The sequence below is a fragment of the Clostridium beijerinckii genome (assembly GCF_036699995.1).
Classification (GTDB): domain Bacteria; phylum Bacillota; class Clostridia; order Clostridiales; family Clostridiaceae; genus Clostridium; species Clostridium helianthi.
The window spans coordinates 4,511,029-4,568,699 of the sequence record NZ_CP144906.1 but is presented as its reverse complement, the minus strand read 5'-3'; the positions used below and the strand labels follow the sequence as shown (position 1 = coordinate 4,568,699).

Sequence of the window (57,671 nt, the reverse complement as noted above, 5' to 3'; positions counted from 1 at the left end):
TACTTTAATTGATGATACTATATTACCTAAAGAACCAGATGATGTCTTTGAACCAATAGAATTTGAGGCTAAGACTCAAAAATCACATTTAGAAGAAGAGATAAAGAAATATGCAACAGAAAAACCAGATCAAGTAGTAGAAATAATCAAGTCATGGTTGACTGAAAATGAGAGGTGATGGCTATGTCAAAAGAACCAAGTCAATTGACAGGGGTGCATAAAGCAGCAATATTATTTATAACTCTTGGACCTGAAGCCTCATCTGGGATATTGAAAAAGCTACCAGAGGCGGATATTCAAAAAATAACTTATGAAATTGCTAATATTACGTCTGTTACTCCAGAACAAAGGGAAGAAATATTAAATGAATTTTATCAAATGAATAAAGCTAGAGATTATATAATTGAAGGCGGTATGGATTATGCTAAAACATTATTGTCAAAAGCATTAGGAACTCAAAGAGCAAGCGAAATACTTGATAAAGTATCAGAGGCAACGGCTCAATACAGACCTTTTTCAATTGCAAGAAAGGCAGATTCTCATCAATTATTAAATGTAATTATATCAGAGCAGCCTCAAACTATAGCTTTAATTCTATGCTACTTACAGCCAGATAAAGCAGCACAAGTTATGGCAGAGCTCCCAGAAGAGACGCAAAGTGAAGTTGCTTATAGAATAGCAACTATGAGCAATACGTCACCAATGGTAATTAAAGAAATTGAAGCCGTACTTGAGAGTAAGCTATCTTCAGTAGTAAGAACTGAAATGACAACTTTAGGTGGTGTAGAAACTTTAGTTAGCATATTAAATGCAGTTGATAGAACAACAGAAAAGAATATTACAGAAGGCTTAGAAAGAGAAGATGCAGAGCTTGCAGATAAAGTTAAGAGCTCAATGTTTGTATTTGAAGATATTATTTCTCTTGATGATGTATCTATCCAAAGAATTCTTCGAGAAGTGGAAGTTGGAGATCTTGCACTTGCACTTAAGGGATGTTCTGATGAAGTTGCAAATTCTATATATAGGAATCAGTCTAAGAGAGCTGCTGCTTCATTAAAGGAAGATATGGAATTCTTAGGACCAGTAAGGCTTATGGATGTTGAAAAAGCACAACAAAAGATTGTTTCTGTTATTAGAAGGTTAGATGATGCTAATGAAATCATCATTGCAAGAGGTGGAGAAGATGCAATCATCGTATAGATTAATAAAAAAGGACTTTGCAAAGTCAGGAACAAGTAAAGTTATTTCAACAGAGTATATTAGTAAAAAGGCAGTATCTGAAGAAATAGAAGAGGAAAAAGAGGAAGAAGAAATTGTAGTAAAAGCTCCACAGATTGATCCTGAAGAACTTCTAAAAAGGTATGAAGATATTGGGCAAAGGATAATACAGGATGCTAAAAATGAAAAGCAGATTATTGTTTTAAGAGCACAAATGGATGCCAATGCTTCAGAAAAAAAAGCATATGAAAAAGGATATGCTCAAGGATTAGAAAATGGATATGATGATGGATATAAGAAAGCTTATGATGAAACAATTGAAAGTGCAAGAGCAGAGGCGGCAGATATTGTTAATAAGGCAGAATTGATGCTAAAATCTGCTCATGAAAATTACGAGAGATATCTAGAAAGTAAGAAAAATGAAATAGTAAAGTTGGCACTAGAAATTGCGGAAAATATTACAAAGAAAACACTAAGTACCAATGAAGCGATGAATAATATTATTGAAGAAGCTTTTAAGATCTCAAAAGGAGAAGAAAATGTTATTTTAAAGGTGAATTCAACCCATGTTGAAGAATTAAAATTGCAGGTGGAAAGATGGAAGGTATCATACAATATAAAAAATGAAATCTTTGTACTTGCAGATGATTTTATGGAACCGGGAAATGCAGTTTTGGAAAAAAACAGTGGTATAGTAAAAGTAGGCGTGGATATTGGAATGGAACAAATGCGAAAAGCAATATTTGGATAAATAATTCACAATTCATAATTCACGATTCACAATTTAGGAACAAGTTTTTATAAAAATTAAAAAACTTTAGGGGTTATCAATAATTGTGAATTTTGCACTGTGCATTGAGAATTGTAAAGGAGTAGTTATAAATGCTGGATTTAGACTTGGATTTCGATAAACTTATTAAAAAAGCAAGTGATACTTCAACAATATATAGTGAAGGCGTTGTTAAGAAAGTAATAGGACTTACTATTGAAGTACAAGGCATTAAGGCTTTTGTAGGTGAACTTTGCATAATATATAATGAGAAAAATGTTCCAGTAAATTGTGAAGTTGTTGGCTTTAGAGATGAATTTGTAATATTAATGCCTCTTGATGAGCTTATAGGAATTTCACCTGGATGTAGAGTTGTACCACAACGTAAGCCGCTAAGTGTAAAATGTTCAGATAAGCTACTTGGACATATAATAGATGGGCTTGGGAATCCTTTAGACTGCGACAGTATATCTATGGATGGGGAAGAGTATTCACTAGAAAATGATGCGCCAGATCCATTAAAGAGAAAAAGAATAAAGGAAATAATGCCTACTGGAGTAAGAGCAATAGATGGTTTCTTGACTTGTGGGGATGGGCAGAGAATTGGCATCTTTGCAGGTAGTGGAGTTGGAAAAAGTACTACACTAGGAATGATAGCAAGAGAAGCAAAAGCTGATGTTAATGTTATTTCACTAATAGGTGAAAGAGGTAGAGAGGTTCTAGAATTTATAGAAAAAGATCTAGGACCAGAAGGTATGAAAAAATCTGTTGTAGTGTGTGCTACATCAGATAAACCGGCATTAATAAGACTCAAAGGAGCATTGACAGCTACAGCTATTGCTGAATACTTTAGAGATAAGGGTAAAAAAGTAATTCTTATGATGGATTCAGTTACAAGATTTGCAATGGCACAAAGAGAAGTTGGACTTGCAATAGGGGAGCCGCCAGCTACTAAAGGGTATACGCCTTCAGTATTTGCTAAATTACCTAAACTCATGGAGAGATCTGGAACATCTATAGATGGTTCAATAACTGCTTTTTATACAGTGCTTGTTGATGGAGATGATTTTAATGAGCCTATAGCAGATGCTGTTAGAGGAATATTAGATGGGCATATAGTTTTATCAAGAGCTTTAGCTCATAAAAATCATTATCCAGCTATTGATATTTTAAATAGCGTTAGTAGACTTATGAATACAATAGCGCCAAAAGAACACAAAGAAGCTGCATCTATGGCAAGAGATCTTTTAGCAACTTATAAGGACTCTGAGGATTTAATAAATATAGGGGCTTATGTTAAAGGAAGTAATAAAAAGATTGATATGGCAATTAACTATAATGAGGCATTAAATGATTTTCTATGTCAGGGAATTGATGAAAAAACGTCTTTTGAAGGTACACAAAATTCCTTAATATCAATGTTTAAATAGTCAGGAGCAGTTACAAGTTGCAAACTGAAAGTCGCAAGTGATGAGTGGAAAGTTGAAAGATACAAGAGTAAAGTGCCAAGTTGCAAGTGATGTGATGGATGGTAAGTTGAAAGTTACAAGTGGGAAGTGGCAAGTTGTATTCAAAGTAACAATGACGAATGCTCAAAGATAAACTGTGAATTGTGCACTGTCCATTGCAAATTGTGAATTTGAATTGGGCACTGTATTGTAAATTGTGCATTGTGAACTGTGCATTGTGCATTGTAAATTGTGAATTATAAGAAGAAGGTGTGGGATTTTGGCTGAGAGATTTAAGTTTGGCTTAGAAAAGCTCCTTGAAATGAGAATGGAAAAAGAGGAAGAAAGTAAAAGATTATTTACTGAGAGTCAGAGAGAGAAAAAGAAGATTGAAGAAAAATTAGAAGAACTTAAGGCAAATTACCAAAAATATAACGGTATATCTCCCAATGAGGATGTTGTATATCAGAAATTAAAAAGATATTACATTCAAGGTGTTCAAAGTGGAATAAAATCTGCGGAGAAGGATTTAGCGGTCAAAAATCAAGAGATTGAAAATAGAAGAAAAGATTTAACGGCTAAACAGATGGAAAGAAAGACTGTTCAGACCTTAAAAGAAAAGAAGTATTCTGAATATGTAAAAGAGCAGGATAGAATAGAACAAATCAATATTGATGAGTTAGCTCTTTATGCATATGTAAGAAATCAGAAAAATTAAAAATATTAATTTATGATTTAGAGGTAGAGATGGAGCTAATTTTAATTAAATTTCAATTTATAGAATTGGACTACTTGAAAGGAGGTGAAAATAATGGTTACAGCTACAAAAGATTCAAATAGTTCGTCAAACAGCTTAGATAGTATGGTGAAGTCATTTACTTCTAATACAAATTTTGCAAGCAAATCTACTTCTGAAGTTACTAAGACACTAAATAATTCATACACTTCTAGGAAAGATGATTTTAGAGATGTATTAAAATCAAAAAGTGATTCTAAAGCTCATGAAAAGGATAGATATGTATCTTCTGCAAATGAAAAACAAAATTCAACTGGAGTTAAAGATACTGATAAGGATGCAAAAGAATTAAATGAAAAGCTTGAGGAATTAGAAAAGGAAAGTAAGTCAGCCTCAAAGGATAAACTGAAGGATATATTATCAGAATTGTTAAGCTTACTTGCTAAATTGGGGATAAAACAAGATAACGTAAATGCCAATGGAGCAATTAATTCTAAAGTTGGGGTTGATGGAACTAACAGCACACTATCTAATAGTGGTTTAAATGGTATTATGGAAAAGATAATGGAATTGCTAAAAAATGATTCTGTAAAGAGTAAGCTAGATTCTAATTCACTAAACTTAATGGAAAAGCTTTTAGGAAATTTAAATGGTACTATTAAAGAAAATGCTACAGAATCTACTAAAAGTAGTTTAAAAGGAATAATGTCTGAAATATCTGATTTGCTAGAAAATAAGCAGAATGCAGGTAATAAAGTTTTAACACTTGAAGATATGTTAAGTAAAAGTTATTCTCAAGATAATAGTGAAAGTGATAATTCTTCAGCATCAAAAAATAACACTCCGACAACTTCAAAAGAGGAGAAGTTCTTAAATTCTTTAATTGATGATAATAAAGATGACTCATTAAATAAAATCAATTTGTTTGCATCTAGAACTTCAACAATACAGAATCAAGGTGTAAATAATACTAGAGGACTTACGATTAATAAGGCTACTTTTGTTGATGATTTAATAAAAGACGTTAAGTTTATGAACACTAATTCACTTAAGGAATTAACTGTAAAAGTCAATCCTGGAAATTTAGGTGAGATAACTATAAAGCTGGTTCAAGAGGATGGAGTAATAAAAGCGAATTTAAAAGCTAATTCAAAAGATACAACTGCTTTAATTTCTCAAAATTTATCTGATATTAAAAAGCAGCTTGGAGAGCAAAATTTAAAAATAGCGGATGTAAATATTGAACTTTATCAAGATGATACTACATTTTTTAGTGAACAAAGTTTTGGCGGACAGCTTTCAGAAGAGCAAAGAAGAAACAATACTAGAAATAGTAATGCAGCAAATAATTTAGCATCTAGTGAAGAAGATTTAGTGGAGAATATTGAAGCTAATGATAATAATATAGAATTTTTTGCATAGGAGGTATAAGTATGAGTACTACATTAAGTCCATTAAATGATTCGACAGTAAATGTTGCAAGTTCAGGTACAACTGCGAATGGAACTAAGATCTTAAAGAAAAATGATAATACTATGGATAAAAATTCATTTTTAAAGATATTATCTGCTCAATTAAGTAATTTAGATCCAACCCAAAATCAAGATTCAAGTGCATATGTAAGTCAGATGGCTCAATTCGCATCAATGGAACAAATGCAGAATTTAAATACTACTATGTCAGACTCAGCATACCAGCAAATGATTGGTAGAACAGTAATAACCAATGAAAAAGACGACAATGGCTCTTATATACAGGGGTATGTAACTCAGGTATTGAAAGAATCTGGTGGAACATATTTAGGAATGTTAATTAATGGGAAAGAAGCAAAAATTGCAGTTGAAAATATAATTGGAACTGTACAAACAACTGATTCAAATACTAACGCAAATAGTAGAACTGCTCTTAATTCTGATTTCTTAGCCGCTTCAGCTTTAGCAGATAAACAAGAAAAAGTTGTGATTGCAACTTTAGATGATAAAAAGAAGACTGTTTTAATAAAAGGAAAGATTACTGGTGCTTATATTGATACTGTTAGTGGTGCTACTGTAAAGATAAAAGTTGATGTTTTGGATGATGATGGGAAGTCAACAGGAGAAACTAAGACTTACGATTATGGAGATATAGTAAGAGCTGGGGATCTGGCAGATGATGATATGAAAGTAAATTTAAATAACAATACTGCTAATGGAAGTACAAGTGAAACGGGTACAAACGGTTCAAGTAACAGTAATTCTAGTGGCAGCGGAACAACTTCTGATTCTAGTTCTACAGATACTAATACAAATAGTAAAACAGCAAATAGCGCTACAAATACTAATACTAATACAGGAACAGCAGGTGATACTACGAGTGCATCTTCAAATGGAACAATAAATACAATTTCAAGTGCAACTAATAATTCGACAGATGCAGAAAATGCAATTCTAGCTAAAATAGCAGGTGTATAAATGAGTTATAGAATTATTAATGGACAAGCTTATTCTGTAGGGAATATTGGGGAGTTTGCAAATTCTCAAAAGGCTGTAGGCAATAATCCTAATAGCAAACAGAAGGAAGCAAAATTTCAGGATGTACTAGATGGTGTTAAAAGTAAAGATCAGAGTTTTACTGTATCAAAGCATGCTGCTTCAAGATTAAATGAGATTAATTTTACTAAAGAAGATATGGAACAAATACAAAAGGGTTTTAAAATAGCTCAGGATAAAAATTCTAAAAATACAGTTATGTTATATAAAGATATTGCATTAATTGCTAGTGTTGAAAACAAGACTCTAATAACAGCTGTAGAAAAGGATAGAGCGAAAGATAATATATTTACGAACGTAGATAGCGTAGTAATTTTATAGGCTGGACCTTTAGACAATGCATAATTCACAATGCACAATTCACAATGTACAATCATTGTGAATTAGGAATTGATAATTGTGAATTGGTTACGGAAGCCTGAACTTGTGGATCGACAGAAGCAAGTTATATAAATTGAAAAAAGATTGGGAGGTATGTTTATGTTAAGATGTATGTATTCTGGGATAAGCGGAATGAAGGTTAACCAAACTAAATTGGATGTTATAGGTAATAATATAGCAAACGTAGGAACAACAGCTTTTAAATCTTCAAGTGCAAGATTTAAGGATATGCTTTATCAAAATTCTTCTGAGGCAACAGCACCGACTTCAGTACTTGGAGGTACAAATGCTAAGCAGATAGGGTTAGGAGCACAACTTTCAAGTATTAACAAAGTTATGGGACAAGGTAATGCATTATCAACAGGTAGAAGCCTTGATGTATGTATTGATGGTGATGGATACCTAGTAGTATCTAAAGGCGATTTGAATTCTGGAATTGGTGCTGATCAAGCTACAGGTGAACCAGATACAGCAGCTTCTGATGCGGCTGGCCAAATTTCGGAAACTTTGTTCACAAGGGATGGAAATCTTACACTAGATTACCAAGGAAATTTATTAACATCTGATGGACATAGGGTAATGGGATATTATCTAACTAGCGCTTCAAATAATGGTGTTAAAAGTTTAGCTTATGATCAAAATAATAACGTTATAAATGCTAATTATGTAAGCGCAGATTCTAAAGATTTAGCAGTGTCTGATAATACAATGAGACCTTTAGTTATACCAGATAGTGTTACTATTTCAGGAACACCAGGTGCGGCAGATGCAGTAACACAGCCTGTTAAGAAATTTGAAATCGGAAAAGATGGTGTTATTACAGCTGTATTAGGAGATGGTAAGAGAGCTGCAATCGGTCAAATTGCTATGGCAAGTTTTAAAAATCCAGAAGGATTGACTGATCTTGGCGGTAATATGTGTATAAATTCTTCTAACTCAGGACCTATAGTGTATAAAACTGGAAAGGTAGATACTAGTAAGTCATCTTCAACAACTACTGCAACAGGGAATCAAGGCGGTTTCGGATCATTAATTCAAGGAGCTCTTGAAGGTTCAAATGTAGATTTAACAGAACAATTTACAGATATGATCACAGCAACTAGAAGTTTCCAAGCTGCATCAAAGATGGTAACTACAGGAGATGAAATTCTACAAACAATTACTGGGCTTATGAGATAACCTAGATAATAAAAGATAATTAATATTACATTAAAGCAGGCTGGGCGAAAGCCCAGCTTGCAACTAAATACTATCAGGGGATTTTATTTATAAGTAATATTTTTCTATAGTGCACAATTCACAATGCACAATTGGTAAGTTATTGTATTATAAAAAACCTATATACTTTAAATAATATAGTGAATATAATAATAATTAAGTGTGTATTGTGAACTGTACAGTTTATTATTAAAGGGGGAGAATTTTATGATAGATGTAACTGGAATGAACCATGAGCACTTCATATTAAATGCAGATCATATAGAAAAGATAGAAGAAGTGCCTGAAACAATAATTACATTAACCAATGGAAGAAAATATATAGTACTTGAAAGCGTAGAAGAAGTTAGGCAGGCGGTTATAAAATACAAAAACAAAATTTTTACTTATAAAATATAATTATAGGGACTTTATTAAAATAAAGCTAATAATAAAAAGGTTAATACTTTAATTGTTGCAAGTGGTGAGGAGTGGTAATAGTGGCTTTAGGAAAAGGTAAGGACAAGGAAAAAGAAAAAGGTGAAAAGTCAGGTAAAAGTGGAAAAGGTCTTATGATAGTTTTATTTATTTTAGGATTATTAGTATTAGGATCAGCAGCTTTCGGTGGAGTGTATTTATTTATGAAAACTAAAAATACAGTAGATGCTCAAGAAGTTGTTGTTGAAAATGAGTATATGGATTTAGCTGAATTCACAGTAAATTTAGGTGATGAAGGTGGTAAAAGATTTTTTAAGGGAGAACTCGCTTTAGGCTATGATAAGACTAAGACTAAACTAAAGGAAGAATTGACAGCTAATCAAGTGGTTGTAAGAGATGATATTATATTTTTCTTTAAGAGCCAAAAGGCTGATTATTTAAATAATGTAGCGAATAGGGATGCTATAAAAAGACAATTAATTGATTCTATTAATAAGGATTTAACAAAAGGCAAGATTACTGATGTTAGATTTAAAAGTATGATAATTCAGTAGGTAAGAGATATGAATTTTGGATTTTTAGGAATGATTGTACAGCTTATTTTGGCCTTGGGAGTTACTTTAGGATTAATATTTTTAAGTTTTAAGTTAGCAAATTCAAAATTTAATGTTATTAATAATAATAAATATATTAAGGTTATTGAAAGAGTACAAGTAACAAAAGATAATTCTATATTAATAGTTAAAATCGGAGAAAAAGGATATATAATGACTAGTACTGCAGGGCATATGGAAAAATTATCAGAGTTATCAAGAGAAGAAATTGATAATATTGAAGAAGATAAAAAGAAAGCATCGCAGGAAATGGCAGAATATTATACTAATTTAGTATTAAAATCGAAAAAGAACTTTTCTAAGATTACAAAGAATATAAAATCAAAGGAAGAGAAGCATGAAAAATAATAAAAAGAGAATTGCATTTACCTTCATGATGGCTCTTGGAATTATGATGTTTTGCACTATAAGTGCATATGCAGCTCCAAGTAGTACAAGCGTGCCGCAACTAAATGTATCTTTTGGAGACGGAAATAGCACACCGCAGGATTATGTATCGAGTATTAAAATATTAATATTTTTTACGATCCTAGCATTATTGCCATCAATAGTGATAATGATGACATCTTTTACCAGAATAGTGGTAGTGTTTTCATTTCTTAAGAGTGCAATGGGAGTACAACAAGCTGTTCCAAATCAAATATTGACAGGACTTGCTATATTTTTGACTTTATTTATTATGCAACCTGTTTATAATGAGGTAAATACTAAAGCAATACAACCATATTTGGAGAATAAAATAACTCAGGATCAAGCTTTTGAAGAGGCATCTAAACCTCTAAAATCATTTATGCTCAAACAAACGAGGGAAAAGGATTTAGAGTTATTTGTTGAAATAGGTGGAGTAGATAAAGAAAATTTGACAAAAGAGAATGTTTCATTTACAACATTAATCCCAGCCTTTGCGATAAGTGAATTAAAGACAGCCTTTCAAATAGGATTTTTAATATATTTACCGTTTTTAGTTATAGACATGGTAGTATCTAGTGTTTTAATGTCTATGGGTATGTTCATGCTACCTCCTACAATGGTATCATTACCTTTTAAATTGATATTATTTGTAATGGTAGATGGCTGGTATTTACTGGTGAAATCTTTGATACAGAGTTTTATGTGAGGTGAAATAAGATGACACAGACAATGCTTAATGCTGTAGTTAAGGATACAATAATAACAGCGGCGAAAGTATCAGCCCCTATATTAATAGTAGTTCTAGTATTGGGGTTAGCAATAAGTATTATACAAGCTACAACTCAAATACAAGAGCAGACATTAACTTTTGTTCCTAAATTAATAGCAGCAGCAATTGTTGGAATATTTTTGGGGAGTTGGATGCTTGAAACAATTATGTCTTTCACAAATAGGATTTTTGATTTGATTTCAAAAGTTATTACATAGGGGGTAGGACAGTATGGTGGATATATCCTACTTTCTTGCATTGTTTCTAGTTTTTTTGAGAATAACATCATATTTTATAGCTGTTCAAATATTTTTCCCAACTGGAACACCACAAATTATGCAAGGAGTATTTTCACTTATATTATCATTTGGAATTGTAGCAGGGATAGATCATTCTACATTGAGTGCTTTAAATAGTGGCTACATGTTGGTGTTTTATGCTATAAGTGAAATAATGTCTGGCTTAATATTGGGATATATAACTAATTTGATTTTTCAAGTGGTAAAGCTGGCGGGAGAATGGATGGATATCCATGCAGGTTTCTCAATGGTATCAGTGCTAGATCCAACAACTCAGACTACATCGACTTTACTTGGAAATTTATCATATTTTGTTTCTTTAGCTTTCTTTTTTATAGTTGATGGACATCATGTTGTTATAAATATGCTGGTGGAAAGCACAAAGATAGTTCCTATTGGTAAAACTATAGTCTATCAAGAAACCTTAATGGGGGTTATGAAGACTATTTTTGACTATTTCGCTTTAGGTGTGAAAATAGCAATACCAATAGTTTTAATAATTGTTATAACTGACGTGTGTTTGGGATTGATTTCTAGAACAGTACCAACAATTCCAATCATGATTTTTGGAATGCCTATAAAAAATTTATTAGGACTTATTACATATATCATATTGCTTCCATTAATGTTGAAGTTAATTGGAACAGCTATATACAATCTACCAAGTATTTTCCGGGAAATAGTTAATTTGATACCTGCGGTACCTTTAGTTCTAATTTTTGCTGGTGATGATAAGACTGAAGAAGCAACACCTAAGAAAAAGTCAGAATCTAGAAATAAAGGACAAATAGCAAGAAGTAAGGATGTATCTGTAGCAATTACAATGGTTATTTGTACGTTATTAATATCATCTTTATGGGGGATGTTAACAAGTGGATTTAAAGATGTTTTGATCTATTTTTTGAATTTTCCCATGATAAAAGATTTTGATAATGCAACTATTTCTAATTTAGCAATTACTACTGTTATAAAGATAGGAAGTTATTTATTACCCTTTGCATTACCTATAATGGTTGGAGGAATTATTGCAAGCTTGCTGCAAACAGGTTTTATAATAACTGCTGAACCTTTAAAACCATCATTTGGAAAGTTAAATCCTTTAAATGGCCTAAAGAATATGATATCAAAAAGAAGCATGGTAGACTTATCTAAAAATTTAATTATAATAACTATAATATCAATTATTTGTTATAAATACATAGCAGGAAATTATCAGAGTATACTGGGAATTTCAAATTTATATCTACCTTCCCTAAGCGACGAAGTTAAAAATTTAGTTGTGGGAATATTTAAGCAGATATGCATTGTATTGGTAATCATTGCAGCTATTGATTACTTTTTACAAGTTAGAATGCATAATAAAGAGATGAGAATGACTAAGCAGGAAATTAAAGATGAGTACAAACAATCTGAAGGAGATCCTAAGCTAAAAGGGAAAATTAAGCAAAGACAAAGAGAATTAGGAATGAAGAGAATGATGCAATCTGTTGCAGATGCTACGGTTGTAATAACAAATCCTACTCACTTAGCAATTGCTATAAAATATGAAGAAGGAAAAGATATGGAGGCACCTAAAATTGTAGCGAAGGGTGCTGATTATGTGGCATTTAAAATAAAAAGTATTGCAAAAGAAAATGAAGTGCCGGTTATCGAAAATAAGCCTCTTGCAAGGCTGATGTACGATAGGGTGGAAATAGATGAAGACATACCACAAGATTTATATCAAGCTGTAGCGGAAATATTGGTAGTAGTAATGAAGCTCAAGAAGAAATAAAATTTAAATACGCAATGCACAATGCACAATGTACAATTCACAATTTGAGTTGAAATTCTTACAGAATTTCTAATATATATTGCAAAAATAATTCTTCATAATATTTCTAAAAATATTGCAAGAATTTTAGTCGTAACTGTGCATTGTGAATTGATCAAAAGGGAGGTTTGATCTTTGGAGTTTGGCAATAGAAAATTAAGGGTAAAAGATAATCTAGATGTATTAATTGCATTTGGTGTTATAGCGATAGTTCTTATGATAATAATACCTTTACCTAAACAGGTAATAGATTTACTTTTAGCTTTAAATATAACAATTTCAATAATCATAATTTTAATTACAATGTTTACAACTAATGTATTGCAGCTTTCAGTCTTCCCTACATTATTGCTGGTTACAACATTATTTAGATTGGCACTTAACATATCATCAACAAGACTAATACTTACAGAAGCAGATGCGGGAACTATTATAACAGCATTTGGAAACTTTGTTATACGTGGTAATTATGTAGTTGGTATTATAATATTTTTGATTATAGTAGTAATTCAATTTATGGTTATTACGAATGGTGCAGGGAGAGTTGCAGAAGTATCTGCAAGATTTACACTTGATGCAATGCCAGGTAAGCAAATGAGTATTGATGCTGATTTAAATTCTGGAATAATAGATGAAGCTATGGCAAAGAAGAAAAGAAAAGATTTGCAGTCAGAAGCAGACTTTTATGGGGCCATGGATGGTGCGTCTAAGTTCGTTAAAGGTGATGCAATAGCTGGTATTGTAATTACTATTATAAATATAATAGGTGGAATTATCATTGGAGTACTTCAAAAAAATATGACGGCTGCGACTGCCGCTCAAACATACACCATTTTATCTGTTGGAGACGGTCTTGTGAGCCAGGTTCCAGCGCTATTAGTATCTACGGCGTCAGGTATTTTGGTAACACGTTCGGGAAGTGAAGAAAATTTAGGAAATACATTATCTACTCAATTGACAGCTTTTCCGGTGGCTACAGGAATTGCAAGTGCGATTATGTTATTTCTAGGTATTATACCTAGTATGCCTAAAATTCCATTTTTTGCAGCATCTTTAGCAATGGGGACGTTAACATACCTGCTTTATAAAGATGCAGCTGCCAAAGAGATACAAGAATTTGTATCGGAAGAAGAAGAAATCATCCAAGCAGAGCGTAAAGAGCCAGAAAATGTTATGAATTTAATTTCAGTAGAGCCAATGGAGGTTGAAATTGGATATGGACTTATACCACTTGCAGATGAGGCATCTGGTGGAGATTTACTTCAAAGAATTGCATCTGTTAGAAGACAATGTGCTATAGAAATGGGTATAGTTGTTCAACCTATAAGAATCAGAGATAATCTTCAATTAAAGACAAATGAGTACATAGTAAAAATTAGAGGAACCATGGTTGTTTCTTCAGAATTAATGCCGAGTATGCTTCTTTGCATGGATCCAACAGGAGAAAATTCAGAGATGCCAGGTATAAAAACAATTGAGCCGACTTTTGGACTTCCAGCAGTATGGATAAATAAAGATCAAAGGGAAGAGGCTGAAATTAAGGGATTAACTGTAGTTGATCCAACAACGGTAATGGTAACTCACTTAACTGAAACTATAAAGAGCCATTCATATGAATTGCTTGGAAGACAAGAAGTTAAACTTATTGTTGATAATGCGAAAGAAAAATATAGCGCAGTTGTTGAAGAACTTATTCCAGATCTACTAAGTATCGGAGAACTTCAAAAAGTACTACAAAATTTACTTAGAGAAAAAGTTCCAATTAAGGATATTGTTACGATAATGGAATCTCTAGCAGATAACGCTAAAAATACTAGAGATTTAGAGGTTCTAACAGAATATGTTAGATTCTCATTAGCTAGAACGATTTGTAATCAAGTGGTTGATGAAAATAGAACAATTACTGTAGTAACTTTGGATCCAAGTATAGAAGAGATAATAGCAAATAATACTCAGAAATCAGTGCAAGGGTCATTCCCAACAGTAGATCCAGATACAACTACCAAAATACTTACAGGAATAAAGAATACTATAGAATCAGTTTATTTTTACAACAATCAACCTCTTATACTTGTTTCACCAAATATAAGACCTGTATTTAGAAAGTTAATCGAAATGGTATTTCCTCACATTATGGTAATTTCTTTAAATGAAGTACCTAATGATGTTCAAATTAATAGTGAAGGAGTCGTAAGAATATAGATGATTATAAAAAAATATCTCGTAGCAAATATGAACGAAGGTTTGACTCGGATTAGATATGAACTAGGAAAAGATGCTATTATAATAAGTCAGAGAAAGGTTAGAAAACCAGGACTAAAAGGCTTATTTTCTAAGAAAGTGATAGAGGTTACAGCTGCTATTGAAAATTCACAAAGTGATGACAATAGTAGTTCTAATAAGTACAGCAGTAAGTACAACAAAATGGATGAAGAGTTTCAAAATTCATTAGAAAGTATTAAAAAGTTAATGCAGGATGAAGTATCAGCTTCAAAAGATTTGAGAGAAATTCCTAAGGCTGATACCATAAGAGATAAGATATTAGAACATAATGCTAATCTTGAAAAGGAAGCGTCTAGTAATAATATATACGAAGAAAATATTAATAAACAGGAAATTAAAAGTAGTTCTACAAAAATGGAAAATAGCAGTAAAGAACAAAAGGGAATGGATTATATAGATAAGGCCATAAATAATGAGGCGAATATAGAATCAATACATAAAGAAGTTAATGAATTAAAGAGTTTATTAAGCAAGGTTATAAAAAATACGTCCAACGAAGATGTATCAGTAAGCTTTATAAAAGAAAGATTAAAAAGTTTGGATATTGATGAAGAATTGCAGGATGGAGTTATAGAGTCAGTAGAGAATATGAATTCTGGAGAGGCTTTAAATGAAGTAGAAGTTTTAAGAGAAGTTTTTGAGAGAGATATCTTAGTATCCACTAAGAGCTTGAATGGGCGCGTTGTATTAGTAGGGCCAACTGGTGTAGGAAAAACAACTACAATAGCAAAGCTTGCTGGAAGACTTGCACTTATCGAAAAAAAGAAGGTAGGATTAATTACAGTAGATACATATAGAATTGGAGCTATTGAGCAACTTAAAACATATGCAGAAATAATGAATATACCTTTTAAAGTTGTAATTACAATGAAGGAAATGGAAGATGCCATTGAAGCAATGAGTAACTGTGACGTTGTTCTTATAGATACTACAGGAAGAAGCAGCAAAAATGCGATGCAAATTTCAGAGCTTAGAGCATTTGTACAAAAAGCAAACCCTGACCATGTAAATATGGTAATAAGTGCAACTACTAAAAATAGTGATATAAAATCCATACTTACAGGCTATTCAGGGCTTGAGTATGATAATATTATTATTACTAAACTTGATGAGACTACTGTGTATGGTTCTTTATATAATATTGCTAAAATTGCTAACAAGCCAGTTAGCTTTGTAACTATAGGGCAAAATGTTCCAGATGATATAATGGTACCTACAAAGGAAGAAATTGCTAATTTTATCCTAGGGGAGGAGATTCTATGCTAGATCAGGCTGAATCATTACGAAAATTGATTAACAATGAAGAACAAGAAATAAATAAGACAACTACAAAAATAATAACAGTAACGTCTGGAAAAGGAGGAGTTGGAAAAAGTAATTTTGTTGTGAACCTAGCAATATTACTTCAAAATAAAGGAAAGAAAGTTTTGATTTTTGATGCTGATTTGGGTATGGGAAATGATGATGTATTAATGGGATTATATCCCAAGCACAATATATTTGATATTATATTTACTGGATTGGAAATAAAAGATATAATTATAACAGGAACCAATGGCGTTGATTTAATTCCAGCAGGGTCTGCTTTAAGTAAAGCTCAAGAATTAGAAGAAGATCAAAAGAAATTATTTATAGAAAAACTCGAGACATTGGATGAGTATGATTATATATTAATGGATACAGGAGCTGGAGTTAATAAAGATGTCTTATCTTTTATAGCAGCTTCAGAAGAATTAATTATTGTAACTACTCCTGAGCCTACGTCGTTAACAGACGGATATAGTTTAATTAAAGCAACAGATCACTATAATCTCAAGACTAAGGCAAAAATAATTGTAAATAAAGCCTTTACTAAAGAGGAAGGCGAAGAAACTTATAATAAATTTAATAGGGCAGTTACTAAATTTTTAAAGATAGATGTTGAATATTTGGGATGCATATTAGAAGATAAAAAATTAGTGCAAAGTGTTAGGCAGCAAAAACCTTTTGTTATATTATATCCTAATTGTGATGCGTCTAAAGATATAGAAAAAATAGCTTCGAAACTTTTGGGACAAGAAGTGGATTCATCAGATGGAGCAAAAGGAATGTTTAAAAGATTATTTAATATATTTTCATAGGAGGATTTTAAGGTGCTTAATTTTAACTTAAAAGTTAATGATAGAGTGGAAGTAATAATAGGAGAAAAAGCATATAAAGCTCTAATAATGGATGTAGAGGATGACTTTTTAAAAATGAATGTTCCTGTTTGTGATGGTGATTATTTAATGCTTCACGCAGGAGAAAAGATCGAAATGAATACTTACTTAAGTGAAAATGGATGTTTTAACTTTTCATGCGAAGTAATTTCAAGAGGTAAAGAAGGAAGCATAATATACTATAAAATCTCAACACCATTTAATATTGTAAAAATACAAAGAAGGAATTTTTTCAGAGTTGGGTTATTAAATCCAGTTAAATATAAAAAGATTACTGGGATCGATGAGGAAGATATTCCTAAGATACCTTATAAAGATGGATTAATGGTTGATTTGAGTGCTGGTGGATTAAAATTTAAAATAAATGAAGAAATTACTAAAGAAGATTTGATATTGGTTAGCTTAAAATTAAGCAAAATTGAAGTCGAAATTAAGTGTGATATTGTAAGAATTGAAAACACTCCAGATAAAGAAAAATTGTGTGGATTAAGATTTATTGATATTACTCCAGCTCAAAGTGAAAAAATGATTCAAGAGCTTTTCGAAATAATGAGAAGGCAAAGAGCTAATATGTAAATTTAGTGAATTAAATTTTGGATTTTTAAGGCCAGTTTTGTTCTAATGGCTTAAAAGTAAAAATTGAAAGAGTTTGCGAATATAAATTGAGAAATGAGTTTATGGGGAGGTAATAAGGATATGCACGCATTAAAAGACGTTGATGGAAAAGAGCAGATCATACAAGAATATATCCCGTTAGTAAAGTATATTGCCTCGAGGGTTATGTTTGGAAAGAACAAATACATGGAATATGAGGACTTAGTTAGTTATGGTATGGTTGGGCTTATGGATGCGTTAAATAAGTTTGACAATACGAAAGGAATGAAATTTTCATCATATGCGTCTATAAGAATAAAAGGTGCTATGATAGATGAGCTGAGGAAAAATAGACCTATATCTAAAGGGGCAATGGACAAACTAAATAGATACAATAAAGCGATAGACACATTGCAGTTAGAACTATTAAGGGAACCTACTAATGATGAGATTGCAAAATATCTTGGGATATCTATAAGTGAAGTAGGAGAAATTGAAAATTACATAAATTATATTTCAATGGTATCACTGGAAAATGTAATTTTTTCGGATGATGAGGATGTAAACCTTATTGGAATTATAGAAGATAAAAATAGTCCAAGTCCTGATGCTCACTTACAAGATAAGGAGCAACTAGAGATTTTAACAAAGGCAATTGATCTCCTTAAAGAAAAAGATAGAATAGTATTAAATCTTTATTATTATGAGGGATTAACTTTAAAAGAGATAGGAACAGTATTAAGCGTTTCCGAATCTAGAGTTTGCCAATTACATAGTAGAGCTATTAGTAGCTTGAGAGAGTGCATGAGAAAATTGCATTATATTGATTAATATATAATTCACAGTGCACAATTTACAATTCAAATTTCATAATTAAGATTGGACAGAGATATATGTGTTGATTAGGTTAAAAGAGATTGTGAGTTGTAGATAATCGTTAAAAATTTAAGCACTGGAATATAAAAAATTGGAATTACATTTTGCTATGGCTTAAAAAATTAAATATATTTTCGAAGTGTGAAAATATAACATGAAGTGTGGCATAATAAATTGTGGACTAAAAACTGTAAATGAATAAATGTGTATTGTGCATTCAATAAATAACTATGCATTGTGAACTGAGCAGTGTGAATTTAACAAATAATTGTGCATTGTGAAATGTGAATTGAGCATTAAGCATTGTGCATTGAACAGAGGTGTTTTATGCCATTAATATTACTGATAATAGGATTCAGTTTAATAGTTTATAATTATCGTGTTATCAAGAGAGAAAATAATATAAATAAAGAAAATGATGCATTAAATATATCATTTCAAAGTGTGTTACAAGATAGTAAAGAGGAATTAAATGATTATAAAATGGAAATAGGACTTTTAAGAAGAGATATTGCAGAAAGTCTAACTGAATTACAGGAAGAAATTATTAAAATAAAAAGTGATTTAAAAGAGCTTAAGAATGGTGAAGAAGGATACGAAAATAAAGAAGATCTAGAAATTGAAGATTTTCTAGATAAATATGATATAGATGACAGTATAAATTATGGCGAAGATAAAGAAGATCATAAAAAATCTAAAAGACTGTACATTGTGGATGATAGTATAATGGATCTGGATGATGAATATACTGAATCTTTAACAGATACTGATATAGACGAAGAAATTGGAGTGATATCTGAAATTAATTTTTCAGAAAGTGCGGATAGTAACAAGACTCAGAGCATAAAAAGACTTTTAAATGCAGGGTTAACAGAAGATGAAATATGTCGCGAATTATCTGTGAGTAAGGGGGAAGTATTATTAGTAAAAGGCTTATTCAAAAAATAAAAAATAAATTTATATTTCTCATGGATAGGAAGATCTTATTGGGTATAGGAATAGGATTGGTTTTAGGAGTTATATTTATGTTTGGATATAAATATACTGCTAGTCTTTCGGATAGCCAGATAGAGGAAAAGGCTAGAGCTTTAGGTATGATTTATGAAAGCGAACGTAAATCTATTTTGAAAGGGGACAATTAAAGTGATAAGAGGATTCTATACTTCTGTTTCAGGATTAATAGCGCTTCAAAATGATCAGGAAGTAGTAACTAATAATATAGCTAATGTTAATAATACAGGATATAAAAAACGTGAGCTTACAAAAAGTAGCTTTGAAGACGTGATGATATCTAACAGACAAAAGCTTGTAGGAGATAAATACGTTAAAAATGACATTGGAAATTTAAATATGGGCGTAAAAGTTAATGATGTTGAAACAGTTTTTACACAAGGAGCATTTAAATCAACAGATAGTATGACGGATTTTGCTATAGATGGTAGAGGATTTTTTGTAGCTCAAAATGGAAATAAAGAAGTTTATACAAGAGACGGAAATTTCAAAATCAATAATGAAGGCTATCTAATAACAAATGATGGATCACAAGTATTGGGAATAAATAACTCTACAGGTGCAAGAGAACCAATATATGTTGGCGATTCAAAGTTTTCAATAGACGGTGATAACAACATTAATATCGATGGAGTTGGAGCTGCAGATAAGTTATTAACAGCAGATTTTCAAAATTATAATACTTTGGAACCAATTGGTGATAACTATAGCACTATGGATAACCCTATTTATAATGCAAAGGTAAATGTAAGACAAAACTTTCTTGAAAGCTCAAATGTTGATCCATCAACAGAACTAGTAAAACTTATGGAAATAAAAAGACAATTTGAAACAAACCAAAAATTTGTAAAAATGCAAGATGAAACAGTACAAAAGGCGGCAAGTGAATTAGGTCGAGTATAATAGGATAAGGCAAATTAGAGAAAATAAAATGTTTAAAGTGGTTAAGAGAAATTTATTGATTTTGCCTAATGTAAAGGAGGAAAATTATGTTTAATATTTTTGCTACAGCAAAGAGTGGAATGAATGCGTATCAAGAGAAGCTAGATTATCTTTCTAATGACCTAGTTAATATTTCAACAACAGGTTATAAGAGTACAGATGTTAACTTTAAAGATTTATTAACTGAATCACTTGATAGAAGAGGAACACCACTTGTGGAAAAAAAGGCGATTACTGGAACTGGAGTTAAATTAGGAGTAAATTATGCTAATAACAAACAAGGGAATCTCTTAACAACAGGTCAAAAAACAGATCTTGCTATAGATGGAAAAGGATATTTTGCACTTTCAAAGGAAGATGGAAGCATAGTATATACTAGAGATGGTAATTTTAAAATAGATTCGAATGGAGCTTTAGTAGACTCAAATGGAACTAAAGTTTATGTTCAATATGAGAATGGATTTTCAGAGGGAAATCCAGCTTTAGATAGGGAGAAGATGTCTATAGATAAAGATGGAGGAATATCTATGGAAGTTGATGGACAATCAACTAAAATAGGTACAATTCCTGTCTTTACAGCTATAGGTGATAAGAGCTTTATACCTATTGGAAACAGTTATTTTGTTCCAAGCTCAGATGCACAGGTTGCACTAAGTAGTAACTATAATATAGAACAAGGTATGTTAGAAGGTTCAAATGTAGATGCAGGAGAAACATTTTCAGATATAGTACTTACACAAAGAGCTTTTCAACTTAGTTCAAAGGCTGTAACTACAGCGGATGATCTTTGGAGTATGATAAATAATATGAGATAAAAGGTGGCTTAGCCACCTTTTTCAATGCACAATTATGGTACAATTTCCATTGGAAATTGGATTGGAAAAAGAAATTTCAACGCATTGGTTGTCCTAGCTCAGATAGTAAAACTGAAAGTTGGAGAATGCTAAAGTGAATACAACCAATGATTATAACCTTCAGCGATACTTGCATAGATTTTCGGAATCAAAATATTTATGATTTTGATAAGTTTCCACATAAGTCTAGCTTTAAAATCGGATATTTATATAATTTCAAAAAATTTATTTATTAATTGTGAATTGTGCATTATGCATTGTGAATTGAATAAGGTCTTTACAATAATTAACTTTATAAGTAAAATAAATATGTGTGAATTAAGTAATATACTTGTTCTAATATGTCAATTTATATATAAGCCAATTATAAGTTAGATTTATACTATGAAATATATCCCAACTAGAAATGGGTAATATATTTTTGTGGAATGTTTCATTGGTAATTTTGATGGATGTGATTCTTTGGCTATAAGTTGTTCCAAATGTGCTAGTTCACAGCTTGTTCTTTGAGGCTAGCACTTTGAGTGCAACTTTATAGCCTTAGAATCACCCATCATAATTACCTAGAAACTGGAACAAAAGTATGTTATTCATTTCGGTGAGTTATATGCATAAGTTCAGGTCTTAGTTGGTTATCTATATATAAGGCACATGAAAATAGCAAATTCATTATTTTATGTGCCTAATGTACTAAAGTAAAACAAAAAATTTAGGAGGAATTATTTTGGAAAATGTAGTTTACGTAACTGGACATAAAAATCCTGATTCAGACTCTATTTGTGCTGCATATGGTTACGCAGAGTTTAAAAATAAGACTGGTAATATTCCAGCTATACCTGTGAGATTAGGAAATGTAAATGCAGAAACACAATTTATATTAGATTATTTTGGTGTTAAGGCTCCAAGACTTTTAGAAACAGTTAGATTAAAAGTAGAAGATTTAGATATTGATACAATTGGGCCAATAACTTCTAATATTTCTTTAAAAGCAGCATGGAATATAATGAGAGACAATCATTTAAAATCACTACCTGTAGTTGGAAATGATAGTAGATTAGTGGGAATTCTTTCAATTTCAAACTTAACTTCATCATTTATGGATATATGGGATAATAATATATTAGGAAAAAGTAATACATCAATTGAGAATATATTAGATACGCTTTCTGCTACTAGTGTATATATAAATGAGAACTGTAAGACATTCCAAGGGAAAATTGCTGTTACAGCAATGCAGCCAGATAGTTTAAAAGAAATTGTAGATAAAGGTGATATTGCTATTGTAGGAGATAGACCAGATGTACAAGAAGCTTTAATTGATATCAATACATCATTAATAATAATTACAGGAGCACATAAACTTGCTGAAAATTTACTTTCTAAAGCTAAAGAAAAAGGAGTTACTATAATAAGTACGCCTCATGATTCTTTCACAGCTTCAAGATTATTAATTCAAAGTATACCTGTAAGTCATGTTATGGCTACTAAAGATTTAATATCATTTTCTAAAGATGATTTAGTTGATGATATCAAAGATGTTATGGCTGAAACTAGATATCACAGTTATCCTGTAACTGATGAAGATGGAAGAGTAATAGGAACGGTCTCAAGATATCACCTTATTTCAAAGCATAAGAAAAAAGTTATTCAAGTAGACCATAATGAAAGAGGTCAATCAGTTGATGGATTAGAAGATGCTGAAGTACTTGAAATTATAGATCACCATAGAGTCGCTGATATACAAACAAGTAACCCTATATTCTTTAGAAATGAACCACTAGGAAGCTCTTCAACTATAGTTGGAAAAAGCTTTTTTGAACGTAATATAACACCACCTAAAGAAGTTGCTGGATTATTATGTGGTGCAATAATTTCAGATACTTTATTATTCAAGAGTCCAACTTGTACAGAACAAGATAAAGAGATATGTCATAAGTTAGCTAAGATAGCTGGCATTTCAAGTTTAGAAGAATTTGCAAAAGAAATGTTTAAAGCTGGAACTTCTTTAAAAGGAAAGACTGTATCTCAAATATTTAATCAAGACTTTAAGCCTTTTAATATGGGAGAATCAAGAGTTGGAGTAGCTCAAGTAAACACAATGGACATCGATGGATTTATGCCACTAAAAGATGAAATGTTAAGTTACATGAAGAGCGAAGCAGATAGCAAAGGTTATGCTGTAGTAATGTTACTTTTAACAGATATATTAAAAGAAGGTTCACAAGTTCTAGTTGCCGGTGAAAGACATGATTATGTTGAAAAGACATTTAATATTCAATTAGTAGATTCAATGGCATTTTTACCAGGAGTTCTATCAAGAAAGAAACAAGTAATACCACCACTTACAAATGTAGTTAACTCGATGAAATAAATTTAAAGAAGAAAAAATCCTTTAGGGGATTTTTTCTTTTTTTAAAACAATAAAGGTATTGTTCACTAGATACCTAAAGTAAGAATAAAGTTACATATGTAAATGCCGAAATGAAGATCATGCATTTGTTCGGGTTACTGAGGATTTAGTTGTGAATTTCTAACAGTAGAAAGTTGTACCCTTTTCTGCATGTTCCCGAGGCAAGATTGCAACAAGCAATAAATCGAAGAATTTCTTGTTTTATATATTTGACAAATATTTCAAGTGATATACAATTATAATATAAAGATATATGAGGGGGAATAAATTGTGAAGAAAAAATTTATAGCTACTTTGCTAACAGGATTATTAATTGTAGGAGCATTGCCAGTAAGTGCAAGTGCAGAATGGAAACATGACAATACTGGATGGTGGTATTCTGATTGGAATTCGTGGTATACAGGTTGGAAAGAAATAGACGGAAAATGGTACTATTTTAATTATAATGGATATATGGCACATGATACAACAATAGATGGGTATCAACTAGGATCAGATGGTGCAAGAATAGAGAGAGTATATAAAGCAGGAGAAAAATGGATAGTTGATGGACAATGGGAATTTACTATTAACTCAGTTGAAACTACAAAAGATAGAAATCAATTTTCGGATAAAGATCCTGCACAAGTTGTAATTATTAATTATTCTTATAAAAATCTAGGATATTCTAGCCAATTTATGGACTTATATTTTAGTGATTTTACGGTTATAGATGAGAAAGGGGAAGTTGCAGAAACTTATCCTGTTAACATAAAGTATTATCCAAAAGAAACACCAATAGGTGCATCGTGTAGCAAGGCACAAGTTGGATACGGATTGGCTAATAATAGTTCTGAAATAACAATTCAAGTGCAACAATATGTAAGTGGTACTTATAGGGAAGAGAAGGCAACCTTTAAAGTACCAGTTAAATAAAAAAGTGGTATTTAAAAGACAGGAATTTAAACTTTCCTGTCTTTTGGCGTAAAAAGAAAATTAGTTATTAATTAATATATGAAAAGGCTTTAAGTTCTATGGAGATCTGATCAGATATATAAGTTCAGATGTTAATGTAAAAGATATTCTAAAAGGGATATTAAGAAGACTAATAAAATAGCTATTTATATAGCAATGGTTACATAAAATTTAATTAGGTAGACAGTAATATTCTTCGTAATGGGAAATATATATATATTATATAAAGTTCTATATTTAGGAGGAAAAGTTGTGGTACAGGAAAAAGAGTTGACATCTGGTCTTAGCACTAAGGAAGCGGAAAAGAGGATTAAGAACTTTGGACTTAATGAATTGAAGCACCATAATAAAGCATCAGCATTCAAAATATTTCTATCTCAATTTAATGACTTCATTGTTTGGGTGTTAATTGCATCTACTATAATTTCCGGGATAATTGGAGATAAGGCAGATGCCATTACAATACTCATAATAATAGTTATTAATGCAATACTAGGATTTGTCCAAGAATTTAAAACAGAGAAATCTTTAGAAGCGTTGAAAGAATTAGCGGCACCTACATGTAAAGTTTTGAGGGATTCAAGTATACAGATTATAAATTCTATCTACTTAACAATAGGGGATATTGTTATTTTGGAGGCTGGAGATAGGATACCTGCTGACGGATTCTTTATAGAAAGTTCATCAGTAGTCGTTGATGAATCACTATTAACAGGTGAGTCAGTTGGTGTAAACAAAGAAGCCAATCCATATAAAGCTGATGGTAAAAAGACAAAGAAGAATAACGAAGGATTTATGGGAACTACTGTAGTAAAAGGAAAAGGATTATTTAAAGTTGATTGTATAGGAATGAACACCGAAATGGGGAAGATTGCAGACCTAATTCAAAATATTGAAGAAGAAAAATCCCCTTTAAATAAAAGATTAGACTCTCTAGGGAAAGTACTAGTTGTAATTTGCCTTGTGATATGTGCAATTGTTACTGCAATGGGAATAATTAGAGGAAATGATATAACAGAGATGTTCTTACTTGGCGTTAGCTTAGCAGTTGCTGCAATTCCAGAAGGTTTAGCTGCTATTGTTACTGTTTCACTGGCTCTAGGTGTGTCTAGAATGCTTAAGAAAAATGCACTCGTAAGAAAACTTCCAGCTGTAGAGACACTTGGATGTACATCTGTAATATGTTCTGATAAGACAGGAACATTAACTCAAAATAAGATGACTGTAAAAGAGGTATATTTAAATGGCAGAATTCATGAACTTGAAAAAGAAAAGCTAAGTAATTATACAAAGTTCATGAAAGCTCTTGTATATTGTAATGACTGTAATTATGATTTTACAAAGAAAAAAATGAGTGAAGCACTTCATGGTGATCCAACAGAAACTGCACTAATAAATATGTTCTTTAATGATGTTAATGATTTAGAAGATTTTATAAATGATGCAAATAGGATATATGATATACCATTTGATTCAAATAGAAAGATGATGTCGGTTATAATCAAGGAAGGCGCTAAGGAGGGAGCAAATGAAACATGTTACGTTAAGGGAGCTCCTGAAAGAGTAATAGATAGATGTGAATTTATACTAGAGAATAACAAAATAAAACCATTCACATATCAAAAGAAAAAGCAAGTTAGTGATTTTATTACAGCAATGTCATCTAGAGCACTTAGATGTATAGCAGCAGCATATAAGGAAGATAATCTAACAAAAAGTGATAAGTTAGAGCAGAATTTAATTTTTATAGGTATAGCAGGAAGTATTGATCCACCAAGAGAAGAAGCTAGAGATGCAGTTTTAAAATGCAAACTTGCAGGAATAAAACCTATAATGATAACAGGAGATCATCAGAATACTGCACTTGCAATAGCAAAATCTTTGAATATATGTAATACAGCAGATCAGGTAATGACAGGTGATGAAATTGAGGCTATAAGTGATTTAGAATTAGAGGGAAGAATAAAAAAAGTAAGAGTTTTTGCGCGGGTTTCACCTAACCATAAGTTAAGAATTGTAAGGGCTTTTAAGAAAAAAGGAAATATCGTTGCAATGACAGGCGATGGTGTAAATGATGCACCTGCTATTAAGGAATCAGATATAGGAGTTGCAATGGGAATTTCGGGTACAGATGTAACGAAGGAAGCATCATCTATGATTCTTATGGATGATAATTTCTCAACTATAGTTGCAGCTGTAGAAGAAGGAAGAATAATATATGATAACATAAGAAAATTTATAAGATACTTACTATCTTGTAACCTTGGAGAAGTGTTAACAATGTTTTTGGCAACTTTATTCTATTTACCTAATCCATTAAGCCCAATACAAATATTACTTGTAAATCTAGCTACTGATGGACTTCCAGCTATAGCACTTGGAGTTGATCCACCAGAGCAAGATATAATGAGACAATCTCCAAGAGAAAAAAAGGAAAGTATATTTGCAAGAGGATTAGTTGAAAAAATAGTAATAAGAGGAACATTAATAGGATTATGTACCTTACTATCATTCATGGTAGGAAGATACTACAAAATGGATTTGGAAACATGCCGAACTTTAGCATTATGTACATTAATTTTATCTCAATTAATACACGTATTTGAATGTAGATCAGAAAGATACTCCATATTCCAAATTAAATTATTTACAAATCCTTATTTAGTTGGAGCTGTTTTAATATCAATATCACTAATGTGCTCAGTTTTATATGTACCATTTTTACAAAATGTATTTCATACAGTAGCATTATCTCTTAATCAATGGCTTATAGTCCTATTCTTTTCAGGGATAATAGCATTTATTAACAGTGTATATTTATTAATAAAGACAAAATAAAAAAAGGGCTTAGCCCTTTTTTTATCTTCTCATCATATTGTTTGCTTGTTGACGTGATTTTTTTATTTGGCTATGATCTATTGGTACTAAATCTTTCTTAGTTGTAAGATTTAATAGGTTAAATATTTGAACTTCCTGAGAATTTTCCTTCTTACTATCCTTATCACCTGTAACACCCATAACAATAACTTTGTTACCCTGCTTTACAGCAATAAATTCAGGTTTCTTAAACCATCTATTCTTTTTATACCAACACTTAACAACTTTTTTTCCAACTTCAGGCTTTATAACCATTTCAACCATTAATCTATTGAAGATAACATAACTTTTTTCAATAAGCTTTACAGATAAAACAGTTCCAGATATGCTTGTAATTCTGTCACCATACTTTTCCATATAAGCATTTTGGAAATAGTTACTGAATTTACTACCTATTTTTTCTTTAAGACCCATAATAATTACTCCTTTACATAAAAATATCGCTAATAACGCTATTATACTTAAAATACTTTATTATTATACCATATGTCAAATAAAATTAGCTAACTTTTTAATATGTATATGTTGCAATTTACAATGCACATTTCACAATTCACAATTACAGCTAAAATTCTTGTAATATTTCTAGAATTATGATGAAGTATTATTTTTGCAATATATATGTATAGCAATTAATATAAATATAAGATTTATGCCATATATTATTGTTTCATTAACTAATGATTTATATGTTAAAATACTTATAGATTATTTTGTATAATAATATACAGATTTTTTTATAAGCTATATAAAGAAAACGAGTGCAATTTGTTTATAGATAAACTAGATTTAATACCATGAAATATTATCCCAACTGGAACAAAAGTATGTTATTCATTTCGGCGAGTTATATGTATAAGTTCAGGTCTCAGTCGGGTTATCTATATAGGTATCCAATTTAAGAATTCGACTTATTAGATGAACAGATTTACAAAATTGCTAGAATTTTAAGCTCATATCGTTACTAGAAATCATAAATATATTTGTGAAGAAAACATTTGAAAATGAGCTGTTAAAGGTTCTTAGCTGTAGGTTGTTCCAATTTAGCTTGTCAAACTGAAAGTTGGAGCATGCTAAATTGGATATAACCTGCTGCTTAGAACCTTCAGCGATATTTTCATAGCTTTTCGGAACAAAATATTTATGATTTCGGTAAGTTACCACATAAATCTAGTTTCAAATTTGGATATCTATATGCATGATCAATTAAATATTGAAAATTAGTTAATCATAAAGAGGTGATTTTATAAAAATGGATAATGTAATACTACACGTAGATATGGATGCTTTTTTTGCATCTGTTGAGCAAAGAGACAATCCAGACCTTAAAGGGAAGCCCGTTATAGTAGGCGGGATAAGTGAAAGGGGAGTAGTATCAACTTGTTCTTATGAAGCAAGAAAATACGGCGTTCATTCAGCTATGCCGATGTTCATGGCTAGAGAAAAATGTCCGAATGGAATATTTGTATCTGGGAGATATGGAAAGTATGCTAAAGTATCTCAGGAGATATTTGAAATATTTAATGAAGTAACGCCACTAGTAGAACCTGTATCCATTGATGAAGGTTTCTTAGATTTGTCTCAAGGAAAAATAAAAGATGGAATTGAGGCTGCAAGGTATATTAAAAATAGAGTATTTAAGGAAGTTGGTTTAACTTTATCTATTGGTATATCTTATAATAAATTCTTGGCAAAGCTTGCTTCTGAATGGAATAAACCAAATGGAATCAAAGAAATAAGAAAAGAAATGATTCCTGATATATTATTTCCTCTTCCTATATCTAAGGTTCATGGTTTAGGTAAAGTATCAGTAGCAAAGTTAAATAATATGGGGATATATTATATTGAAGAATTATATAAGATGCCCAAAGAATTTTACATAGAGTATTTGGGCAAGAATGGTATTGAGATATACGATAGAATAAGAGGAATTGATGGTAGAAAAGTTGAGTTAATTCGTGAAAGAAAATCTATAGGAAAAGAAAGGACTTTAAAATTCGATACTAAGAATAAAGAAGAATTGAGAGAATACATTAAAGAATTTTCTTTTGAAATCGAAGAGATTTTAAATAGAAAAAATGTCAGTGGAAAAACTGTAACACTTAAATTCAAAACCAAGGATTTTGAAAATCATACAAGAAGTAAAACATTAAATTATTATATTGGCACTCAGCTTGAAATATATAAAGTTGCAGAAGAGCTATTAGATAGTGAGCAATTGAAAGAAGAAGTAAGGCTGATTGGAGTCAGCATATCTTCATTCAAAGAAACAGAAGTACAGCAAATGAGTTTGCTATAATGAAGTTCGCGCTAGATACTATAGTTAGGTATATAAACAACGAAAGGAAGGTCATGCATTTGTTCCGGTTGCCAGAATATTTAACCGTGAATTTCCAATAGCATAAGTTGTCCTATTTCTGCGTGTTCCCGAGACAAGCTCGTGACAAGCAAAAATAATACAACTTCTACTAAGGAAATGTCTGCGGTTAAATATTCAATGCAACACTTCCACAAAAGCATGACCTTCCTTTCTGGCATATACTACAATATATAAGATAGTGTTTAACTTTACACTCGTTATCTAGGCGCGAAATAATCAAAGGTATATGTGAAATACTTAAAGTGATAGCAAAACAAAGAAATAGAATACATATATGTGAAGTCAGGCATTGAAAAATGAGCTGTTGGTATTTCTTAATGAGACGTTGTTCCATTTTGCTTGTCCAAATAAATTTGGAGCACGCATAAATGGGCACATCGTCCCATTTAGACATACCTAGCGAAGTTTTTCTAGTCCTGCGGAACATATATGTATTCTATTTCGGGTGTTTATCGCTTCACTTTAAGTTCTGCACAATACCAATACCTTATGATTGTGCTTAAAGAGCATATTCAAGAATTGCTCTTAAAACTCCATGTTCTACATTACTTGCAGCTATGTACTTACCATATTGCTTCATGTCCTCTGGAGCGTTTTCCATGACAAAGCTATACTCAGCTTCAGCGAGCATTTCTATATCATTGTAATAATCTCCGAATACCATAGTTTCTTCTTTTGATATATTATCAGTATTCATAAGACTCTTTAAAGCAACACCTTTGTTAACGCCTTTGTTTGAAATATCAGTCCAAATTGCAGCTGTTGAAACTATATTAAGATCATTGGTTAATTCACTGTCAGTTATATTATTAGTACCTTCCAAATTACAAATACTAATTTTAATTATATCATCATCAATTTTACTTAAATCATCTACAATTTCTAATGTTGTATAATATTTCTTTATTTCAGTCAAATATTCTTCAGAATAATTTTCAATATATGCACAATTTGGAGAGCATACTACTAATGCATTTGCTTTGACTTTTTTAGCTTCACTGATTACATTTTGAACCATATCTTTAGCTAAAACACTTTTATAAATTATCTCATTATTATCAACAACTAAAGCTCCATTTTCACAAATAAAAGATAAATATCTTCCTACAGGGCCAAAGTTAGTTTGTAGCGTATAATAAGGTCTTCCGCTAGCAGCAACAAGTTTTATGTTTTTTGCTCTTAAACGGTCCAAGATATCAGTAAATCCATCTGGTAAGTGACCATTCTCATCTAGTAAAGTTCCATCCATATCTGTTACAACTAATTTAATCATAAAATCTCCTTCCAATGCTTCGAATTTTAAAATATATACATTTAAAATGATAACACATATTTAAGAACTAATAAAGGTGATGATTCTACCATGGAAGATATGTACATATAGATTACATTTTAAAGAATAATTTATAACTTGTTTCACATCCTATAAGTAAAGGAAAATCAAATTATTATTTATGAAGGAGAAAGATGAAAAATATTTTGAATAGAATAAATAGTATTTTTAAAAATATCAATTATCCATTAGCAGCTTTTTTCCTAGTAATAATAATAGGCATATTTACTTTATTTATTAAACCTATTATTGGTATGGCTGACAATGGGGATTTCTATAGAGTGATAAGTTCAAATGGTGTATATGAATTAAATCCAAATGATAGTGATTTATATAATGGATATTTTTATAGGTATTATGGAATTTATAAATACAATAATGATATAGAAAAAAACTTTATATCAACTCAGGGAATTTTCATTAAGATAGCAGTTTACATAAGCCAGATGATTAATAAAAATTTCATTTTAGATATAAGATTCATGTCATGGATGTTTTTATTTGTAGAGGCAATTGGAATTTATTTAATTGTAAAGGTATTAATAAATCAAGTTACTGAAGAAAAACATAAATTAATAATAACGTTAGTAACCATTTTTATATTTTGTGACACAACATATTTAGCTTATTATAATTCTTTTTATGGGGAAGCTATTAATATAAGTTTCTTTCTGCTCAGCATAGGAATTTTATTAAATATGGCAGAATTCAATAAGTTTAGCAAGCTGAATATATTGTTGTTTGGAATCTCATCTTTTATATTTTTAGGTTCAAAACAGCAGCTTTCTCCAGTTGGTATTTTAATTGCAGTATTATGTCTTAGAATAGGATTTAAAAATAAGGAAAAATTATTTAAGGGGCTATCTATGGTTTTAGCTATTGGATTTGTGATAAGTTCAATATTGTTCTATAAGCAAATAACTGGGGATTTTCAATATATTAATGGATATCATGCAATGAATAGAGGGATTTTATTATATGAAGAAGACCCTGATGAAGTTATGAAATTTTTTAACTTAAATGAGCAGTATTCCTTATTAAAAGATACAACTTTCTATGATGATGTGACTTTAGTTAATTTATATGATAAACAGCTTATAGAGGATTATTATAAAAAATTTACTACAACAAAAATAATCTCTTATTATATTACAAATCCAAGGGCATTTTTTAAAATGTTAAAAATAGCTTTTGATAATGGATATTCCATAAGACCTAATGCAATGGGGAATTACGAGAAATCTGAAAACAAAGAATTTGGGGCTAAATCATATTTTTTTGCATTATATAGCACAGTAAAAGAAAAAGTATTTACAGGAAATATTGTACTATCAATTATTGTGATAATAGGGTATTGTTATTCTTCAGCTGTTAGATACATAAAGGCGAGAAAAATCAACTGTGATACTATGATTTTCAAAGAAGAGGCATATTTTTATATATTTTTAGTTGGAATATCTCAAATTATAATATCTGTTATAGGGGCAGGAGATGCAGATTTAGCTAAACATGTTTTCATGTATAATATGAGTTTTGATTTGATTTTAATATATTTTATATCTATAAAATTACAAAAGCATCAAGTTAAGATAAAATCAAAAAACAATAAATAGATATATATGTTTTAATTTACAATGCACAATTGCAGCTGAAATTCCTGTAACATTTTTACAACATATATGTTTAAGTTATTAAGCTCATATCTTTACTAGAAATCATAAATATATTTGTAACCACAAGGGTCATAATATGGAGAAAACATTTGAAAATTAGCGTTTGATTTATACTTTGAAATATATTTTATACTAGAAAGTAGAAATATTTTTGCGCAGCAGGCATTTAAAAATGAGATGTTAAAAGTGCTTTATTGTAGGTTGTTCCACTTGTGCTTGTCACACTGAAAGTGGGAGCAAGCACGAGTGGCGACAACCTGCAATTTAGCACTTTCAGCGAAATTTTTATAGTCCTGCGAAGCAACAATGTCTTTACTTTCGGTTGGCTATATGTATAAGTCTAATTCATACTTGTGTTATCTATATAGATAAGTCAATTATAAGTTAGATTTAGACTATGAAATATATCCTAACAAGAAATGAGTAATATACTTTTGTGGAATGTTTCATTGGTAATTTTGATGGATGTGATTCTTTGGCTATAAGTTGTTCCAAATGTGCTAGTTCAAAAAGTGAGAATCGAAAAGTGATGCTCCAAATTTTACATTTGGTAAGCAGAACTTTCCCTGTGGGCATTTTATATTTCGTTCTTCGAACTTTCTCTGTGAGCGCTTGTTCTTTGAGGCTAGCACTTTGGGTGCAACTTTATAGCCTTAGAATCACCCATCAGAATTACCTAGAAACTGGAACAAAAGTATGTTATTCATTTCGGCGAGTTATATGCATAAGTTCAGGTCTTAGTTGAATTATCTATATATGAAAGAAACAATAAGTAAAATTTGATTTTGTATTCACTTTTAAGTGTTTTGAACTGGAGGAATGATATGTGGAACCAGTTAATGTAAGAAAAAAGGTTGATATCCTAATAACTATACTTATAGCATATTTCTTTGTTTTATGTTTAAGCTATAAAGTTTTTGAATTGGATAATTCTTTTGAAAATTATATTATGCTCGAAGTTGTAATGATAATAGCTCTTGTAAGTTATTATACTAATGTTACATTGGCTTTAGTTGTTACTCTTACAGCTGATTTTATTTATATGAGTTACAAATTATATTTAAATTTCTGGGGAAATGTAAATATTGATTTTTACTCATATTACTGGATTTTTCTAATTCCAAGTACAGCTATTTTAATGTCTTTAGTTTCAAGAAATATTTTTGCGCTTCAAACAGAAAATGAAAGTTTGATAAATGAAAATTCAGAATTAGTCATGATAGATGAGGAAACAAATATTAAAAATCAAAGAGCTCTTTTAATGGAGCTGCCAATATATATGAAGCTTAGCACAAGACATAAAATTCCTGTTACCTTACTTATTGTAAAGATTAAGTTTGCAGAAAAACTTAGAAGTATTTTAGGAAAAGAAGGATATAAGCTTTTGCTGATTCAGGCAAGTCAAGTTCTTGAAAAAAGCTTAAGAGAGGAAGATATTAAATATATAATAGATGATAAGACTTTTGGTTTTTTGACAATTACTGATATGAGTGGAGCTAAAGTTGTAAAGGAGAGATTTAGAGAGAACATTAATAAATATGATTTTACTAAAGGATCTCACTATAAAAAAGTGAAGCTTGATATTCAAATTGGTAGTTATACCTTTGATAATTCTATAAAAGATCCATTGGAACTCATTAGACTGGCAGAGAAGGAATTGGAATATGATATACATGAATAAATGCTTTATTTATAGAGTTATAACAATTTTGATTTGCTTTATAGGCGCTGAGTATTTTATTAACCCCATGAAATGTTATGGAGAAAACGAGAAAGTACTTATTTTATATGATAAAAGTAAGGAATATGGAAGTGAAAAAAATTTATTGAGTTCTTTAGTTAAAAGTCAGTTGTCAAAAGAAAAGGAAATTAACATATCTAAAATAAATATAGATAATCCAAAAGATGTGGAGCAGTATAATGAAATATTTATTTTAAATATTGGAGAAGAAAATCATAGTATAGAGGAATTAAAATCATATGACAGAAACATTAAATGGATAAAGAAATCTTCTGAACTTTTAGATAAAAAGGGTTTTAAATTAAAAACTGAAACTTACTTATATCTTGATAATGTAACTCCTTTTAATGATTTAAATAATTTAATAGGCGAAATTGATTATCTAAAAGATAAGGGGATTAAATTTTTTATAGAAGCAGCGCCGGTATTTGTAAATGAAGATTTAAAAGCCATGGGCAGATTTTCAGAAGCTTTAAGATATGCACAGGCAAATGGAGGAAAAGTAATACTTAAGTTTCCTATAATTAATTCTAAAGGAGTAAATGGCACAGGTACAGGGGGAAAAATAATTGGAGATAAACTTAAAGAAGCCTTTAAGAATTATACTAATTATTGGATTTATCCAGTTGGAATAAATGCTGATGAAGAATTTCTCTATAGAGAAGATTTGAAAAATATTTTAGAAGGCACTAATACTTTATTTCTAAATTACAATGAAGATATTAACATTGATATAGATAATTATGAAATCAAAGCTTATACCAATTTTATTCAAAAAGTTGATTTAAACGACTATATTAATAATGAAAAAATAAGCGGTAAAAATGCAATAAAAATAGAAAGTAACTGCAATTTAGAAGAATTTAAAAATAATATTGATAAAGTTTTAAGTAAAGAAATTAATCTTATTCCAAGTAATAAAATGAGCACTTATATAAAGTTTGAAAGTGAAATTAAGAATGATAATGGAAGAGTTTTCTTTAACAATCAAGAGGTAACTCAGGATAGATTTATTAATGCAGAAGAATATGAAAATGCTGTTAACAAAACAATTAATAAAGAAAATCCAATTAAAGAGGATTTAACTCTTACTAATAGAAGACTGGAAATATTCAGTGGAGCAGCTTTAATAATATTTATAGGAATACTTATAATAAGCAGAAATATAGAAAGAAAAAGGTTTTTTAAATAATGGTATGAATATTTTAGATTATTTAGTTATATATTCACTCATAGTAATATGGATAACAATTTTTATGAATGTGATATTAGTAATAGCCGGATATATGTATTATTCAAAAGTAAACAAGGAATATATGTATGAAGAGCTTGAAAGCTATCCATTTGTATCAATATTAGTTCCAGCTCATAATGAAGCTGTAGTAATAAAAAAGACAGTAATTTCTTTGTTAGAATTGGATTATCCAAATGATAAATATGAAATTATAGTAATAAATGATAATTCAAGCGACAATTCTAAAGATGTACTTGAAAATGTCCAAAAAACTTATTATGGCAGAAATCTTATAGTGATTAATACTGATAATATAATAGGGGGAAAAGGAAAATCAAATGCTTTAAACATAGGTCTTCAAAGAAGCAAGGGAGAAATTTTAGCGGTTTATGATGCAGATAATACTCCTGATAAAAATGCTCTTAAGTATTTGGTGCAGACTTTGATAAAAGATAAGAAATTGGGAGCAGTTATTGGAAAGTTTAGATGCAGAAATAAGGATGTAAATTTACTTACAAACTTTGTTAATATAGAAACTCTTACATATCAATGGATGGCGCAGGCAGGAAGATGGTATATGCTTAAACTTTGCACCATTCCAGGAACTAATTTTGTAGTTAGAAGAGAAGTGATGGAAGAAATGGGAGGTTGGGATACAAAAGCTATAACAGAAGATACAGAAGTCAGCTTTAGAATTTACAGAATGGGATATAAAATAAAATTTATGCCTCTTGCAGTAACTTATGAACAGGAGCCTCAAACTATTAAAGTATGGTTTAAGCAGAGAAACAGATGGGCAAAAGGAAATATATATGTGGTAATAAAAAATCTGAAATATTTATTTGGATTAGAAGCAGGAGTGACAAAATTTGATATTCTATATTATACTTTGGTTTATTTCTTTTTTTTATCTGCAAGTGTAATATCAGACTGTTTATTTTTGCTTGGAGGAGCAAATTTAATTGAACTTCATATTGGAGGGTATGAGATTATTTTATGGTTTATGGCATTATTAGTATTTGTCTTATCAGTAATGGTAGCAATTTCAACGGAAAAAGGAGAATTGAATGTAAAAAATGTATTGATTATATTTTTAAGCTATTTTACTTATTGCAAAATGTGGGCTATAGTTTCGGTGGCTGGTTTTTACAATTATATAAGGGATGTTGTATTGAAAAAGGAAGCAAAGTGGTATAAGACAGAAAGATTTTCTTAAGGAGGAGCAGCATGAAAGGATATATTTCAAATAAAGTAATGAGGAACAATGAAAAGCACATCTTTGGAGTATTATTTTTTTTCGTGTGTTTTATTTTTTCTACAGCGATTTTGATATTTAATACAGGTGCTGAAGTATTTGCTGCATCTGAAGGAAATAATATAGAAACAACTGAAAGTATAAAAACTTATAGTTTAAGTAATGACATATCCGTTAATGGAACTTTTTCAAGTCATAGTATATATTTCAATGTAGATAAATGGTGGGAAAATACTAAAGCTGAAGTTCAAATGAATTTTTCTATAAATCAATTAATTGATAATAGTAAAAATTCCTATATAAAATTATCCGTTAATGGAACGCCTTTTTATTCTCAAAAAGTTTATTACAGAGCAGATTCAGAGGTTCAGCAGTTAACGGTATCTATACCAAAGGAGCTAATAAAAACTGGATCTAGTGAATTAAAAATAGAAGCTTACTTAAGATCATCTGAGGACCCATGTGTAGATGATGTTAATTCAGCTAATTGGTTTGTAATAAAAGATGGTACTAACATAAAAACAACCTTTAACAATATTATTTCCAATAATAAAATATCTGATTTTCCATATCCATTTTTAAAAAATCATGATAATGATAGTGATTTAGAGGATTTATTAATTATAATTCCAGATGATTACACTGATTCAGAGCTTAGTGCTGCATACATCTTAAATTCATATTTACAAAAACTAAATGATAAATATGAAAATAAAATAAGTATAACTAAGTATGGAGATTTTCAAAAAGGAGAAAATACCAATAATATATTTATTGGAAAATTTAATAGTTTTCCTAATGAGTATACAGAAGAAAATGATCAAAGTGATGAATGTCTTATAAAAATATCAAATTCATTGTATTCAAAAAATACAAATATTAAAAACATGATGATTTTGTGTAATGATGATGACAACTTAATAAGAGGAGTTAAAGCACTGGGAAACCAAGAGTTAATATCTCAGTTAAGTGGTGATACTTATAAAGTAAATAAAGATTTAAAGGTAGATACAGTTCCAGATACTAAAAGTGGAAAAATCACTTTTGATAGTATGGGAATTGGAGAAATACAGTTAAAAGGTGTTTTTAGAAGAGAAGCTGGAATAAGCTATAGTATTCCTAAAAATAAGGTTTTTTCTCAAAGCGATAAGCTTAAAATTTTTATGAGATATTCAGATAATCTTGATTTTGATAAATCTTTAGTTACAGTGTACGTTAATAATACACCTATAGGAAGTAAAAAACTTGATAAGGGTAAGGCTTTAAATGATGAATTGGAGCTTAGTTTACCAAATGATATAAGTTACACAAACTATTTAGATATAAAGCTTGGTTTTGATTTAATTTTAAAAGATACATATTGTGAAAAAAGAGAAGAGGATATGCCTTGGGCCCTTGTTACAAGAGATTCGTATTTATATATTGGTGATAACGATACGGAAGGATATTATTTTTCAAGTTACAGTGCACCATTCGTAAAAGACGAAATGTTTAATGATACTGCAATGATTGTTCCAGATAGTCTAAGTTCTAAAGAAATGAATTCATTAGAAAAAGTTATTGGTTTTTTAGGAAAAGATGTTACCTACAATAATGGAGATTTTAAAGTTATCAGTAATTCAAATGTGACAGCTGATGATAAAAAGAAAAATATAATAGTCTATGGAACACCAAAAACTAATAAATTAATTCCAGAGATAAATGATAAATTATGGTTTAAGTATGATGAAAGCTATTCAAAATTTTTATCAAACGAAAAGCTTCAATTAACAGAACCTTTTAGCTATAAGATTGCAAATTTCCAATTTGATATATCAAAATACAACAGCCAAAAGGCAATGCTTGTATTAACCTCACCAGATAATAAAGTATTAGAGGACTCTCTAGATTATTTAAGTGTAACGGAGATGTTTCAAAAACTTAATGGAGACTGCGCAATAATAGATGAAGAGGGGAATATTAAAACATATAAAATGAAAAAAGAAACTACAAAGCCAGTTTATGAAAAGGTAGAGGAATTAGGCGGCAATGCTAAGATAATGCTTATAATAATAGGTTTGTTTATAATATTTGCAGTAATTGCTATAGTTCTATATTTATATAAAAACAAAAGCAAAGACAAGAGCGATAAAGGTAAAATAGGAAGTAGAAGAAGACGATACAATAAAAAATAATAAGTTAGTATGTTGAGTTTATTTTTCATAATACTGATTCTATAACAATAAGGCTCTGTATAGTAATTTGCATTGTTCGCATTAACAGTCGTTCTGTTTGACACAATTCAATTAATATCATATTCTGTTCTGTTGGGGAATTATAGTTGTATAACTTAACTACATCTCAGCTAAGTATATTGAACTAATAGAGCATATAAGAAAACAATATACCTATGATGAAAAATAATTATAGTATTTTGTATTTGTTATTTTATGTTTATGAATACATCCAACTTTTAATTATTTTTAAGTAAATGTTTTCGGAGGTCTGATCGTATTTGAATAAAAATTTAAATATGATAACATAGTAATTGAGAAAAATAATAATTAAATACTTTATAAACTATATTTGTTGTAATGTACAATTCACATTTCACAATGCACAATTACAGCTAAAGTTCTTGTAATATTTTTAGAATTACGATGAAGAATTATTTTTGCAACATATATAGTTTTACCAAAAATAGATAAATGGGGTGATATAATGAAATATGCATTAGATGTGCATACTCATACTATAGCAAGCGGCCATGCTTACTCAACCTTAATGGAAAATGCAAAAGCTGCTTCGGAGAAAGGAATAAAGGTGCTTGGTACTACAGAGCACGGAATTACTATGCCACATTCTCCGCATATATGGTATTTCAATAATTATAAGGTGCTGCCAAGAGAACTTTTTGGAGTTACAATGCTTTATGGAACTGAGGCTAACATAATTGATTATGATGGAAGCTTAGACATGGATGATTTAACATTAGAGAAATTGGACATTGTAATTGGAAGTATACATGATGAAGTTTACAAAGTTGGAAATATTGCAGAAAATACACAAGCTTTTATAAACGTAATAAAGAGTGGAAAAGTTGATATAATTGGTCATCTTGGAAATCCAGGAGTTCCAGTTGACTTTGAAGAAGTAATAAAGTGTGCTAAGGAAAATGATGTTTTAATAGAAATTAACAATAGCTCATTTACAACATCTAGAATTGGAAGTTTAGGTAATTGTACAAAAATAGCATCGCTATGTAAGGAACACGAGGCTAAGCTAATAATAAATAGTGATGCGCACTTTTGTACTCGTATTGGGGAATTTACAGAAGCTATTAATATGCTAGAATCAATAGAATTCCCGGAAGAACTTATAATAAATAATGATCCAAAGGAATTATTATTGAGATTAAAGAAAAAAGGTAGAATAAAAGATTTAGAAGTAGAATAATTGCAATAGAAATTAAACAATAGAATGTATGATAAGCTAAATTCTTATAGATATCCAAACATACGCGTAAAGCTAATGAGTATTTTTACAGTTAAATCATATATTAACAGTTATAAAAATAATAAAAAAAGTCATTCCTAACAATAAACACAAAAAAGAAAGGAATGACTTTTAATGAAAATTAATTTAAATTCATTAAGTAGTATGGATAAAATTAAGAAAATTATTAATCTTTTTTCAAAAAGATTAATAACAAAAACCGCCGTGACTACTGGATTTACACAAAGAAATAGTAAATTGGATGGATTTACATTTTTTAAAGCATTTACTTTTGGAGTTTATAGTCTTGAAAATCCGTCATTAAGAAATATAGCAAATTTTTGTGAAGATATAAACCCTAATTTGAAAGTGTCTAGGCAAGCTATAGAAAATAAGCTCAAGGCAGGTTCAAACTTTTTAAAAACTATTCTTACAAATATTATTGAGGATGAAATAATTAAGAGCATTAAACACAATCACATTGAAATATTTAAAGCCTTTAATGATATAAAAATCTGCGATAGTAGCTTAATCAAGCTAAATGACTCGTTAAGAGATTTTTATAAAGGTTTTTCAGAAGATAAGTCGGCATCTGAAATGAAAATACAAACAGTATATAGTTTCAAAAGTAAGCAGATTGAAACATTTGAATTTGAGGATGGCACAACAAATGATAATTCATATATGAAAACTTTGGCGGACAAAATTAACACTAATGAAATTCTATTAGTTGATTTAGGATATTTCGATAAAAAGTGTTTTAAAATGCTTGAAAAGAAATCTGCTTTTTTTCTTAGTAAAATTAAATATAATACTGCACTTTATAAAGAAAATTATAAAAAAGGGAATTTTGAAAAAGTTGAAATGATTGATTTCTTAAAGAAATCGAGCGGTGTTATAGATACTTATTTATATGTTGGAATGAAACAAAATAATAGAGAAGAATTTAGAGTAATAGGAAAAAGATTACCAGAAGAAATTGTGAATTTGCGAATCCGAAGGGCTAGAGAAAAAGCAAAAGCTCAAGGAAGAGCCCCAAAGAAAATTGACAAGGAACTGATGAGCTGGGTTATTATGATAACAAACATTGAAAAAGAACAAGCCGATGTGGACATGCTCCTTGATATTTATAGGTTAAGATGGCAAATAGAACTCTTATTTAAATGCTGGAAAAGCTACGGAAAGATTGACTATGTCAAATCAGCAGGAATTGATTACTTAAATTGTTTGCTTTATGGTAGATTGATAATAACTTTGCTAATAAATACAGTTTATTCTGAATTGTATTTTAAGTATAAAACAGAAGAAAATAGAGAAATAAGTATGCTTATGATATATTCAACTATAGGAAGTAAACTTAAAGAAATATGCCTTAATTTCATTCCTAAAAAGGAAAACTTGGAAATAATATATGAGATACTAGTAAGTTTAGGAAGGAGCTGTAAGCGAGAAAAAAGAAAACGCCAAACTACAGAGGGAAAATTAATGAGCTACTCTCTTCCCCCTACAATTTGGTGATTACTGGTTAAGCTTTACGCGTATGGATATCCAAATTTAAAATTATATTTATGTGTGGGAAAACCGAAATTAGATACAAATTTGTTCCAGCGGACTAGTGAAATTTTCGCTGGATAGTTCTAAGTGGAAGGTTGAACTCATTTCTGCATGCTCCAAAAACAAGTTTAGGACAAGCAGAAAATGGAACAACCTTCAACTAAGAACTATCACAACTCAATTTCAAATGCCGCTTTCTCAAACATGTATCTAATTTCTAGTATAATTCACAAAGATTAAAGTATAGGTATATCTTTTGGGTTGGATATCTATAGTATGGATACCCAATCATAAACTATACGTAAACTATGAAATATCCTCCAGATAGAAATGAGTAATATACTTTTGTGGAATGTTTCATTGGTAATTATGATGGATGTGATTCTTTGGCTATAAGTTGTTCCAAATGTGCTAGTTCAAAAAGTGAGAATCGAAATTTTATATTTCGTTCTTCGAACTTTCTCTGTGAGCGCTTATTCTTTGAGGCTAGCACTTTGGATGCAACTTTATAGACTTAGAATCACCCATCAGAATTACCTAGAAACTGGAACAAAAGTATGTTATTCATTTCGGAGAGTTATCTGTATAAGTTCAGGTATTAGTTGGGTTATGTATACATTCTATTTTTTGACTAATATTTAATTGAAAACTTTTTTTCACCATCTAATACTGGAAGTATATTTAAATCTATATCGGAAACTTTAGCAAATCCATTTCCTTTTTTTATTTCGGAAACGAAAGATAAGACATTAGTTTCTAGTCCTTGAACCTCAATTTCTACATTTCCGTTCATAAGATTCCTACACCAACCAGTTAAATTTAGTTTGCAAGCTGTAAGTTGAATAAAATATCTAAAACCAACACCTTGTACTCTTCCTTGTACTATTGCTGAATATCTAATCATGTGTTTATCCTCCAATTCCTTTATAAATCGATACTTTTGATAAAATATGTTTTTCTCATATCAGGCCTATTAGGTCAATTTGCTGATGAGCAGAGAAACCAAATCTATGATTTGGTGTGAATTAGTTAAGCAGACATTCAAATCTGTGATTTGATGATGGCCGCTTACTCTGTGAATACTCAGTGAGCGCATGTGAGTCGAGCTTCCAATGATGTAAAATAGGATGGCAAATATACTTGTTATTTATTTGATTGTTCCTAGCTATAGTGATTCATATAACTTAACATATATTTCATTATTTATTTTTTTATTATATCATAATACATCTAAAAATTAGATGATAATCACAAAAGTATTTAAAATTTTCAGAATCTTTAGTATAATGTATATATATTAGGGAATAATATGAATTAATTACACTATATGGAGGTCTTCGTATGATTGAAAGAAGCGTAGTATTAGTTAAACCAGATGGAGTAGAAAGAAATATAATAGGAAATATTTTAAGTTGTTATGAAGATAATGGTTTAAAAATAGTAGCCCTAAAGCTTATGAGAGCTACAAGAGAAATTGCTGAAAAGCATTATAGTCAACATAAAGGAAAAGACTTTTATGAGGAACTTATAACGTTTATAACAAGGAGCCCACTATGTGCATTAATATTGCAAGGTGAAGATGCTGTAGCAAGAATAAGAAAGATTAATGGAGCAACTAGTCCAACAGATGCAGAAGAAGGAACAATAAGACATAGATATGCTAGAAGTAAGACAGAAAATTGTGTTCATGCATCAGACACTGTAGAAAGTGCTAAAGAAGAAATTGATTTATGGTTTCCAGAAATATAAAATACGGACTTTAAATGAATGAATAATTGAATATTAGATTTAAAAAGGCCTACTTAGAATACAATTAGTATTTAAAGTAGGCCTTTTTGTGTGTGGAGAATATAGATATCCAACTGTAAAACTAAATTTATGTGGTAACTTACCGGTACGCCAAGCAAGGGCGTAAAAGATAATGAGGGCTAACCTTCCTCATTATTACTATATAGCAGGTGGGAATCCTGCATGACAAAGGCCAGCAACCAGTCATTAGTTAGTCTTGGGCTTATTATGGCGATGTAATAAGTTAAGTGTAGACAAACAAGGTACCAGGCCGCAAGCGAATGCTGAAACTACTAGCCACGAAATTATCACAAAGTCAGAAAGGACGATAATATCGGTAAATTAGAAGTCAGAACATAGATAATCATTATTGCAAGAATATCTGTGCTTTCTCGTGGTTTTAAGGTGTAGCATGGTATACATTGATATAGTACGTCAACTTGGGAGGACTCATTATTCTCTGACTTCAGAGTATGGAAAACAATGATTAGAAATCAGAGGTATTCAAATGATAATGAGTAGTCGGATTACACCATAGTACTGAAGAAATGAGTAATGACCATGGAGGGAAGGGTGTAACATATTATAGACCTTGAAAAGAGAAACAGAAATTCTCACACAGAGGAGGAAAAAAATGTACACAAAACTTGAGAGGATAGCAGAAATAGCTGGAAATAATCCTAAAGAGAAATTTACATCACTAATGCATTTAGTTAACAAGGAAATGCTAATTTTATGCCATTATGAACTGAGCGGAAATAAGGCTACAGGAGTGGATAAGGTAACAAAGGAAGAATATGAAACTAACTTAGAGAATAATATTGATAATCTACTAATTAGAATGAAGACTTTTAAATATAGACCGCAGCCTGTAAGGAGAGTATACATAGATAAGTCTGGTTCAAACAAGAAAAGACCTCTAGGTATACCGGCATATGAAGACAAAGTTGTACAATTAGCCATTAATAAAATATTAAAATCAATATATGAACAAGATTTCATTGATAGTTCTTTTGGGTTTAGACAAAATAGAAGTTGTCATGATGCTCTTAAAATCTTAAATGTATATTTATCTGAAAAGAATGTGAATTATGTTGTAGATGCTGATATTAAAGGATTCTTTGATAATGTTGACCACAAGTGGTTGATGAAATTTCTTGAACACAGGATTGCAGACAAGAACTTACTTAGATATATAGGTAGATTTTTGAAAACTGGAATAATGGAAAACGGAAAGTTTTATAAAGTATATGAAGGAACTCCACAAGGGGGAATAATATCTCCAACATTAGCAAACATTTATTTACATTATGTTTTAGATATATGGTTTAATAACTTTATCAAAAAGAAGTGTAAAGGACAGGCGTACATAGTACGCTATGCGGATGATTTTGTTTGCTGTTTTCAGTATGAAGACGAAGCGAAAGCTTTCTATGAAGCATTGAAAAACAGATTAGACAAATTTAACTTGCAGGTAGCTGAAGATAAAACTAAAATATTATATTTCGGTAAGAATGCCTACTATGATAGAAAATTCAAGAGAGCATGAAAGTTAGAATCATATAAAGATAGAACTTTTGATTTTCTAGGATTTACACACTTCTGCAGTTGCAGAAAGAATGGAAGTTTTAGAGTTAAGAGGAAGACTAGCTCAAAGAAATTTGGAGCTAGCATAAAGAGATTGAATGAATGGTTAAAGAATAATAGAACAGTGCCGCTCACATTATTAATGGAGAAACTGACACAGAGACTAATAGGATATTATAGGTATTACGGAATCACTGACAACAGTTTAAGTCTCGCAACTTTCAGATATTTAGTAAGAAAACTAACTTTTAAATGGCTAAACAAAAGAAGTCAGAAAAGAAGTTATAACTGGAGAAGTTTTGACACTATGTTTGAGTGCTTCAAAATACCTAAAGCTAAAATATATGTTAATATTTTCAACTTAAAAGAAGATATATCATATATACTGTGAATTATAATGTGGGGAGCCGTATGCGGGAAATCCGCACGTACGGTTCTGAGAGGGGTTAGGGAAGTGATTCCCTAGTCTACTTACCAAATCATAAATATTTTGTTCCGAAAAGCTATGAAAATATTGCTGAAGGTTCTAAGCAGCAGGGTGTATCCACTTTAGCATGCTCCAACTTTCCTAGGGAAGCTCGACTCATTACATTTGCTGAGGAAGTTCGAGAACCCAAAATAAAATTTTGGACTCTCACTTCACAAGCTAAAATGGAACAACCTACAGCTAAGAACCTTTAACAGCTCATTTTCAAATGTTTTCTACACAAATATATTTATGATTTCTAGTTAAGATACGAGCTTAAAGTATTAGAAATTTTACAAATATATTCATCTAATAAATCTAGTTTTGAAGTTGAACACCATGGAAATTGAAAGTACAAAGTTCTAATATATATTACGAAAATAATCCTTCATAATAATTCCGAAAATACTATAAGAATTTTAGTTGTAATTGTGAAATGTGCATTTTGAATTGCAACATATATGAGTTCTAAATTATATAGTCATTCTTTATAAAATTATTCAGTTTGTAGTGTCTAATAGTCTAAATAAGGCTCTGATGAATTAAATTTGGATTGGCTGTTGGAACAGATGGAATTGTTATTTTTTTGAATGTGACTAGTATAAAAATATGGTATAATAAAATAGAATAGCAATGTTAAGTCTGCAAGGGAGGTAATTAATGAAGTTAAGGAAAGCGAGTATTATAGGGGGAATAATTTTAGTTTGTCTCATCATAATAATAGTCATAATACTGTATAATCTGATTGGTCCAGGTGCAAAAGATATTAGGGCATCTAAGGATTTTATGGCTAGGTTATATTCAATTAATGCAATAAATACTGAACAAAATTTAGAATCTATAAAATATGAAAGAAGAAGGACGCTAAATAGTCAGAATGAATTAGTTCATAGAAGTATAGTAACTCAAGGTTTTGGTATAGATTTAGATAAAGATAATAATGTAATAGGTTTTGCAAAAAAAGAAATTCCAGCAAATGCAACAAAAATTAATTTACAAGATGCTAGAACTTTAGCAGAAGGGTACTTAAAGAACATATATGATGGAGAAGTGGTCTTAAAGACAATTAATAGCAATGAGGATGCTAAAAAGCTGCCATATTACTCATTCATATATACAAAGCAAAAGAATGGATATCCGTTTTATTTCGATGAAATAAAATTAAATATTGATAAAGAAAGTGGATTTCTAGATGGGTATTCCAACTCTACAATGCAAAGGGAATGTAAAGATCCTGTAATAAATATTTCTAGTGGAGAAGCAAAAAAAATATCCGTTGACTCTTTTGAAAAATACAATAAAGAAACTGTAGTTAAAGATGAAACTGATTTAGTTTATGCAGATAATAGAATGGAAAAAGAAAAAAATCCAATATATGAAGTCTGTTACATTGTAACTATAGATGGTAAAAATGATAAGGAGGCAAATATTAGTTGGAAGTTTTTTATTAGCGCTGAGAGCGGTAATGTTTTAAATATATTAAAAGATGGCGCTGAAAAAGAAGTTATTACAAATAAATAAAAAGATAGAGGATAATCTGATATTTGATTATCCTCTATCTTTTTTCATTTTATAGAAATTTAAAATTTAGCAAATTCATAATATACTTGAGCTATTTAATTATTTGTTGGTGGATGCTGATTGTTACTACCAGGTCCGTAAGAATTATGTGTAGTATTCTTGTTACCACCAGTGCTAGCATTATTAGAATTTGAATTATTATTCTCATTATTATTTTCAGTTTTCTGTGAAGGTTCCGTACTACCAACGACAGGTGGAGCTAGTGCGTCATTATTAGTTGCAGGAGGAGTCTCGGAATCTGCTGGGGCATTACCCGAATTTGAATTATTATCTGCAGGGTTTAAATTAGCCGAAGATCCGTTATTAAAATTATATCGATTAGTGCCAGAGTGTATTGTGCAATTTGAAGTTGGTTGTGTTCCATCGATGAATAATTCTTCATAAACCCTGCTTCCTCTAAGGTCAAAATTACAGAAAAGGGTTGAAAGTTCACCAGAATCCTTACAAACACTAGCTTTTACTATTCCGCTAGGCTCTTCTATATCTTTTACCTCTAACTTTGCATGAGCTTTAGCCATTAATTTTCCCCAAACAACAGCGCACCCACTTGAACTACCATGGAGTTCTTTAGGATTATCATATCCAATCCAAACAGAAGCTGATAAGTAAGGTGAAAGTCCTGCAAACCATAAATCTGTGGAATTAGAAGTAGTACCAGTTTTACCAGAAACAGGCATATTGCCCCACTTTGCACCAGTAGCATTGTATTCATTTACTGGTCCTTTTAACATATCATATAGAATATATGCAGCTTGTGGTGAAAAAACTTTTGCTTGTTTTGGCGAAGTATTATCAAGTAAAACTTTACCTGTAGAATCAACTACTTTTGTATATAGCATAGGCTCTGTATATATACCGTTATTACCAAAGCTGCCATATGCAGCAGCTAAAATAGATGTATTACCACCGTCCCTATCACTTGGAGAGTTATTGAATTGTCCTAAAGCAACAGCTGCCATTGATGACTTAGAAGCAGCGTTATACTTTAGGCCAAGCTTTTCACCGTATTCAATACCAGTTTTCATACCGATCTTATCTTCTGTTAAAACTGCACCAGTATTCTTTGAATGCGTAAGAGCATCTCTTGAGGTCATAAGTCCTGAATATTCATTAGGGGAATTTAGAGGATTATAAGGACCATCTTTTGCTGGAGAATACTTCTTTCCGATTTCAGGAGGTATTGGTGCATCATTTATAGGTGTTGCAGCAGTTATAATTTTTTGATCTATACCAGGACCATATACCGTTAATGGTTTTGTAGATGATCCGATAGGACGCAAATCATTATAAGCTCTATTTATTGATTGCGGACCTTGTTTACCACGTCCCCCAACCATTGCAAGAACATGACCATTTCTGTAATCCATTATTGTTGCGGACGCTTGTAATAAAGGAACACCATCTTTATCGTAGCTTTCCTTGTTATTAATTCCTAAGTTTTTATAATTATCTAAAGTAGATTGGGTAAAATCTTGAAGATCTTTATCCATGGTTGTATAGATTTTAAGACCACCATTAACCATTAATTTAGATACTTCTTCATCTGAATATTTATATTTTTCCTTTAGGTCTTCTTTTACCTGAGACACAGCAGGATATACAAACCATTCATAATTTAATCTATAATCCTTTTTAATTGATTTAAATACTAGACCACCATTTTTAACATCGTTAGCGGCCTTATCATATTGAGCGTCATCAATATATTGAAGCTTATGCATCTGACTTAAAACAGTAAGTGTTCTATTAATATAAGGACTTGGATCCTTTTGATTGTTATAAGCACTATATGAACTTGGAGCTTGAGTAATTCCGGCTAGATATGCACATTCAATCAAAGATAAATCGGGTGTGCTTTTACCAAAATATAATAAAGATGCAGCCTCCACTCCATACACATGACCACCTAGGGGGATCGTGTTCAAATAAGCTGTTAAAATTTGATCCTTTGTTAATGCCTTTTCTAAATTAATAGCTAAATAAGCTTCCTTTATCTTTCTTTCAAGAGAAACATCATTAGTTAAAATTGTGTTTTTAAGTAATTGTTGAGTTAGTGTAGATGCTCCATGTAGTCCTTTTTGTCCAGTAACAAATCTCTTTGCATCTAAAAAAGCTGCACCTACAATTCTCTGAATGTCTATTCCATTATGTTGGTAGAATCTTTCATCCTCGATGGATACAAAAGCATTTTTTAAGTTAGATGGTATTTTGCTTGAATCTATAACGTAACGCTCCTCATCAGTCTGCATATTATCCATAAAGTCCCCAGCACTATCATATATACTGGAAGGTTGGTTTAAAGTTAATACAGCATCGACATTTAGAGGAGGCGTAGTTTTTATAATAGCAAAAGCATAACCTGCACATACTACTAACATTGCAAGAAAACAAAATATAAAACCAAAACATATGCCCTTAAAAATTTTTTTTGATTTCTTTTTCTTCTTTTTAGATGGCTTTTTTTTTCGTGGGGCATTGTTTGGTTTTTTCACGTTATCATTAATTGCCATTTTATCCTCCTAAAATTACAAGGTATATAATTTAATAATATTCTATATCATTATAGCATAATTATAGTATGATTAAATAAATAACTCAATAATAAAGGTGTTGACAATGCAATATTATACAAGACGAAAAACGCATAAATACATATCATTTATAGTACTTATTATAGTTATTATTGTCATTTTAAACATAACTGTAATGTTTTTTGATCAAAGGGTCATGCCCTCTGTGACAGAAATAGCGACAATAATGGCAAAGTCCCAAACATTAGATATAATAAATAAAAAAAGTGTAGATATTTTATCAAAAGATTTTAAGTATGATGAGATGGTAAAAATTGAAAAAGACAACCAAGGCAATATAATTTTAATTCAAGCGGATACTGGAAAATTGAATTATATAGCAGCTGAATTGTCTACAGAATGTAATAAAGAATTAAGTGATATGAAGAACAATGCAATAAAAGTTCCTTTAGGCTGGATGAGTGATAAAAGTGCCTTTTATAATGTTGGCCCTAAGATAAGTGTTGAGATAGAGCCTATAGGAAATATAAGTACAAGTTATGAATCTAAATTTGAAAGTGCTGGAATTAATCAAACTAGGCATAAGATATACTTAAATGTTACAGCTAAAATCAGGCTTAGACTTCCACTAAGGAATCAAGATGCTGAGGTGAGCACACAAGTTCCGGTTTCAGACACAATCATAGTTGGAAAAATACCAAATACAACTCTTGGATTTCCTACAAATGAACAAAATAATTAGCAATTCACAATTTATAATGAACAATTCACAATGTAAGAAGAAATAAGACAAGGCTTCGCCTTATCTTATTTCTTTTTAAATCGAATTCTTAACTATGCTATTTAGAATTTTACATAATTCTCTACATTTTAATAATATAGGGTTTCCAATAATCTGCTCAATGGTACTTGATTTAATAAGTAATTCTATCCAATACTCGGTTTCATTTGCTTCTTTTAAAGCTATATTCATTTTAAATCTAAAATCAGACTTACTAAAACCACGAATACCCTCCTTTACATTAGCTCCAATGCTTGTTCCAGATCTCAATAATTGTTTAGATAAAATATACTCTTGTTTATCACGGATTAAAAATTTGTATAAATCTATTATATCAAGAGCAAAATCAAAAGACTTAGTGGCAATGATATTAGCGTCTATTTAAATCACCATCCTAATTTTTTTTTGATATCATAATTATTGACAAGGTAAAAAGATTTAAACAATTTGCAATTAAGGAACAAAGTTCTGTAGGAAATTTAAGAACGGAAAATTAAAAAAATCCCGAAGGGATTTTTTTAATTGTGAATTGTGAATTGTGAATTGTGAATTGGAATAAAAAAAGAACCGTGAGGTTCTTTTTTTTATTCCCAATTAAATACGTAAGGAACATTTCTATAATAATCCCCGTAGTTTAATCCGTATCCAACTACAAATACATCGTCAATTTCAAAACAGCAGTAATCAGGTTGTATATGTACTTTTCTACGAGAAGGTTTATCAAGAAGAACACAAGTCTTTACAGAAGCTGGGTTCAAACCTTTTATGTAATTATAAACGAAATCCATTGTAATTCCAGTATCAACTATATCATCAACTATAAGAACGTCCCATCCTTCAATATTATCAGAGATATCATTAACTACTTTAACAGACCCAGAAGATGTTTCGCTATGTCCGTAGCTTGATGTAGTCATAAATCCTATTTTAGCATCTAAATCTATAGCTCTAGCTAAATCAGCAGCATAGATAAAACTTCCACGAAGTAAAGATAAAATGTAAAGTTTTTTACCTTTATAATCTTCAGCAATAGTTTTTCCTAATTCCTTTATTCTTGTATTAATTTGTTCTTCAGAAAAAAGAATGTTACGTTTCTTATCTTCCATGTTTAAAAAACTCCTTTTATATTTATTTTTCAAATGTACACATTTCCTTAAAAATACACAGCTTATTATTAGCATATAAGTTCTAAAATAATATAATTCATTCTATTTGGTTTACAATAACTGATAGTTTAAATTTATTTTTGATGAATTTAATTTTTTAGAATACATAATATATATGTTGCAATTCACAATGCACATTTCACAATTCACAATTACGGCTAAAATTCTTGCAATATTCTTAGAATTATGATGAAGAATTATTTCTGCAATATATATATGATTACAGATAAAACATTCATAGGTATTTATAAATTGTGCATATTTTTCAAGTTATGTGATAATTTACTCTAAATTTATAAAATGTATATTGTCAAGTGTAGATTATTAAAGTTATAATTAATGAATTAATAGTATAAAATTATATGAAAGTTGTCAAGATAGGGATATGAGGAAAATAGCGAGTTAAAGATGTAATGAAAAGTTCTTATGTGCAACATACAGGCTCTTTTCTAATATGTATATTTTGCGTCAGGAAAGTAGGAAGGTTTAACTTATAAAGAACTATCAAGGTAAACCTAACGATCCAGTATGACACGAGATAGATAAACATACTGGTTTGTTATTTTCTTAAATATCCCTTGGCTAATGTGAGGTGTTTATATGATATATGGAAATATTGAAGGAATTAGAAAATCTTTAATAGAAGAGTTAGAGAATATTTATTCTATAAGAAATTTAAAGGATGAAATATGTAATGAAGAAATTTTAAATATTATTTCTAGAGTTTCTAGTTTTATTGAAAGAGAAATCAGTGTAGCTATAAATAGAAAAGGTAATGTCACATCTGTTGCAATTGGAGATTCTACATCTGTTGAGGTTCCAATAATAGATATAGATGAAAAGAGATTATCAGGTGTTAGAGTTATACATACTCATCCAAATGGTTATTGTAATCTTTCAGCGCTAGATTTAACAGCTCTATTAAAATTAAAGCTAGATGCAATTATATCAGTGGCTATAACAGATGGTAATATAATAGATTTTTCTTTGGGAATGCTTAGTTTATATAACAATAAATTAGAAACAGAAGAAAAAAGTAATCTTTCTTTAAATGAAATTATGTCTATAAATATTTTAGATAGGATAAGATTTATAGAAAATTTAATTAAGAACAATGATGTCATAGAGGAAACAGAAGAAAAAGCAATATTAGTTGGTTCTGATACAAAAGAAAGTCTAGAGGAATTAGCAGAGCTTACAGAAGCCTGCAACATACCTGTTTTAAAAACTGTATTCCAAAGCAGAAGTAAAATTGATGCAGCATACTTTATTGGACGAGGTAAAGTGTTGGAAATTGCTTCTATGAGGCAGGTAGAAAGAGCTAATGTAATAATATTTGATGATGAGCTTTCAGGATCTCAAGTTAGAAATTTAGAAGCTGCATTAGGAGCCAAAGTAATAGATAGAACAACATTAATATTAGAAATATTTGCAACAAGGGCTAAAACTAAAGAATCAAAAATTCAAGTAGAGCTAGCTCAGTTGAAATATAGATTAGGTAGATTACAGGGACTCGGAACTATATTATCTAGAACAGGTGGTGGTATAGGAACTAGAGGACCTGGAGAAAAGAAGCTTGAAACAGATAGAAGACATATAATGGAAACAATATATGATTTAAAAGATGAGCTTAAGAAAATAAAAAGAACTAGAGAAGTACAAAGAGAAAAGAGAAGAAAAGAAAATATTCCTAAAGTATCTTTAGTTGGATATACTAATGCAGGAAAATCAACTTTAAGAAATACACTTTGTGATTTGGCAGCAAAAAATGAAAATAAAACTAAGGAAAAAGTATTTGAAGCAAATATGCTTTTTGCAACATTAGATACTACAACAAGAGCTGTAACTCTAAGTAAAAAAGGAGTAATAACTCTTACAGACACAGTTGGTTTTGTAAGGAAATTACCACATGATTTGGTGGAAGCATTTAAATCAACTTTAGAAGAAGTTATATTTTCAGATCTTCTATGCCATGTAATAGATGTATCTTCAGATAGTGCAATAGATCAATATAATGCTGTAAATGAAGTTTTAAGTGAGCTTGGGGCTATAGATAAAGAAACAATATTAGTTTTAAATAAAATAGATAAAGCTACTGAAGAACAAAAAGCGCGAATTAAAGAATTTGCAGTAGGAAATTTTGATGTAATAGAAATTTCGGCTAAAGAAAAAATAAATTTAGATAAATTGCTAAGTTTAATTGAGGAAAAATTGCCATATAATTATAGAAAAGTAGAGTATTTAATACCTTATGAGAAAGGCGATATTCAATCTTTCTTACATAGAAATGCTAGAATACTTGAAGAAGAATATAAAGATAATGGAACATATATGGTAGCAGAAGTAGATGATGAAGTTTTTAACAAAACTCAGGAATACGCTAAGATATAAGGTTAACTGATTAAATATAATAATAAATATAGTTCTTCCGTAATATACTTAAATAAGAATTGTTATAGGAGACTATAGTTTATGGAAACAAGTGGACCATTAAATCAATTAGATCCTAGAAGCGCAAGATCCCTAAGAACTGCTCAGAGGGCATTGAATCAGGGAAGTACAGGTGCTAATGCGACTGATGCCGCTGGTAATGAAAATGTATCATCGGATTTAAATAATGAACTAAGAGATATGCAGAATCAAGTATTAACGCAATTATCAAATATGAGTACAGCAATAGCACAAATAAGTGCAGCTCAAACTAATGTTGCTTCAATTAGAGTCGAGCAGATAAGTTTAACTTATTTTACTAGAGAGGTACGTCCTTTACTTGATGCATTATACTTTATCTCTATATCATCTTTAAATATAGCAGGAGTTGCACAGGTAATACAAAGTAATACTTTTGGTGAGAGAAAAGAACTAAGGGAATCATTGGAGCTTGTTTATGAAATGAATCACGAACTTAATCAGATATTAGAGTCATTAAGCAGGCGTTTGAAGATTTACATACATCAGATAAAGAAAATGGATAAAGATTGTCCGCCATTTGTGAATAGAACAGAAGATTCTTAGATATTATATTTAAGAATCTTTTTTTATTCTCTAGGAAATTATATTGTTGGATAATCTGTGGATAACTTATAAGAAAGGCTGATTTAGAAGGCTGGCTTTTAAAAGAGAATAAAAAAGAAAATATATTCGCCTGCATAAAATGTTCTTATATGCAGCAGAGCTGCTATTTCTGATGTGCAGATTTTTCTCACATGCGTTCGAAAAGGCAGATGCGTGAAAAAATCTCCGGCTCCACAGTCGCCTGCGATTTTGTTCTTCGAATATTATGGATTTGAATAGTACTGTAAAGTAGTACCTTTAAATAAATATTTCTTTACGTTATAATGTTAGTAAGTTTGTTATAAAGTAAAACTTTGATTCAGATGTGATTAAGCTTTATCTAGAATTTAATTGTACTTATGCCTTAAAAGGCAAGATCTCAAGAAGCTTGCAACTGTTATTTTTTAATTAAAATGAATAAATGCTTTAGGTGATAGCCATCTGATAAACAAAGTATACAATGTCTTAGTAAAAGAAGGTGAAATTAAGTGTCAAAATCCATATTAGAATATCAGAAATCCTCTGAAAAGTTAATAAATGTATTGAAGACCAATAAAAAAGTGTTGGCTATATTTGCATTTGGAAGCATAATTAGCGGTGATCTTTGGGAGGAATCTGACATAGATTTATTCATTGTATATAAGGATATATTTGATAATGTTAGAGACATATATTCTGAAATACTAGGGGTACCGGTACATATAAAGGTCCTAAATAAAGAAAGCTTTTTGGAACTATACGAAAGTAATGGGAATAAGGGAGTTATAAGGAACTTACTAATATCTTCTAAAATAATATTTTCAAGAGATGATGAAATTGAGAGCATTTTTAATAAAGCCAAATATAGTTTAGATAAATACAGAGAAACTTGGAACTTGGTGTATTTAGGTAATGTTATAAAAGATATTAGAGTAACTAAAAAGTATTTGCAAAACAATAGTGTTTTTACATCTTATGAAGTTTTAATAAGAGCTCTAGATAGTTTTGCTAAGTTATATTTAAATTTAAATGGATACACTGTAAGTAAAGACGCAGTAAAAATGGCTATAAACTTAAATAATAAATTTAATGTTATAGTTGATAATTTGTTTAATGATAAATGCGCAAAGGAAAATATACAAAACGCTGTAGATTATATCGAGAATTTTCTAGATGAAAATATAAATGAGGCCGCTAAGTCTTTACTGGATTATTTATATGAAAAAAATGCATTTTTAAGCTCCTTTGAAATAAAAAACAGTGATGAGTTCAAGGAATTTAATATAAAAATAGAAGATATACTAAAGGAATTATACAAGAGAAAATTAATAATGAAAGATACTAAAAATTTGGATTTGCCTTCTAATGAAAAGTTAGTCAGAGAGAATGTGTATTCATACAAGAGTTATGAGGCACAATCAAAAAAATAGTCTTACAATCAATTAAAGGAGAGTTTTATGGATATTTATAAAGATTTTGCGTTTAAAGATGATGATATCCCTAAGTATATTCAAGTAGCTAATTATATAAAAAGTTTAATTGATAAAAGAAAGATAAAAGAAGGAGACAAACTTCCAACAATAAGAGAGCTGTCAAAAAAATTAGGCGTAAACAATGTCACTATAGTTAGTGCATACAATAAGCTTAAATCAGAAGGTTATGCCTATCAAAAGGTAGGAAGCGGTAGTTATGCAAAAAGAAAAGAAGTTGCTTCAAATTTTAGAAAAGAATATTCAAATGCATTAAAAAAGATATCCATGGGAGATTTAACTGATGTAATAGATTTTACTGGGGAGACTACAGGGGAAGTGCTATTCCCTATTGATGATTTAAAAGGAATTATAAATGAAGTTTTAGAAAGAGATGGAGCAAATGCATTACTTTCAGACAACAGAAATGGATATACTAATCTTATTTATACTATAAATAAAGTATTTTGGAATAATAAATTAAACGATGAAGACATAATAATTATATCAGGTGCTCAACAAGGAATTGATATAGCATCTAAAGGAATATTAAATATAAATGATAATATAATAGTTGAAAAGCCAACATATGTAGGAGCATTATCAGTATTTAAATGGAGAAAAGTTAATTTGTTTGAAGTGCCAATTGATGAAGATGGAATAAACTTAAATAAATTTGAAAAGATATTACAGAAAAACGAAATAAAGTGTTTTTATACAATGAGTTATTTTCAAAATCCAACAGGAGTAAGTTATAGTATAGAAAAGAAGAAGAGAATTTTAGATCTTGCAGAAATTTATGATTTTTACATAATTGAAGATGATTATCTATCGGAACTTATATATGAAAATTCATTAGAATATGTGCCGTTTAAATGGCTTGATAAAAATGATAGGGTAATTTATATAAAAAGTTTTTCGAAAATATTTCTTCCAGGAATAAGATTAGGATACTTAGTTGCACCAGAAGTATTCAGTGAAACTCTTCAAAATTCAAAGCACAAT

At 30.2% G+C, this 57,671-nt stretch carries 50 protein-coding genes (2 of these 50 only partly in view); 44 read left to right on the top strand and 6 right to left on the bottom strand.

Features of this window, described 5'->3' with window-relative positions:
• The 27 genes from fliF to PZA12_RS20815 form a co-directional block, all read left to right on the top strand.
• Nucleotides 1-178, top strand: the end of a protein-coding gene (gene fliF, locus PZA12_RS20945) for a flagellar basal-body MS-ring/collar protein FliF (RefSeq protein WP_103697547.1). It extends 1,391 nt beyond the left edge of the window; only the last 178 of its 1,569 coding nucleotides appear in the window; the start codon falls outside the window, past its left edge; it ends in the stop codon at nt 176-178.
• A 5-nt stretch (nt 179-183) separates the two neighbouring features.
• Entirely contained in the window at nt 184-1,200 is a 1,017-nt protein-coding gene (gene fliG / locus PZA12_RS20940; protein WP_041899442.1) for a flagellar motor switch protein FliG, read from the top strand.
• Nucleotides 1,184-1,969: a FliH/SctL family protein gene (locus tag PZA12_RS20935; protein ID WP_103697546.1), complete on the top strand. Its 786-nt coding sequence runs from the start codon at nt 1,184-1,186 to the stop codon at nt 1,967-1,969. Before fliG ends, PZA12_RS20935 begins: the two co-directional genes overlap by 17 nt.
• 131 nt (nt 1,970-2,100) lie before the next feature.
• The gene (fliI, locus tag PZA12_RS20930; RefSeq protein ID WP_103697545.1) at nt 2,101-3,417 is read left to right on the top strand and encodes a flagellar protein export ATPase FliI; all 1,317 of its coding nucleotides are present in this window, start codon (nt 2,101-2,103) and stop codon (nt 3,415-3,417) included.
• A 40-nt stretch (nt 3,418-3,457) separates the two neighbouring features.
• Nucleotides 3,458-3,589: a hypothetical protein gene (locus PZA12_RS20925; RefSeq protein WP_278286256.1), complete on the top strand. Its 132-nt coding sequence runs from the start codon at nt 3,458-3,460 to the stop codon at nt 3,587-3,589.
• 126 nt (nt 3,590-3,715) lie between these two features.
• Nucleotides 3,716-4,153, top strand: a complete 438-nt coding sequence (gene fliJ / locus PZA12_RS20920) for a flagellar export protein FliJ (protein ID WP_103697543.1) — start codon at nt 3,716-3,718, stop codon at nt 4,151-4,153.
• Nucleotides 4,154-4,246: 93 nt separating this feature from the next.
• The gene (locus PZA12_RS20915) at nt 4,247-5,593 is read left to right on the top strand and encodes a flagellar hook-length control protein FliK (protein WP_103697542.1); all 1,347 of its coding nucleotides are present in this window, start codon (nt 4,247-4,249) and stop codon (nt 5,591-5,593) included.
• An 11-nt stretch (nt 5,594-5,604) separates the two neighbouring features.
• The gene (locus tag PZA12_RS20910) at nt 5,605-6,621 is read left to right on the top strand and encodes a flagellar hook capping FlgD N-terminal domain-containing protein (protein ID WP_103697541.1); all 1,017 of its coding nucleotides are present in this window, start codon (nt 5,605-5,607) and stop codon (nt 6,619-6,621) included.
• The gene (locus PZA12_RS20905) at nt 6,622-7,020 is read left to right on the top strand and encodes a flagellar biosynthesis protein (RefSeq protein WP_103697540.1); all 399 of its coding nucleotides are present in this window, start codon (nt 6,622-6,624) and stop codon (nt 7,018-7,020) included.
• A gap of 159 nt (nt 7,021-7,179) precedes the next feature.
• The gene (locus PZA12_RS20900; protein ID WP_103697539.1) at nt 7,180-8,259 is read left to right on the top strand and encodes a flagellar hook-basal body complex protein; all 1,080 of its coding nucleotides are present in this window, start codon (nt 7,180-7,182) and stop codon (nt 8,257-8,259) included.
• Between the two features lie 246 nt (nt 8,260-8,505).
• Entirely contained in the window at nt 8,506-8,697 is a 192-nt protein-coding gene (locus tag PZA12_RS20895; RefSeq protein WP_017211338.1) for a flagellar FlbD family protein, read from the top strand.
• A gap of 80 nt (nt 8,698-8,777) precedes the next feature.
• Nucleotides 8,778-9,269 (top strand): flagellar basal body-associated FliL family protein, encoded by a 492-nt coding sequence (locus PZA12_RS20890; RefSeq protein ID WP_017211339.1) that lies wholly within the window; start codon nt 8,778-8,780, stop codon nt 9,267-9,269.
• 9 nt (nt 9,270-9,278) lie between these two features.
• Nucleotides 9,279-9,677 carry a FliO/MopB family protein gene (locus PZA12_RS20885; RefSeq protein WP_023973274.1) on the top strand — a complete coding sequence of 133 codons (399 nt, stop codon included), beginning with the start codon at nt 9,279-9,281 and terminating at the stop codon, nt 9,675-9,677.
• Nucleotides 9,667-10,446, top strand: a complete 780-nt coding sequence (fliP, locus tag PZA12_RS20880; RefSeq protein ID WP_103697538.1) for a flagellar type III secretion system pore protein FliP — start codon at nt 9,667-9,669, stop codon at nt 10,444-10,446. The genes PZA12_RS20885 and fliP overlap by 11 nt, the downstream gene beginning before the upstream one ends.
• 11 nt (nt 10,447-10,457) lie before the next feature.
• Complete coding sequence (locus PZA12_RS20875) at nt 10,458-10,727, top strand: flagellar biosynthetic protein FliQ (RefSeq protein WP_012060412.1); 270 nt, start codon at nt 10,458-10,460, stop codon at nt 10,725-10,727.
• Nucleotides 10,728-10,740: 13 nt separating this feature from the next.
• Nucleotides 10,741-12,582: a fused FliR family export protein/FlhB family type III secretion system protein gene (locus PZA12_RS20870; protein WP_078114564.1), complete on the top strand. Its 1,842-nt coding sequence runs from the start codon at nt 10,741-10,743 to the stop codon at nt 12,580-12,582.
• A 174-nt stretch (nt 12,583-12,756) separates the two neighbouring features.
• Complete coding sequence (flhA, locus tag PZA12_RS20865) at nt 12,757-14,823, top strand: flagellar biosynthesis protein FlhA (RefSeq protein ID WP_078114565.1); 2,067 nt, start codon at nt 12,757-12,759, stop codon at nt 14,821-14,823.
• The gene (flhF, locus tag PZA12_RS20860; RefSeq protein ID WP_103697537.1) at nt 14,824-16,170 is read left to right on the top strand and encodes a flagellar biosynthesis protein FlhF; all 1,347 of its coding nucleotides are present in this window, start codon (nt 14,824-14,826) and stop codon (nt 16,168-16,170) included. It abuts the gene before it with no gap.
• The gene (locus PZA12_RS20855) at nt 16,164-17,024 is read left to right on the top strand and encodes a MinD/ParA family protein (RefSeq protein WP_017211345.1); all 861 of its coding nucleotides are present in this window, start codon (nt 16,164-16,166) and stop codon (nt 17,022-17,024) included. Before flhF ends, PZA12_RS20855 begins: the two co-directional genes overlap by 7 nt.
• A gap of 12 nt (nt 17,025-17,036) precedes the next feature.
• Nucleotides 17,037-17,678 (top strand): flagellar brake protein, encoded by a 642-nt coding sequence (locus tag PZA12_RS20850; RefSeq protein ID WP_039770248.1) that lies wholly within the window; start codon nt 17,037-17,039, stop codon nt 17,676-17,678.
• A gap of 120 nt (nt 17,679-17,798) precedes the next feature.
• Nucleotides 17,799-18,527: a FliA/WhiG family RNA polymerase sigma factor gene (locus PZA12_RS20845; RefSeq protein ID WP_023973269.1), complete on the top strand. Its 729-nt coding sequence runs from the start codon at nt 17,799-17,801 to the stop codon at nt 18,525-18,527.
• A gap of 372 nt (nt 18,528-18,899) precedes the next feature.
• Nucleotides 18,900-19,520 carry a hypothetical protein gene (locus PZA12_RS20840; protein WP_023973268.1) on the top strand — a complete coding sequence of 207 codons (621 nt, stop codon included), beginning with the start codon at nt 18,900-18,902 and terminating at the stop codon, nt 19,518-19,520.
• A gap of 195 nt (nt 19,521-19,715) precedes the next feature.
• Nucleotides 19,716-20,486: a flagellar basal-body rod protein FlgG gene (locus PZA12_RS20835; protein WP_023973267.1), complete on the top strand. Its 771-nt coding sequence runs from the start codon at nt 19,716-19,718 to the stop codon at nt 20,484-20,486.
• Between the two features lie 86 nt (nt 20,487-20,572).
• Complete coding sequence (locus PZA12_RS20830; protein WP_078114568.1) at nt 20,573-21,340, top strand: flagellar basal-body rod protein FlgG; 768 nt, start codon at nt 20,573-20,575, stop codon at nt 21,338-21,340.
• A gap of 763 nt (nt 21,341-22,103) precedes the next feature.
• Nucleotides 22,104-23,750: a putative manganese-dependent inorganic diphosphatase gene (locus tag PZA12_RS20825; protein ID WP_103697536.1), complete on the top strand. Its 1,647-nt coding sequence runs from the start codon at nt 22,104-22,106 to the stop codon at nt 23,748-23,750.
• A gap of 309 nt (nt 23,751-24,059) precedes the next feature.
• A complete protein-coding gene (locus tag PZA12_RS20820; RefSeq protein ID WP_012060401.1) occupies nt 24,060-24,704 on the top strand; it encodes a cell wall binding repeat-containing protein in 645 nt (214 codons plus the stop codon).
• Nucleotides 24,705-24,995: 291 nt separating this feature from the next.
• On the top strand, nt 24,996-27,581 hold the full coding sequence (locus tag PZA12_RS20815) for a calcium-translocating P-type ATPase, SERCA-type (protein ID WP_038457929.1): 2,586 nt from the start codon (nt 24,996-24,998) through the stop codon (nt 27,579-27,581).
• Nucleotides 27,582-27,602: 21 nt separating this feature from the next.
• On the opposite strand, the gene PZA12_RS20810 is transcribed toward PZA12_RS20815, so the two are convergent.
• Entirely contained in the window at nt 27,603-28,034 is a 432-nt protein-coding gene (locus PZA12_RS20810; RefSeq protein ID WP_012060399.1) for a hypothetical protein, read from the bottom strand.
• An 838-nt stretch (nt 28,035-28,872) separates the two neighbouring features.
• On the opposite strand from PZA12_RS20810, the gene PZA12_RS20805 reads away from it, so the two are divergent.
• A complete protein-coding gene (locus PZA12_RS20805) occupies nt 28,873-29,919 on the top strand; it encodes a DNA polymerase IV (protein WP_077855374.1) in 1,047 nt (348 codons plus the stop codon).
• A gap of 580 nt (nt 29,920-30,499) precedes the next feature.
• Here PZA12_RS20805 and PZA12_RS20800 read toward each other — a convergent pair.
• Entirely contained in the window at nt 30,500-31,273 is a 774-nt protein-coding gene (locus tag PZA12_RS20800; RefSeq protein WP_103697535.1) for an HAD family hydrolase, read from the bottom strand.
• A gap of 194 nt (nt 31,274-31,467) precedes the next feature.
• Between PZA12_RS20800 and PZA12_RS20795 the strand changes: the two genes are divergently transcribed.
• The 7 genes from PZA12_RS20795 to PZA12_RS20765 all read left to right on the top strand — a co-directional run bounded on the left by PZA12_RS20795 (nt 31,468) and on the right by PZA12_RS20765 (nt 42,228).
• Nucleotides 31,468-32,946 carry a hypothetical protein gene (locus PZA12_RS20795; protein ID WP_023973262.1) on the top strand — a complete coding sequence of 493 codons (1,479 nt, stop codon included), beginning with the start codon at nt 31,468-31,470 and terminating at the stop codon, nt 32,944-32,946.
• Between the two features lie 886 nt (nt 32,947-33,832).
• Entirely contained in the window at nt 33,833-34,687 is an 855-nt protein-coding gene (locus tag PZA12_RS20790) for a diguanylate cyclase domain-containing protein (protein ID WP_077831527.1), read from the top strand.
• The gene (locus PZA12_RS20785) at nt 34,671-35,939 is read left to right on the top strand and encodes a DUF2334 domain-containing protein (protein WP_103697534.1); all 1,269 of its coding nucleotides are present in this window, start codon (nt 34,671-34,673) and stop codon (nt 35,937-35,939) included. The genes PZA12_RS20790 and PZA12_RS20785 overlap by 17 nt, the downstream gene beginning before the upstream one ends.
• A 4-nt stretch (nt 35,940-35,943) precedes the next feature.
• Nucleotides 35,944-37,197 (top strand): glycosyltransferase, encoded by a 1,254-nt coding sequence (locus PZA12_RS20780; protein ID WP_039769550.1) that lies wholly within the window; start codon nt 35,944-35,946, stop codon nt 37,195-37,197.
• 11 nt (nt 37,198-37,208) lie between these two features.
• Nucleotides 37,209-39,410, top strand: coding sequence for a cellulose biosynthesis cyclic di-GMP-binding regulatory protein BcsB (locus PZA12_RS20775; RefSeq protein ID WP_103697533.1), 2,202 nt, complete (start codon nt 37,209-37,211; stop codon nt 39,408-39,410).
• Between the two features lie 526 nt (nt 39,411-39,936).
• A complete protein-coding gene (locus tag PZA12_RS20770) occupies nt 39,937-40,671 on the top strand; it encodes a phosphatase (protein WP_103697532.1) in 735 nt (244 codons plus the stop codon).
• Between the two features lie 174 nt (nt 40,672-40,845).
• Nucleotides 40,846-42,228: an IS4-like element ISCb2 family transposase gene (locus PZA12_RS20765; protein ID WP_103697531.1), complete on the top strand. Its 1,383-nt coding sequence runs from the start codon at nt 40,846-40,848 to the stop codon at nt 42,226-42,228.
• 667 nt (nt 42,229-42,895) lie between these two features.
• Here the strand turns inward: PZA12_RS20765 and PZA12_RS20760 are convergent.
• Nucleotides 42,896-43,168 (bottom strand): acylphosphatase, encoded by a 273-nt coding sequence (locus tag PZA12_RS20760; protein ID WP_039769542.1) that lies wholly within the window; start codon nt 43,166-43,168, stop codon nt 42,896-42,898.
• A gap of 437 nt (nt 43,169-43,605) precedes the next feature.
• Between PZA12_RS20760 and ndk the strand changes: the two genes are divergently transcribed.
• From ndk to PZA12_RS20740, 4 genes are all read left to right on the top strand, one after another.
• On the top strand, nt 43,606-44,013 hold the full coding sequence (gene ndk, locus PZA12_RS20755; RefSeq protein WP_103697530.1) for a nucleoside-diphosphate kinase: 408 nt from the start codon (nt 43,606-43,608) through the stop codon (nt 44,011-44,013).
• A 673-nt stretch (nt 44,014-44,686) separates the two neighbouring features.
• The gene (gene ltrA / locus PZA12_RS20750; protein WP_012059836.1) at nt 44,687-45,601 is read left to right on the top strand and encodes a group II intron reverse transcriptase/maturase; all 915 of its coding nucleotides are present in this window, start codon (nt 44,687-44,689) and stop codon (nt 45,599-45,601) included.
• Between the two features lie 132 nt (nt 45,602-45,733).
• Nucleotides 45,734-46,030, top strand: a complete 297-nt coding sequence (locus tag PZA12_RS20745) for a group II intron maturase-specific domain-containing protein (protein ID WP_171786255.1) — start codon at nt 45,734-45,736, stop codon at nt 46,028-46,030.
• 735 nt (nt 46,031-46,765) lie between these two features.
• Nucleotides 46,766-47,626, top strand: a complete 861-nt coding sequence (locus tag PZA12_RS20740) for a YcdB/YcdC domain-containing protein (protein ID WP_012060388.1) — start codon at nt 46,766-46,768, stop codon at nt 47,624-47,626.
• Nucleotides 47,627-47,721: 95 nt separating this feature from the next.
• Here PZA12_RS20740 and PZA12_RS20735 read toward each other — a convergent pair whose 3' ends face one another.
• The gene (locus tag PZA12_RS20735; RefSeq protein WP_103697529.1) at nt 47,722-50,196 is read right to left on the bottom strand and encodes a transglycosylase domain-containing protein; all 2,475 of its coding nucleotides are present in this window, start codon (nt 50,194-50,196) and stop codon (nt 47,722-47,724) included.
• 106 nt (nt 50,197-50,302) lie between these two features.
• Between PZA12_RS20735 and yunB the strand changes: the two genes are divergently transcribed.
• Nucleotides 50,303-50,959 carry a sporulation protein YunB gene (gene yunB, locus PZA12_RS20730; RefSeq protein WP_077868600.1) on the top strand — a complete coding sequence of 219 codons (657 nt, stop codon included), beginning with the start codon at nt 50,303-50,305 and terminating at the stop codon, nt 50,957-50,959.
• A gap of 75 nt (nt 50,960-51,034) precedes the next feature.
• Here yunB and PZA12_RS20725 read toward each other — a convergent pair whose 3' ends face one another.
• Together PZA12_RS20725 and hpt are read right to left on the bottom strand one after the other, a co-directional pair.
• Entirely contained in the window at nt 51,035-51,379 is a 345-nt protein-coding gene (locus PZA12_RS20725; RefSeq protein WP_087701135.1) for a four helix bundle protein, read from the bottom strand.
• Between the two features lie 203 nt (nt 51,380-51,582).
• A complete protein-coding gene (gene hpt, locus PZA12_RS20720; protein WP_023973253.1) occupies nt 51,583-52,104 on the bottom strand; it encodes a hypoxanthine phosphoribosyltransferase in 522 nt (173 codons plus the stop codon).
• 660 nt (nt 52,105-52,764) lie between these two features.
• Between hpt and hflX the strand changes: the two genes are divergently transcribed.
• The 4 genes from hflX to PZA12_RS20700 all read left to right on the top strand — a co-directional run.
• The gene (gene hflX, locus PZA12_RS20715) at nt 52,765-54,555 is read left to right on the top strand and encodes a GTPase HflX (protein WP_039769539.1); all 1,791 of its coding nucleotides are present in this window, start codon (nt 52,765-52,767) and stop codon (nt 54,553-54,555) included.
• A gap of 81 nt (nt 54,556-54,636) precedes the next feature.
• Nucleotides 54,637-55,179 carry a hypothetical protein gene (locus PZA12_RS20710; RefSeq protein ID WP_023973251.1) on the top strand — a complete coding sequence of 181 codons (543 nt, stop codon included), beginning with the start codon at nt 54,637-54,639 and terminating at the stop codon, nt 55,177-55,179.
• Nucleotides 55,180-55,706: 527 nt separating this feature from the next.
• Nucleotides 55,707-56,627: a nucleotidyltransferase domain-containing protein gene (locus PZA12_RS20705; RefSeq protein ID WP_023973250.1), complete on the top strand. Its 921-nt coding sequence runs from the start codon at nt 55,707-55,709 to the stop codon at nt 56,625-56,627.
• A gap of 27 nt (nt 56,628-56,654) precedes the next feature.
• On the top strand, nt 56,655-57,671 hold the 5' portion of the coding sequence (locus PZA12_RS20700) for a PLP-dependent aminotransferase family protein (protein WP_103697528.1). 420 nt of this gene lie beyond the right edge of the window; 1,017 of the gene's 1,437 nt are visible here — the first part of the coding sequence; its start codon is at nt 56,655-56,657; its stop codon lies off the right edge, out of view.

Bases quoted from the DNA above. Each gene is read 5' to 3' on its own strand.
- fliG (WP_041899442.1), top strand. From the start codon at position 184: ATGTCAAAAGAACCAAGTCAATTGACAGGGGTGCATAAAGCAGCAATA.
- PZA12_RS20935 (WP_103697546.1), top strand. From the start codon at position 1,184: ATGCAATCATCGTATAGATTAATAAAAAAGGACTTTGCAAAGTCAGGA.
- fliI (WP_103697545.1), top strand. From the start codon at position 2,101: ATGCTGGATTTAGACTTGGATTTCGATAAACTTATTAAAAAAGCAAGT.
- PZA12_RS20925 (WP_278286256.1), top strand. From the start codon at position 3,458: ATGAGTGGAAAGTTGAAAGATACAAGAGTAAAGTGCCAAGTTGCAAGT.
- PZA12_RS20915 (WP_103697542.1), top strand. From the start codon at position 4,247: ATGGTTACAGCTACAAAAGATTCAAATAGTTCGTCAAACAGCTTAGAT.
- PZA12_RS20910 (WP_103697541.1), top strand. From the start codon at position 5,605: ATGAGTACTACATTAAGTCCATTAAATGATTCGACAGTAAATGTTGCA.
- PZA12_RS20905 (WP_103697540.1), top strand. From the start codon at position 6,622: ATGAGTTATAGAATTATTAATGGACAAGCTTATTCTGTAGGGAATATT.
- PZA12_RS20900 (WP_103697539.1), top strand. From the start codon at position 7,180: ATGTTAAGATGTATGTATTCTGGGATAAGCGGAATGAAGGTTAACCAA.
- PZA12_RS20895 (WP_017211338.1), top strand. From the start codon at position 8,506: ATGATAGATGTAACTGGAATGAACCATGAGCACTTCATATTAAATGCA.
- PZA12_RS20885 (WP_023973274.1), top strand. From the start codon at position 9,279: ATGAATTTTGGATTTTTAGGAATGATTGTACAGCTTATTTTGGCCTTG.
- fliP (WP_103697538.1), top strand. From the start codon at position 9,667: ATGAAAAATAATAAAAAGAGAATTGCATTTACCTTCATGATGGCTCTT.
- PZA12_RS20875 (WP_012060412.1), top strand. From the start codon at position 10,458: ATGACACAGACAATGCTTAATGCTGTAGTTAAGGATACAATAATAACA.
- PZA12_RS20870 (WP_078114564.1), top strand. From the start codon at position 10,741: ATGGTGGATATATCCTACTTTCTTGCATTGTTTCTAGTTTTTTTGAGA.
- flhF (WP_103697537.1), top strand. From the start codon at position 14,824: ATGATTATAAAAAAATATCTCGTAGCAAATATGAACGAAGGTTTGACT.
- PZA12_RS20855 (WP_017211345.1), top strand. From the start codon at position 16,164: ATGCTAGATCAGGCTGAATCATTACGAAAATTGATTAACAATGAAGAA.
- PZA12_RS20845 (WP_023973269.1), top strand. From the start codon at position 17,799: ATGCACGCATTAAAAGACGTTGATGGAAAAGAGCAGATCATACAAGAA.
- PZA12_RS20840 (WP_023973268.1), top strand. From the start codon at position 18,900: ATGCCATTAATATTACTGATAATAGGATTCAGTTTAATAGTTTATAAT.
- PZA12_RS20830 (WP_078114568.1), top strand. From the start codon at position 20,573: ATGTTTAATATTTTTGCTACAGCAAAGAGTGGAATGAATGCGTATCAA.
- PZA12_RS20810 (WP_012060399.1), bottom strand. From the start codon at position 28,034: ATGGGTCTTAAAGAAAAAATAGGTAGTAAATTCAGTAACTATTTCCAA.
- PZA12_RS20805 (WP_077855374.1), top strand. From the start codon at position 28,873: ATGGATAATGTAATACTACACGTAGATATGGATGCTTTTTTTGCATCT.
- PZA12_RS20800 (WP_103697535.1), bottom strand. From the start codon at position 31,273: ATGATTAAATTAGTTGTAACAGATATGGATGGAACTTTACTAGATGAG.
- PZA12_RS20795 (WP_023973262.1), top strand. From the start codon at position 31,468: ATGAAAAATATTTTGAATAGAATAAATAGTATTTTTAAAAATATCAAT.
- PZA12_RS20785 (WP_103697534.1), top strand. From the start codon at position 34,671: ATGATATACATGAATAAATGCTTTATTTATAGAGTTATAACAATTTTG.
- PZA12_RS20780 (WP_039769550.1), top strand. From the start codon at position 35,944: ATGAATATTTTAGATTATTTAGTTATATATTCACTCATAGTAATATGG.
- PZA12_RS20775 (WP_103697533.1), top strand. From the start codon at position 37,209: ATGAAAGGATATATTTCAAATAAAGTAATGAGGAACAATGAAAAGCAC.
- PZA12_RS20770 (WP_103697532.1), top strand. From the start codon at position 39,937: ATGAAATATGCATTAGATGTGCATACTCATACTATAGCAAGCGGCCAT.
- PZA12_RS20765 (WP_103697531.1), top strand. From the start codon at position 40,846: ATGAAAATTAATTTAAATTCATTAAGTAGTATGGATAAAATTAAGAAA.
- PZA12_RS20760 (WP_039769542.1), bottom strand. From the start codon at position 43,168: ATGATTAGATATTCAGCAATAGTACAAGGAAGAGTACAAGGTGTTGGT.
- ndk (WP_103697530.1), top strand. From the start codon at position 43,606: ATGATTGAAAGAAGCGTAGTATTAGTTAAACCAGATGGAGTAGAAAGA.
- ltrA (WP_012059836.1), top strand. From the start codon at position 44,687: ATGTACACAAAACTTGAGAGGATAGCAGAAATAGCTGGAAATAATCCT.
- PZA12_RS20740 (WP_012060388.1), top strand. From the start codon at position 46,766: ATGAAGTTAAGGAAAGCGAGTATTATAGGGGGAATAATTTTAGTTTGT.
- PZA12_RS20735 (WP_103697529.1), bottom strand. From the start codon at position 50,196: ATGGCAATTAATGATAACGTGAAAAAACCAAACAATGCCCCACGAAAA.
- yunB (WP_077868600.1), top strand. From the start codon at position 50,303: ATGCAATATTATACAAGACGAAAAACGCATAAATACATATCATTTATA.
- hpt (WP_023973253.1), bottom strand. From the start codon at position 52,104: ATGGAAGATAAGAAACGTAACATTCTTTTTTCTGAAGAACAAATTAAT.
- hflX (WP_039769539.1), top strand. From the start codon at position 52,765: ATGATATATGGAAATATTGAAGGAATTAGAAAATCTTTAATAGAAGAG.
- PZA12_RS20710 (WP_023973251.1), top strand. From the start codon at position 54,637: ATGGAAACAAGTGGACCATTAAATCAATTAGATCCTAGAAGCGCAAGA.